Consider the following 51,272-nt stretch of genomic DNA (forward strand, 5'->3'; position numbering starts at 1 on the left):
TATCCCCTAGGGGATTCGAACCCCTGTTACCGCCGTGAAAGGGCGGTGTCCTAGGCCTCTAGACGAAGGGGACACAAGGACTTATGTTTTTCCTCATAACTGAGGTCTTGCTATTTATCTCAAACAACTCGCTAGTTATTTGGGATGAAAGTGGTATCCCCTAGGGGATTCGAACCCCTGTTACCGCCGTGAAAGGGCGGTGTCCTAGGCCTCTAGACGAAGGGGACACAAGGACTTATGTTTTCCCTCATAACTGAGGTCTTGCGATTTATCTCAAATAACTCGTTAGTCATTTGTGATGCACTCTATCTTATTAGGGATAGAGTGGTATCCCCTAGGGGATTCGAACCCCTGTTACCGCCGTGAAAGGGCGGTGTCCTAGGCCTCTAGACGAAGGGGACACAAGGACATATTAATTTGACAACTATTATGACTAACAGTGCTCTCGCTTAATATGGCGAAATTGGTGGAGCTAGACGGGATCGAACCGTCGACCTCTTGCATGCCATGCAAGCGCTCTCCCAGCTGAGCTATAGCCCCAAACTCTTTCGACAAAACTGAAACTCAGTATATCGCAGAAATTTAGATTTGTTCTTACCAGACAACTCGTTAGCTATTTGGTAGGAGCACTATGTCGTAAAACATAGTGGTATCCCCTAGGGGATTCGAACCCCTGTTACCGCCGTGAAAGGGCGGTGTCCTAGGCCTCTAGACGAAGGGGACACAAGGACATATTAATTTGAATTTCGTTAAAAACTCTCGCTTAATATCGGCGGTAAGTTTGGTGGAGCTAGACGGGATCGAACCGTCGACCTCTTGCATGCCATGCAAGCGCTCTCCCAGCTGAGCTATAGCCCCAAACTTATTAAACCACATTTAAGTGCACTACAAGCATTTGCTCGTCTGTGTCTCAACTGCGAGGCGCATTCTATGCAGCGCACCTAAATGTGTCAACTCGTTTTTTAGGAATTTATTCTATCTGCTACAAATTCAATCGCTTTGGATATTCTTTGCTCAGAGCGTGCCTTTCCTATTAAGAATAAGGTGATATCTAAGCCTGGAGACTGCCCAGCTCCGGTCACAGCGACACGTAATGGCATCCCCACTTTACCCATACCTACTTCTAATTCCGCAGCGGTGGCTTCAATCGCTTGGTGGATACCTTCAACGGTCCATTCCGGTAATGCCGCTAGCTTTTGTTGCACTAATTGTAATGGCTCAAGCGCCACACCACGTAAATGCTTTTTCGCCTGCTCGGCATCGAACTCTGCAAAATCCTCATAGAAGTAACGGCTAGATGCAGCTAACTCTTTTAACGTTTTGGCACGTTCAGCTAATGCAGTCACTACAGCTGATAAAGCTGGACCATTTGAGGTATCAATCTTTTGATCGTCCATATGCCACTGTAAGTGGGAAGCCACATATTCAGGATCAAGCGTCTTAATATAGTGTTGGTTTAACCAAACCAGTTTTTCGGTATTAAAAGCTGAAGGGGCTTTGTTAATATCATCTAACTTAAAGTACTGCTTCATTTCCTCTAAAGAGAACACTTCTTGGTCGCCATGTGACCAACCTAAACGTACTAAATAGTTAAGCAGTGCTTCAGGCAGATAACCATCATCACGGTATTGCATCACGCTTACCGCACCATGGCGCTTAGACAGCTTGGCACCATCATCCCCTAAGATCATCGATACGTGGGCGTATTCAGGAATAGGTGCACCCAATGCTTTAAGGATGTTGATTTGGCGTGGCGTGTTGTTGATATGATCTTCACCACGCACTACACAGGTAATCCCCATATCCCAATCGTCTACCACTACACAGAAGTTATAGGTAGGTACACCATCGGTACGAGCAATGATCAGATCATCTAACGCGTCGTTTGAGAATTCGATACGGCCACGAACATGGTCATCAAATACGACTGAACCACCGATAGGGTTTTTAAAACGTACAACAAAAGGCTCATCAGTATCACGCGCCGGCAAGTCACGGCAGCAACCATCGTATTTTTGCGCTTCGCCATTTGCCGCTTGTGCTTCTCTTAAGGCATCGATACGTTCACGCGAGCAATAACATTTATAGGCAGTGCCCTGCTCTAACATTTGCGCGATGATTTCGTTATAACGATCAAAACGCTTAGTTTGATAGTACGGGCCCTCATCCCACGTTAGACCTAACCAGTTCATGCCCTCTAAAATGGCATCACAAGCGGCCTGAGTAGAACGCTCAATATCCGTATCTTCGATACGTAAAACAAACTCACCGTTATTGGCACGGGCTTGTAACCAAGAATAAAGTGCAGTACGGGCACCGCCCACATGCAAAAAGCCTGTTGGGCTAGGGGCAAAACGCGTCTTAGTTGTCATAGTGGGACACTAACCTATATAAAGTCGTCTAGATAAAGACAATCACGATAAAAAGTGGGCTTATTCTAGCAGCCTAAGTCTGCGCTGCAAATGGAACATATCCGCTGATAATACAGATAACACAAAAGTCGATGTATTAATTCGATATAGATATCGCTAGCTGACCAATCATAATAGAAACTAAACGCGCTCACTCACCTCGACTCAGGATCATAAATGTATACCAACGCTGTTGAACTCATGCCCTATAACCGACCTAAAAATCCATCGTCTCGTCGATAATGAAAACCTGATAAAGTATAGTGGTTATTTGCGCGGTAACATTCACTATGGGCTGATATACAAAGCTTGCTTAAATCACTCAATCTTAAATTGCCCAATAAAGTAACACTTTAAATGAGCGCATGATTAACATTAAGTCAATGCGAACAAAAATAGCGCGACCAATGCTTTTTTCATTAAAAAGCGTTGACACCCGATCGAACCTCCCTATAATACGGCTCCACACAGCAGAGGTCGCTTAGCTCAGCTGGGAGAGCACCTCCCTTACAAGGAGGGGGTCACTGGTTCGATCCCAGTAGCGACCACCATGTGTTAAATGCAAATTTAATCATGGTTTACATGTTGTTATATACCCGGGTCGCTTAGCTCAGCCGGGAGAGCACCTCCCTTACAAGGAGGGGGTCACTGGTTCGATCCCAGTAGCGACCACCATATAACCTCACTGTGTAGTCATTCCCAGGTCGCTTAGCTCAGCTGGGAGAGCACCTCCCTTACAAGGAGGGGGTCACTGGTTCGATCCCAGTAGCGACCACCATATTTGTGAATGACATAAAAATTTGTATTGAAAGAATTCCGGTCGCTTAGCTCAGCCGGGAGAGCACCTCCCTTACAAGGAGGGGGTCACTGGTTCGATCCCAGTAGCGACCACCATATTCTTCATTACTGATTTACCCCGGGTCGCTTAGCTCAGCCGGGAGAGCACCTCCCTTACAAGGAGGGGGTCACTGGTTCGATCCCAGTAGCGACCACCATATTCTGCATTACTGATTTACCCCGGGTCGCTTAGCTCAGCCGGGAGAGCACCTCCCTTACAAGGAGGGGGTCACTGGTTCGATCCCAGTAGCGACCACCATATTTACCTCAAAAACTTTACCGCCTTAGTATCTCAACTATGCTTGTTCTAAATCAGCATGACGTTAATTGAGTCCATTACCTAGCATTTACCCTGATTTTGGCTAAAACGCGCTGATCCATTGTCTTGAGCTATTTGGAGATCAGCACTATGGCTAGCGTCAGTCAATCCGCATCCCTCACCAATATCGCCGCTTATCTTAAACATACTCATGCCTGTGACGAGCAAACTGCCTTAAGAGAAGCCCGTGAGGTCATGCAAAACCTTGTGAGTATGCGCCAAAAAGGGTTTATTACTGGCTGGTATTTCGATGAACGTGGACACTTGGAGTTACTCCCAAGTGATGAGATCTTAAAAAGAATAGGCGAAGATCACGGCTGACTCCCGCATTGCTTCCTCTTCGTCATCTCAGCCATCCCCTGCTCCTCAGTCATTTTTCAAACAGCTTTTGATCTAAAAGCAACTTATTTTGCTCAGTTAATCATCAAGCTAAAAACCTCAGCTCATATCTCACAAAATGCAGTTTGGGTGGATTTCCACCCATAGGCAAAATCAACGTGAGCGAGATCTCACCCACAAAACTAAAAGTGTGACAAACGTCAAATGAACTACACTTTATTAACCAAACACTTACAGAATCCATCGTAAGTTGGCGTGGTATTTGCCTTTATTAAGACAGACCTCAGGGAAATCAAGGCTGTATTCCTACTCACACTTGGTAACAAACTAACCAAGGCTGAGGACAAATCCTAACAACAGAAAAAGGAACTCAAAATGACATTGAATCAACAAACTGGATTGACCCGTCCACTCAAAACCTTAGTCAAAATGCTCGCCGTTGCCTCCGTATTCGCAACCAGCTTTAACGTATTTGCAGAACCGATTGAAATTAAGTTTTCGCACGTTGTGGCAGAAAATACGCCCAAAGGCCAAATGGCACTGAAGTTTAAAGAACTCGTTGAGCAACGTTTACCGGGTGAATACAAGGTCAGTGTATTTCCTAACTCACAGTTATTTGGGGATAACAACGAGTTAGCAGCACTATTGCTAAACGATGTGCAATTTGTAGCACCTTCACTCTCAAAATTTGAACGTTACACCAAACGCTTACAAGTTTTCGACTTGCCTTTCCTGTTCAATGACATGGATGCAGTAAACCGTTTCCAACAGGGTGAAGCCGGTCAAGCATTACTCAACTCAATGAGCCGCAAAGGGATTGTGGGTTTAGGCTATTTACACAATGGTATGAAGCAGTTTTCTGCTAACGCACCACTCAAGCAACCTTCTGATGCTAAAGGCTTAAAATTCCGTGTAATGGCATCTGACGTATTAGCCGCACAGTTTGATGCAGTTGGCGCTATCCCAGTGAAAAAACCATTCTCAGAAGTGTTCACCCTGCTACAAACCCGCGCAATCGACGGTCAAGAAAACACTTGGTCTAACACTTACTCACAAAAATTCTATGAAGTTCAAAGCCATATTACAGAAAGTAACCATGGCGTATTGGATTACATGGTCGTGACCTCTGATGCCTTTTGGAAAAGCTTACCTGCGGACAAACGTAAAGTGATCAAAGAAGCATTAGACGAATCTATCGCTTTAGGTAACAAGATCGCTGCAGAAAAAGATAACGAAGACAAGCAATTAATCCTTGATTCAAAACGTTCTCAATTGGTGACCTTAACCCCAGCAGAACGTCAACAATGGGTTGATGTGATGAAACCAGTATGGGCTAAGTTTGAAGACCAAGTCGGTAAAGATGTGATTGAAGCCGCTGTTGCTGCAAATAAATAATAATGAAATAAGCCGCTTAATCTCATTTTGAGGTTAAGCGGTATTTAAGCGAGGGGAGTACAGCTGTGATATCGCGAATTTTTGGTTACTTTGAAGAAGGGGTGCTCAATCTCTTGATCACCTTAATGACACTCTTAGTGTTTACAGAGGTAGTGGCACGATTTTTCTTCAATACCGGTTTCTTATGGATCCAAGAACTCACCTTAACCCTGTGTGGTTGGTTTGTACTCTTTGGTATGTCCTATGGGGTGAAAGTCGGCGCTCACATCGGTGTTGATGCGTTTGTAAAAAATCTACCACCTAAAGCTAAAAAGCTCACATCTCTAGTGACAGCATTGATTTGCTTGGCTTATTGCGGACTATTTCTAAAAGGTAGCTGGCAATATCTGTCGCAGATGTACCAAATTGGCGTTCCGATGGAAGATATTCATTTCCCTAAGTTTTTGTTAAACAGCTTAGATCCTGACTTTGCTTGGAACACATTAAAAATTGATATTGAAGACGGCGCTGTGCCAATTTGGTTATCCCAAAGCATTCTATTGATTGGTTTTAGCATGTTGACTTGGCGTTTCTTAGAACTGTTTATCGCTATCCTGCGCAACCAAGTCTCTGGATTCCAATTTGCCGATGAAGCGAAAGAAAGCATGCATTTAATTGATGAAGCTGCTCAGCACGCACAACAAGAAACAGACAATAAGGAAGCGAAGTAATGGCCATTGCGACCCTCTTTACTGCCCTACTCGTCTGTATGTTTTTAGGTATGCCTATCGCAATTGCGTTAGGTTTCTCGAGCATGCTGACGATTTTATTCTTTTCCAACGATTCCCTCGCCTCTGTGGCATTAAAACTTTATGAGTCATCGTCAGAGCACTATACCCTGCTGGCGATCCCTTTCTTTATTCTGTCCTCGGCTTTCCTATCAACAGGTGGCGTGGCAAGGCGGATCATCGACTTTGCAATGGATAGTATCGGCCATATCCGTGGCGGTTTAGCTATGGCCTCTGTGATGGCCTGTATGTTATTTGCCGCGGTTTCAGGTTCTTCCCCAGCGACAGTAGCCGCGATTGGCTCAATTGTTATCGTTGGCATGGTAAAAGCAGGTTATCCCGAAAAATTTGCTTCAGGGGTAATTACCACCTCTGGCACTTTAGGGATTTTGATCCCACCTTCAATCGTGATGCTAGTATATGCAGCGGCGACAGAAGTCTCTGCGGCTAAAATGTTCATGGCGGGTTTAATCCCAGGCTTAATGATGGGTTTCCTACTGATGATAGTGATTTATATCGTCGCCCGTTTTAAGAATCTGCCATCACGTCCCTTCCCTGGCTTTAAGCAACTGGGAATTTCCAGTGCCAAAGCCTTAGGCGGTCTGGCGCTGATCTTTATCGTGTTAGGTTCAATCTACGGTGGTGTAGCCAGCCCAACTGAAGCCTCTGCCGTGGCCTGTATGTATGCTTACCTTATTGCGGTATTTGGATATCGTGATATTGGTCCATTGAAAAATGTTGCATGGCGTAACCCTAATGAAGCCATCCCAAGCGCGATCGCTCGTAACTTAGGTCATATGGTGCTGGGGCTGATAAAAACCCCAATCGACAAAGAAATTCGCCATGTGGTGCGTGATGGTGCCAAGGTCAGCATCATGCTGCTGTTTATTATTGCCAACGCCATGTTGTTTGCACACGTGCTCACCACTGAACGTATCCCGCATATTATTGCCGAGTATATTGTGGGGATGGGGCTACCCGCTTGGGGCTTCTTAATCATTGTTAACTTACTGCTGTTAGCGGCGGGTAACTTTATGGAGCCATCAGCGATCGTGTTAATTATGGCACCAATTCTATTTCCGATTGCCACTCAACTCGGTATTGATCCTATCCACTTAGGCATCATTATGGTGGTCAACATGGAGATTGGTATGCTAACGCCGCCTGTTGGGCTTAACCTTTTTGTGACTGCGGGGATCACTGGCCGCAGCATTGGTTGGGTGATCCAATCCGTACTGCCATGGTTAGCACTGATGTTGGCCTTCCTGGCGCTGATCACCTACGTGCCACAAATCTCGCTATTCTTGCCAGAATTACTGGATAAGCTTAATGGATATTAATCTTCAGGAATAAAGATTATTCCTTGATTCTAGATAGTTTTTAAGCGAGCCTACTCAGGCTCGCTTTGTTTTATTCAGTGTGGATCAGGATCGCCTGCTATGTTGCCCATGACGCCTAAAGCCAAAAAACGTCTATTCATGACCATAGTGCTACTTGCGGGTTTGTTTGCCATCTTAAAATTAACGTACTGGGTGCATTTTTATCAGGGAAAAATAGACATCCAACAACAATCTGAGAAACAACTCAAAGAGCTAGTCAGCTTCTTAGATGGCGCCCTGTCACGTTATGAAAGCATCCCTCATGTACTCTCAACCAATCCCATGCTCGCCAATGTGCTCAACGATCAACAAAATGCCAAGAAGGTGCAAGAGCTCAACCTGTATTTAGAGGAAATTCAGCATGTAACAGAGGCGTCTGATATTTATCTTATCGATGCCCTCGGCATTGCAGTCGCAGCCAGCAACTGGCAACAGCCATTTTCATTTATCGGCAAAGACTACTCCTTCAGACCCTATTACACCGATGCGATTTCGGGCAATTTAGGCCGCTACTATGCGGTGGGCACTAGCTCGGATAAACGCGGTTTTTACTTTTCTTATCCTATTTATCAGCAAGGCGGAAAAGGCATTCTGGGCGCCATTATTGTGAAAGTGGATATCGCCGATATTGAACAGCAAAGCACCAGTATTGCAATGGCTGGCCAATACCAATTTTTAATCAGCGATCCCGACGATATCGTGTTTATTTCAAGTGTGGATGAATGGCGCTTAACCTCACTCACACCACTGACTCAGGCCAAACAATATGCCTTAAATGCCTCAAAGCGTTACGCTGAACGCCCGATAGGTGAACTATTAATAAAACCGCAATATCAAGAAAATAGCCTCAGCAGCGGCCATATCTACCAAATCCGCCAAGGCAATAATCAAGCGCAATATATGGATACCCACCATTTGATGACTAAAGCGGGTTGGCGAGTACATATTCTTGCACCATTAAAACCGCTACATGACTCTTTACCCGCACTGATGCTGCTATCGGCATCTATCTACTTGCTGCTTGCCTTAGGTTTACTCTTTAGCAGTGAGCGACGCCGTAACTTGCAGCGTATGCAATTAGCACAAAGTTTGTTAGAGCAACGGGTCGAGGAGCGTACCCAAGATCTGCAGCAGGCAAATGATCGTCTAAAAGATACCCAAGATGAACTGATCCAAGCCGCTAAGCTGACCGTGATTGGTAGTTTATCCGCCAGTATCAATCATGAGCTTAATCAGCCCTTAGCGGCCCTTCGCAGCTACGCGCAAAATACTCAAACTTTCCTTACCCGCAATATGCAAGATAAGGCACTGGATAACCTGAAAATTATTATTGAGCTGACCGACCGCTTAGCCGATATTGTTGGGCAATTTAAAAGCTTTACCCGTAAGAGCAAAGGTGCGGATAGTGCCACCGATCTTAAGGGCTGTATAAAACAAGCTCTGACCATAGTGCAGCCCGAAATCGACAAACAAGGGGTTGAACTCGATGTATTGCTACCTGAAGGCCAATATCAGGTTTGGGGCGACAAAGTGCGCTTGCAGCAAGTGTTTGTCAATATTATCAGCAATGCGGTAGTCGCTATGCAGCAATCTCCAAAACGCACACTGAGTATTAGGGTAAACTGCCAAGATAAGTTCTGTATCAGTATTCAAGATTCTGGCCCTGGAGTACGCGAAAGCCAAATGGAGAAAATTTTTGAGCCTTATTTTACCACTAGCGAGCGTACAGGACTTGGCCTAGGTTTATCCATTTCCCAGCGCATTATTGAGTCTATGCAGGGGCAGATTAATGTTGCCAATGCCGAGGACGGCGGCGCAATTTTCCACATTATTTTACCGATTTATTTAGCTGAGGAACGCCAGTCATCATGAGTCTTCCCAATTCAATTCAAGACTATAGCGTACTGATCATCGACGATGAGCCCCATATTGGCACAGTCCTGGTACAACTGTTTGAGCTTGAAGGCATCAAAGCCTTTGCCACCACCGATCCTAAAGGCATTGCTAAACTCCTTGATAGAGACTGGACAGGTGTGGTGATTTCAGATGTGAATATGCCGCAACTCGATGGCATCAGCCTAATGCAGCAAATTCGCCAGCAGGATCCCGATTTACCCGTCGTACTGCTCACTGGCTTTGGCGATATCGCTATGGCAGTCAATGCGTTAAAGCAAGGTGCCTACGATTTTCTCGAAAAACCCTTTAACAACGAGCATATGTTAGATGTGGTGAAACGTGCCTTGGATAAACGCAGCCTCACCCTCGAAAACCGCAAGTTAAAGAAAGAGTTAGAAAGCCATAACGTGCCAGGGCCAAGAATATTAGGCCACAGCGTCGGCATTTTGCGTATGCGCCATATTATCGACCAAGTTATCGACACCCCCGCAGATGTGCTTATCGAAGGTGAAACTGGCACGGGTAAAGAATTGGTCGCCCGCTATCTGCATGACCACAGTAGTCGCAATCAGGCCAACTTTGTCGCTATTAACTGCGGCGCTATTCCTGAAAATTTAATTGAGAGCGAACTCTTTGGTGCCGAAGCCGGCGCGTTTACCGGCGTCGATAAGCTACGGATAGGTAAGTTTGAGTACGCTAATGGTGGCACACTCTTTTTAGATGAAATCGAAAGTACACCGCTGTCGTTACAAGTCAAACTGCTGCGGGTGCTCGAAGATCGCAAGGTCGAACGCCTAGGCTCCAATAAAAGCATCCATTTGGACATTCGGGTGATTGCCGCCACTAAAGTGGATTTAAAGTCCCTATGTGACACTGGGGAATTCCGCCAAGACTTGCTCTATCGCTTGAATCTGGTGACTGTGCCAATTCCACCACTCAGGGATCGCCGCGAAGATATCCCTTTATTGTTCTTACATTTTGCTCGTATGGCATCAGCGCGCTATCACAAGGCCTTGATTGCCCTCAATGCCGAGCAAAATGCCATCCTTACCTCCCACGATTGGCCGGGTAATGTGCGCGAACTTAGAAACCTCGCTGAGCGTTATGTGTTACTCGGTGGTGAAGCCGCCTTCGCTGGCAGCTTAGGTAATGCACCGAGTCTGCATACCAGTATGTCCTTACTGCAACGGGTTGAGTTTTTTGAGCGAGTCTTGATTGAAGAGGCCTTAAGTCATAACAAGGGCAGTATTAAGCAAACCATGGAACAACTCGAACTGCCCCGCAAAACCTTGTACGACAAGATGCGTAAGTACGATTTAGACCGCAAGCAATATATTAACGCCGACGAATAAGCCTGTCGGTGCCAATAAAAACCCCGCAAACCGGTTCACGGCTGCGGGGTTTACTTTATCTAAGGAACTGCAAACTCGCATTACAATGCTTATGTTTCAAAAACACATATTGCAAAAGTGAGTCATTACTCATCCCGCACGCACATGCCTTTTGATGATTTCACATAAGGCGCAAGAATAGGCATCATCCCTTTCATCACTTGTAATGGCAGCGCCGAGGTAAAACTAAAATCATCGGACTTACTGCCCGGCACAAAGGCAGTTAAGGTGCCGAAGTAGTTATCACCTAAGTAAAACACAAAAGTCGCAGTACGGTTCATCGCCGTGGTAGCGACTTTTCGGCCCTGCTGCATCTGGGTCACAATACGGTTGTCGCCCGTACCCGTTTTACCGCCAATGGCCAGCATCTCGCCGTTATCATCGGTAAAGATACCCTTAAGACGTCGTGCAGTACCGTTTTGAACGACATTTGCCAACGCCGCCTTTAACGCCTGGGCGACTTCATGACGCATCACTCGTTCGCCTTGGGTATTTTGGTTTTCGAGCCGTACTTCATAGGGCGTACCTTCAGCAAAGTGCAATTGATTAATCCGTACCGTCGGTAAACGATAACCATCGTTTTGAATAATCCCCATTAATTCCGCTAAAGCAGCAGGTCTGTCGCCCGAGCTACCGAGCGCCGAACCTAAAGAAGGCACCATAGATTCAAAGGGATAGCCTAAACGCGCCCAACGCTGATGAATATCAAGGAAAGCTTCGACCTCCAGCATTACTTGTACACGCACATCCCGCGCGTTTTTGTGCCGAGTTCTAAACAGCCAGCGATAGACTTCCTGACGCTCATCTTTACTGGCCTCTTTCACATCGTTGAGGTTAGCTTCAGGATGTTGATTCAAATAATCGAGTACCCAGAGTTCAAGCGGATGCACCCGCGCGATATAGCCTTGATCTGGGAGGTTATATTTTTCGGGGCCGTACTTGTTATATAGCTCTTTGATGCGCTTATCGGTGTAACTATTTTGTGGTAGCCGCTGCTGTAAAAAGGCCTTAAAGGCGGCGATAGACTCATTAGGCTGCAAATAACGATAAGCCGCAGTGAGTTGTTGTTCAGCTTGGGTTTGACCATCGAAAAACAGTTCTAAACGCTCATTGGGTACCACTTTCTTATATTTACGGTAGAACTTAGTCACGAAGGTATTGCCTTCACGATCAGCAAATACCCGCAGATATTCCTCTCGGCGCGGATCCTTATCATTGCGCAGCAAACGCGCCATATTGCCTTCGTTTTGCATACTGCTGCTGTAGTTGACAATGTCACGCATTAAACGCACGAAGGGCAAGTTGATCGAGTCTTGCAGTGCTTGATACATGGTCGGAATCTTAAGATCTTCCGTTTTCTTAAAGTTATTAAATACATGCAAACCACCGCCAGTGAAGAACTGCTCATTAGGCGAGGCGGAATATTCCCGTTGCAGCGCAGCATCGAGCATACGATCAAGGCGCCTATCGGGATTGACAATCAAATAGTCAATCGCCCAGCGCGTGAGATGATCGCGAGGTTCAATCACAATCGACTCCAACTCAATGCCGTGCTTTTTCGAATACTTATCGTGAATTTCAGCAATGATCTCAAGGTAAGTCGCGAGCACCCTTAGCTTTGCCGTCGACCCAAGCTCCAACTTACTACCTTCGTTAATATCGAAAGGTTGGTCAGTACTGTCTGTTTGTACCCGTACACGATTGGCCGTGGCGGTTTTTTCATACAGCGTAAAACTGTAGAGTACGTTTTGCAGTTGGCTAGGTTCGAGTAAACGCTCACCTAAAAGTCCGACTTTTTCAGCCGTTGAAGTTTGCCCAAGGCTGCGTAAGTAGTTACTTACTTGCTGTTGTAACTCACTGTGTAGACTACTATTCACGGTTAAATCGAGTCGGTCCAAATCATATAACCCGACATTCAACATACCCGCTGTACGAATACGGATAGTGTTAACGCCCTTGTCTGCGCCCGATTGGGTATTACGCTGAGGTTTAGCGACTTTAAACTGTAATTTTTGTCCTAGTGCGGCATCCCTGAGTTTACGGTCAATCAGATAATATTGGCCGAGTAAACGGATATGGCTATCAACTAGATTCTCTAAATCTTCATGTCCCTGTAATAGGTAATAGGAAGGACGACGCTGAGCAATCATCAGTGCCACCACCTGGCGAAACACTTGGCCACGTTTGGCTGTATTAGCTTTAATTTGGGGGGAAGACAACAGCTGGTTTGCTGTATCGAAATCAGTACCAAACCAAGCCCATAGGCCGTCACCTATGCCATGCACTTCACCATGGTTAGGGGCTGAGGATAAAGGCACTGTGTTTAAGTAATCTTGGATGATACGTTTACGGGCAGGTTCAGTGATTTCTCCCTGTTGGTACACTCGCACTGTTGCTGAGCCTATTTGCAGCAACTTATCCTTAATGCTTAAAGTTAACCCTTGGGAGGAATGGCGGAACTTTTCAATTTGCGTCGCCAAGGTACTGCCACCCGCTGTTGAGACATTCATCCCCACCATTTCAGCGATTTGGCTCATCCCCGCCACAATAAAACGTGGCCAATCAATCACCGGATTTAGTTTTGGCTCTGTGGTCCACAACTCGCGGTTTTCAATAAACAGCAAAGTATTGACGATTTCATTCGGGATTTTATCGTCATCCTGATACACACGTTTTGGATAAGTGAACTCGTAGAGATCGGTATTGCGACAGTCAAGCAAAGTCAAACCCGATTGTGCTTTCTCATGGTAAGGCGGGAAAAATCCTATCTGGGCGTATTCCTGCAACGCAGGAGAAAACTCAACCTGCTGTGTCACTTGGAAATTACGTTGCAATAAGCGATCAATATATTGTGGCAACTTACTGTAGCCATGACGCTCATCGAAGGGGCCATAACTTGGATAGATAATCGACTGAGTAGGCTCGTTTTTCAGCTCATAGGTCAGAGTTTTAGCGTATTGGTGAATATACTTAGACTGGTAATAAGAGGTTTTGACCTCCTGACCAATCAAAATCGCTAAACAAAAAACCAGAATAAATAATAGAAACCAAGCACGCCCTTTAGATCTAGGCTTACGCTCACGCTTTGCCTTAGGCTCGGGTTGTGGCGGACGAGGACGATAGTTTTCAAATTGCATTTCTTGCGTAGAATTAGGCAAAACGGCTCCAAAAAATCACTTAACACATCCTTTCTACGTGGGATTTTTCCCAACTTATGCTTAATGCATCAACATGAAGTACAACGGCAAAACTCACACTTATGCTTATCTGAGTGTATCGCCGCGATACATTCTTATTACCTTGCTCGAACAAGATCTAACTGCTCTTGGATGATGGATTATATGTGTTATATCTCACCATATTTTAATGACTTGGCAGCAAGCCTCAAAGTGGTTAGCACAAAAATTCTTATATTTTGGTTAAGTGCTAACCGAGCTTAGGTTAATCCCAAATAAACTCACGAAAATGTTTACGGCATACCGATTCGTAACTTTCATTACCGCCAATTGCGACCTGCTCACCTTCGCGCATGACTTTTCCTTCACCATCTAGCCGCACCACCATATTCGCTTTGCGACCACAGTGACAAATGGTTTTTAGCTCAATTAATTTATCTGCCCAAGCTAATAAATAATGGCTACCACTAAAAAGCTCACCTTGAAAGTCAGTCCTCAACCCATAGCACAATACAGGGATATCTATATTATCAACAATATATGTAAGTTGTTTGACTTGTTCTTTAGTTAAAAACTGGCATTCGTCTACCAACACACAACTCAGATGATTCACTTGATGGGCAGCGGTAATCATTTCAATCAAGTTGTCATCACTGCTAAAAACCTGCGCCTCAGTCTCAATACCAATCCGCGAAGCTACTTTGCCCTTACCGTATCGATCATCGATAGAAGCCGTCATCACTAACGTATTCATACCGCGCTCACGGTAGTTATAGGAAGATTGTAATAAAGAGGTAGATTTACCCGCATTCATTGCTGAATAGTAAAAGTACAATTGCGCCAAAATGAATCCCTTTTTCAAACTGATTGATCATATCTCTGTCACCAGAGTTTATTCTGCTTAGTTTAGCATTGCGCTTGACCCTAGCACACTAGGCCTTTCTCAGCTTTTATACTGAAATCTCAATCTAAATATCTAGAATGGATATTTTAGTGATTTCATGGTCAATCAACTTTGAAAATCATTGTTCGTATTTCTGTTCAACGCTCAACATATGGAAACAGATAAAGCCATAAAAGCGCAATTGTTACAACAACCTTAATTCAACCTTAAACATTGTTTTAATTAAGAAAAATAACATTAACAAAAGTTTAGAAATGCGATCTACCTCCAAAGTTATAGTCCTAAATGCGGTTTGGTTCAAAAAACAAACATATCAATAACAGTAATATTTCATCCGAGACCAAAAGTACTCAATTTAAAAAATAAAAGTATTCGATGCTTGCAAATGAAATCAGCGGTTCAAAGCACTAATCTCCCCTGCAAACGTTAGTGCTGCAATCCGTGCCTTTAAATGCGTATTGGATTAATGGAGATTATGATGAGAATATTCACCTCTAAAAAACTGGCATACGTTGTCGCCTTAGCACTTACCGGTGTTCTCGTAGGTTGCGGCAGTGATGGTAAAGATGGTGTAGATGGCGCGCCAGGCACTCCGGGGACACCTGGCACACCGGGAACACCGGGTGAACCTTGGGTTCCACCACCAGTCACGAGTTCAACAGTCACCAATGTAAAAGTACTGAACTATAGCTTTGGTGAAGGCAATATCACCTATGAATTTAAGATCACTGACGAAAATGGCAACTTAATCAATGGACTGAAAAATGCTGAAGCCAAAGTTGCAGCATTAACCGATAAAGGCTTTATCAATAATAGAAATGAAGCCGACAAAACCGACGCAAGTGGCAATCCTGTCAAAGATAACGTCAATATCGGTGGCGCTGCGACTCAAGCAACTGAGGGCGCTTTGCTCACTTCATTAGGCGATGGTCACTATAGCTTTAAAGCCCCAATGAAAGGTGTTAACGCTGGTACCGAAGGTATTGTATGGCTCAGAGTCGGCGGTAATGCTGAAACTGGCATTGCTCGCTCAGCACCGCTGGTGGTGAACAAGCCAGAGGGAACTCATTCAACCACGACCGATAGTTGCTATTCCTGTCACGTAGACTATTCAACAAGCCCACGTCGTCACGCTAGTTATGTAGCAACCGGTATGGACAGCGAAGTCACCTTCGTTGAAGGCTGTTTAGTCTGTCACGGCTCAGTTAGCTTTGCAGCAAAAAATGCCGAAGGTTTCTCTATCGGCGGTTATGCAACCAACACACTGTCTAAGATTGGCCACATTAATCACCAGAAATTTACTAAAGATTTCAGCGTGATGAACTGTAGTTCTTGCCACGTTGAAGCTCCAACCAATATTAGTGTTTCAGGCCCAGGCTGTATTGACTGTCACAATACTGGTGGTGTACCAGGCGCGATTGTGCCAAGTAATGGTGCCGATGTCCGTCCGATGCATGAAGGTAAAACAGGTATTACTGAGCGCCAAGCATTACGTGCTAAGTATAAACTTGAATTATCTCCCCCTGTTAAAGTTGATGATATTTCAACAAAAACAGATCATTATGCGCCAACTGGTGCAGCTTCTGCCGTTACCGCACCAGGCTGGTGTACCACTCTGACAGTAAAAGATACTGACGGTAATATCTTTAGCATTAAAGATAACTTCAACTACTCAAATCCGCTGGTATTTGATGCTAAGAAACCGATTGTTTACGCAGGTGCTTATCTGCATTCCTACGAAAAAAATAGCTTAGTCGGTCGCCCAGGTAACCGTACTAACTATTACTATGGCTACAATGCTGATGGTACTAAAAATATCTGTCATCTGCTGACCGATATCAGCCCTGTAAACGCCAACTATGTCTACTCTGCACGTGTGACCTTCAGCACCGCAGGTTGGATGGAGTACGACGGTAACCAACGCTATCAAAGCAATGGCAGCCTCAGAGCCAATGGCTATGACGGCTCAATGGGGGTCTCGTTCACCGCATACTCTGATGTAGTCGATCCTGCGACTGCAACCAAAGTATCCGCCTTTGAACGTCGCACCGTAGTCAGTGATAACAGCTGTACTACTTGTCACAATGATGCCACCGCATTCCACAAAAATGGCGCATTTGACGAAGGCGGTAAGGCTTGCGTAGCTTGCCATGATAACGGTATGGCACGGACTTCGGCCACTCTGGGTGCTGGTTTTGGTCCAATGGTGCACAGCTGGCACTGGGGCAACGGTGCGAATGTCGGTGAGATGAAGGCCGATGGCACTCAAGCGAAAACCGCTAACGGTGCAGGTGCAATCAACCCAGTCACAAGCTGTGTTGCCTGTCACGAAACCGCTATTGATTTAAACAAAATACCAAACCAATACATCCTTGAACCTGGTAACAAAATGACCAGCCCTGTCACCGCTAACTGCTATGCTTGCCACACAGGCGATGCAGTCAAAGCTCACATGGCTAGCAATGGTGGCGAGATCAGCGTTCCTGCAGTAGGTGATTGGTTCAAACAACCAACAGGAGAAGCATGTGCTGTTTGCCATAACACAGGTAGCAGCTCAGGTATCGACAAATACCACAACTTCACCCGTAAATAGTTAATCGTCCCGCTATTTTCCCTGCAAGAAAATAGTTCAAAGCGCCCCGTAACCTTGGGGCGCTTTTTTTGTTTACTTTTACTTACAACTTCATCCCATAGGTTTTCAGTCCTATTTAAGTTAGTAACGCTAGAGTCACAAAAACTACAATTCTAAGGAAATCACTCAACTATGCGTAAAAGTTTTATTGCCATCGCCATTGGCGCCACACTGATGACCGGAGCACTAGCTGGCTGTAGCACTCAAGATACAAAAGCTGCAAATGTCACCGCAGTACAAACCCAAAACCCCTTATTCCAAGCCAGTACACTGCAATATCAAGCACCTGATTTTAGTGTTATTAAAGACGAGCATTTTCAGCCCGCTTTAGAACAAGGTATTAAAGAGCAGTATCAAGAAATTTTAGCGATTGCTAACAATCCTGCTGCGCCGACCTTTGATAACACAATTGTCGCCATGGAAAAAAGCGGCGCCCTGCTCAACCGTGCATCGAGCGTGTTTTACAACCTCGCAGGTTCGAACAGCAATCCAGCCCTGCGTAAAATCCAAGGTGAAATGGCCCCCAAAATGGCTGCTCACTCGGATAACATCAACCTTAATCCTGCGTTATTCGCTCGTATTGAAGCCATTTATAACGACCGCAATAACTTAGGTTTAACGCCTGAAGCGGTTCGTTTGGTCGAGGTGTACCATCAGCGCTTTATCATGGCTGGTGCTAAACTGACCGATGAGCAAAAAGTGAAGATCCGTGCCTTAAATGAAGAGCAATCGACGCTGACCAACGAGTTCTCTCAACGTTTACTACGCTTAACCAAAGAAATCGCTATTGTTGTCGATAGCAAAGAACAACTGGCTGGCCTAAGTGACAGCGAAATCACCTCGGCAGCAAATGATGCCAAGGCAGCAGGCCATGAAGGTAAGTACTTAATCAATATCACCAACACTACTCGCCAGCCAATACTCGCCTCTTTAGAGAACCGTGAACTGCGCCAGCGCATTTGGGAAGCCTCGGCAAACCGTGGCTTAACGGGTGAAAACGAAACCGCATCTTTAGTGTCTCGCTTAGCCCAATTACGTGCCGAGCGCGCCGCTCTCTTAGGTTATGAGAACTGGGCTAGCTATCGCCTTGCACCGCAAATGGCAAAAACGCCAGAAGCGGTTTACAGCATGTTTGGCTCTATGGTGCCAGCCGTAGTCGCCAACACAGAGAAAGAAGCGGCCGATATCCAAGCGATGATCAACAAGACCGGTGGCAAGTTTGAGCTCGCACCATGGGACTGGGAGTTTTACGCAGAGAAAGTCCGCCAAGAAAAATACGCTCTTGATGCCAATAGCATTCGCCCCTACTTCGAATTTAACCGCGTCCTAGAAGACGGCGTGTTCTATACGCTTAAAGAGTTGTATGGCGTGACGTTAAAACCACGTCCAGATTTGCCTGTATACCACCCAGATGTGAAAGCCTATGAAATGTTTGATGCCGATGGCTCAAGCATGGCGATTTTCTATGCTGATTACTTTGCCCGTGAAGGCAAACGCGGTGGCGCATGGATGAGCTCGTTTGTAGGGCAATCCTTCCTCGAAGGTACTAAGCCTGTCGTAGTTAACGTGATGAACATTAAAAAGGCGCCTGAAGGCCAACCGACCTTCGTCAGCTACAACGAAGTCACCACCATGTTCCACGAAATGGGCCACGGTACCCACGGTATGTTCTCCAAAGTGACTTACCCAAGTCTTTCTGGGACTTCGGTATCCCGTGACTTTGTGGAATTTCCATCGACTTTCGAAGAAGATTGGGCGGCCCACCCTAAAGTGTTAGCCAACTACGCCAAGCACTACGAAACAGGCAAGCCTATCCCTGATGAGTTACTGCAAAAACTGTTAAAATCCGGCAGCTTTAACCAAGGCTTCGATACGTTAGAGTATATGGCTGCGGCGCTAGTGGATATGGAATGGCACTCATTAAGCCCTGATGCACCATTGCAAGATGTAGCGACCTTTGAGGCTAATGCGCTGAAAAAGCACGGCTTAAATATCACCGCTGTACCGCCACGTTATAAGTCAACTTACTTTGCCCACGCCTTCCCGGGTGGTTACTCTGCAAGTTACTACGCGTATATGTGGAGTGAAATTTTAGCGGCTGACGCCTTTGCCTATGTGCAAACCCAAGGCGGCCTAAATCGTGAGATCGGCATGAAATATCGTAAGACCATTCGCGAAGTGGGCAACAGTATTGCGCCAATGGAAGCTTATAAAAACTTCCGCGGCCAAGAGCCTACCACTGAAGGTTTACTCAACCGCCGTGGACTCAATCAGACTCAGTAATTTTAGATACTGAGTAGATAAAAATCAGCCAGCATAGTTGCTGGCTGATTTGTTTTACATTCTCAATATAAGAGCGAAGTTAAATCACGGACTTATAAAGCCGTACTTTTGGATTTAATGTGCAAACCAAAAATCGTCAATACAAACAATATGCTACAAGTCACTAATCCCGCATTGACCGATTCAGTAAAGCCAAGCACTACGTAGCCGAACATGCTGATCAGCGCAACGATTACGGCGTAGGGAAGCTGCGTCACTACGTGGTCGATATGATGGCAACTGGCCCCCGTCGACGACAAAATAGTGGTATCAGAAATCGGTGAACAATGATCACCAAATACCGCCCCCGCTAATACCGAAGCCAGCATAGGTAACATCATGGCTGTGTGACTTCCCATCGCCATATCCGCAGCTATCGGCAGCATAATCCCGAACGTACCCCAACTGGTTCCTGTAGAGAATGCTGTCAGGCCCGCTAACACAAACATTAATGCAGGTAAGAAAGCAAAGGGAATATTCCCAGTGGCTAGGCTAGCCATAAACTTACCGGTTTCAAGCTGGCCGATCACACCTGCAATGGTCCAAGCAAATAACAAGATGTAAATCGCAGGCAACATAGAGCGAGCGCCCTGCACTACGCCTTTTAATACCATTGATTTTTCAACGCCTTGCACTAGGTTAAGTACCAGCGCAACTGCTAAACCAATCAGGGCACCAAAGAACAGTGATGAACTCACATCGGTTTTTTCAAAAGCTGAAATAATATTAAATTCAATACCTTCTTTCGCTAATACCTGGGCACCACTGTCGATCATAAAATACAGGGTCGCAAATACCAGCACGGTAATAGGTAAGAATAAACCGAGGATTTTACCCGTTTCGGCTTCGGGTAAATCGGCATTCGCTCCAGGCGGAAATCCTTTATTCTCATCATATAAATTACCGCGCTGCGCATTTAATTCATGCTCACGCATAGGGCCAATATCTAAGCCCATAAATGCAACACAAAGTAATAATAATAAAGAGAAAATAGCGTAAAAATTCATAGGGATCATTTGAATAAACACACTCAAATGACCAGAGTCGGCAAAACCGTGGGCGGTTAATATGCCGCCGATCAGCGCAATAATATAAGCACCCCAACTGGATACCGGCGAAATAACACAAACCGGTGCCGCCGTTGAATCTAATAAATAGGCTAACTTAGCGCGGGAAATATAATAACGGTCGGTGACGGGCCTTGCGACGGAACCAACGACTAAGCTATTGAAATAATCGTCAATAAAGACAACACAGCCTAAAAACATGGTCAGTAATTTGGCATCGCGTTTATTGCGAATATGCAGGCGCGCCCAATCGGCAAATGCCCTAGCACTACCACTGACGGTAATTAATGCCGTGATCATCCCTAATACAATTAAAAAGCCGAGAATGTATAAATTCCAAGAATTTACGCCATCTTCTGACCAAAACAGTCCTTTTACACTGTTAAATAAAAACTCACCGCTGGCAACAGGTGAAAATTGATTGAGTAATAACACCCCAATCACAATACCTAAACCGAGGGAAAGGAGAACACGGCGAGTGAAAATCGCCAACACAATTGCGACCACAGGCGGCAGCAGAGAAAGTGCCGAATCGGCGTAACTTACTACAGTCATTGATTATTTCTTCGTCAAAATACGAATGGAGGGCGACTGAACTGGTGGGAAAAGGCAATAGATACCCAAGATCACCTGTCCTATCAGTAGCGCTCCATAGTAACTATTCCTAATATCCGTATCAGAAAATACTATGGCAGTGTTGTACCTATTCGGCACAACCCCAGCAGTTGATCGTGATAAATCAAACCACTTCGGCACCAAATCCTTTCGTGAACGATCAACGGAATCACCCTACTGATCACTACTGATATTTGGTGCGCCTCTACTTCTAAGAACGCCCATGCACGGGCGTGAGGCACATAAAAACATAAGCGGCTAAGCAGTTACCACCGCGAAGCCGCTTACTTTGACTTAGCTCACAAATAAAATCAACTTAAGCTTGCAATCAACTGCGGAACGGCTTCGAACAGGTCAGCTTCGAGGCCATAATCGGCAACTTGGAAGATAGGCGCTTCAGGGTCTTTGTTGATAGCCACAATCACCTTAGCGTCTTTCATTCCCGCTAAATGTTGGATCGCGCCTGAAATACCTACTGCAATATAGAGGTTAGGTGCGACAATTTTACCAGTTTGACCGACTTGCAAGTCATTCGGAACAAAGCCTGCGTCAACCGCCGCACGCGAAGCTCCTACTGCGGCACCAAGCTTATCAGCCAGTTGCTCTAACATCCCGAAGTTTTCACCGCTGCCCATGCCACGGCCACCAGATACGATAATGCCAGCATTACCTAACTCTGGACGTGCTGAAACTGTCAGCGCTTGAGACACAAACTGAGCTTTGGCTTCAAACACTTTATCCAAGGTAGTCACAGCAGCGTTATTACCCTGTGTCACCGCATCGAACGCACTGGCACGCACTGTCATCACTTTAATCGCGTCATGACTTTGAACTGTCGCTAAGGCGTTACCCGCATAAATCGGGCGAACAAAGGTATCGCTACTCACCACGCCAATCACTTCCGAAATTTGCGCCACATCTAAAAGTGCTGCCACACGCGGTAACGTGTCTTTACCCGAACTCGATGCCGCTGCGAGGATATGGCTGTAATTTGGTGCTAAGTCCACCAGCAATTTAGCCACGTTTTCGGCTAAATGCGCTTCATAAGCGCTGTTATCGGCGACTAATACTTGCGCGACACCTTGTAGAGCTTGAGCGGCTTGCACCACTGCACCACATTGATGGCCCACCACCAATACATGGACATCACCGCCGATCGCACGAGCTGCGGTGACAACTTTAGCGGTATCCAGTTTCAGCGCCGCATTATCGTGTTCTGCTAATACTAAAATGGCCATTTAGATCACCTTCGCTTCATTCTTTAACTTTTCAACCAGCTCTGCTACAGACGCAACCATAATACCGGCCTTACGTTCAGCAGGCGGCGTCACTTTCACTAGGGTTTGGTGGTTTTTCAAGGTCACACCTAAATCAGCTACCGTCAGCACATCTAATGGCTTACGTTTAGCTTTCATGATATTAGGTAATGAGGCATAACGTGGCTCATTCAAACGTAAATCCGCAGTCACCACAGCTGGCAACGGTAGATTTAAGGTTTGCATACCACCATCTATCTCACGAGCAACTTGAAGTGAATTACCTTCAACTTTAATTGCTGAAGCAAAGGTCGCTTGCGGCATATCCGTTAATGCAGCAAACATTTGGCCCGTTTGGTTATTATCACCATCAATGGATTGCTTACCAAACAGCACTAATTGCGCTTGTTCTTTTTCTTGTACTGCTTTAAGTAATTTGGCAATTGATACTGGTGCTAACTCTTCTTCAGTATCAATGTGAATCGCGCGATCAGCACCTAGTGCTAATGCGGTACGCAATTGTTCTTGAACGGCTTTATTGCCGATGCTCACGACCACTACTTCAGTAGCACTGCCCGCTTCTTTTAAACGAACCGCTTCTTCTACTGCAATTTCACAAAAAGGGTTCAACGCCATTTTGAGGTTTGCGGTATCAACGCTGGTGTTGTCAGCTTTTACCCTGACCTTCACATTGGCATCAACTACGCGCTTAACAGGCACCAATACTTTCATAGGGCTTCCTTCCTACACTTTCATGTACATGGACAAAACATTGGTGATCACCAATGCAGGATAGAGCCACTTTACGTCCTGTTAACGTTAACGTCAACCAAAGTCAAACGCTTGTTTGCATTTTTAAGACTGTCGTATTGGCCACATTTTTGAACACTTATTTGCCATATATAAAAAGTTCAAAAATTAAATAATATTTAATTTTTGTTTATTGCATAATTTTATTTGATTCGAGCAATATTAGTTTCTATCATTTAGCTGTTGTTCACCATTATCCTGTAATAAAAATAGAGTGGGACGAAAATAGATATGAGCGAATTTTTAGAGATATTAACTCACGGTCGTCGTTTTAAAGCTGCTGTAAAAGATCTTAGCGTTGAAGAACTGCGTGATTTAGCGGCTAAACTAGATAAAATTTTAGTTGAGCGTGAGTCAATGGAAGCAGAAGAACAGCAAGCTATTGCTGCTCGTAATGCAAAAATTGAAGAAATCCGTCAACAAATGGAAGCCGTTGGTTTATCAATCGACGATTTAGGTGGTGTTGCAGTTAAAGCCTCGATCAAGAAACGCGCTCCTCGTCCAGCGAAATACCAAATTGAAGTTGATGGCGAAGTGATCCAGTGGACAGGTCAAGGCCGTATGCCAACAGTATTTAAGAACGAAGTCAATAAAGGCCGTTCTATGGATGATTTCTTAATCTAATCCAATACCGTAATGGTAATGACAATAGCCATTCGCTATTATCATTGAGTAACATAAAAAAGCTCGCGCCCTGCGAGCTTTTTTATGCCTATCCCACCCCGCCCATTGTCATTCAAGTAAATGCTTAAATTGCGTTACAATTCATCTTTAGTATTTACATCTACTTTAGGTTACTCTTTATTCACCCTCCGTCTAAGTGAATAAAAAATGCAGATAAACAATAAGATAATAATAATAAGCTGCGGCATAATAAGTAGTTTTGTATCTCAACCCATTTTTGCCGAGGCCAATCCCATCACTCCCGTCAATAAGTTAACTGCATTGACCAATGCAGAATTAATTCTTGCACCGGGGAAACGACTCTCAAATGCCACATTATTAGTTGAAAACAATCGGATCAAAGCCATTATTGACCAAGGTGATATCCCCGCGGCGGCACTAAAAGTCGATCTCAGTGGTTATACTATTTATCCCGGTTTTATCGATCCTTTTACCGATTATGCTATCGAGTTTGAATATCCCAAATTGCAGCTCACTCGTCCAGTATATGATATTAAGCGTATTGGCGGGAATGCTGAAAATGGTGCAATTCACGCTGAAAAAGAATGGTTTAATTACATTTACCCCAATAAAGAACGCGCACGAGATTGGATCAATAACGGCTTTACCAGTGTACAAAGTAGTAAACTCGATGGTATTTTCCGAGGCACGGGTGTCAGTCTTTCACTCGCGGACAAAACTGCCAACGAGGTAATTTATCGGGCGCGCAGCCAACCTTTTATGGCCTTCGATAAAGGTACGTCAGAACAAGACTACCCCAATTCCCTCATGGGTAGCATCGCGCTTATCAGGCAAACCTTTGCTGATGCTAACTGGTATAACCAAAATAAGCACAAATCGGTTAATAGTTCAGCTACACCTCAAATTGAATTTAATATTGCCTTCGAACGTTTAGATAACTTAGCCGAGAAACCAATCGTATTTGAAACAAAAAATCTGAACGATTTGTTGCGTGCAGCGAACCTACTCAAAGAACATAAGCAGCCCGCCAACTTACTCGCAAGTGGCCAAGAATATGCTCGGATCAACGAATTAAAGGCTTTGAATTATCCTTTAATTCTTCCTCTTAATTACCCACAAGCACCCGATGTGGGTACCGATGATGCCGAACGCGAAGTCTCCCTTGCAGAACTCAGACAATGGGAGCGCGCGCCCACAAACCCTGCCGCAGTAGCAAATGCAGGTATCCCCTTTGCGTTTACCCAATTTGGCATTAAGACCGAGGCGTTTTGGCCACGCCTTCGTCAAGCGATTGCGCAAGGACTCAGCGAAGATAAAGCCCTCGCGGCCCTCACCACTCAAGCTGCTGAAATGGCAGGAACCGCTGACTTGACCGGAAAACTTGCCCCGGGCTATATGGCGGACTTTGTCATTACTAAGGGCAATATTTTTAAAGACGGACAAATTTACAGTGTCTGGCTACAGGGACAAGAACAAGCCATCCGCTCACTTTCACAAGCCAAGATGTTGGGTGACTATCAGCTGACGTTGAATAATTTAACTTTAGATTTGAGCCTTGAAGAAGCAGACAAAGCAGGCAAAACCACTTTGCAAGGAAATCTGAGCAGTGGCGAGAAGAGTATTCCACTCTCCAACCTCAAGCTTGAAGACGACGGCCGCGTCAGCTTTAACGCCAATTTAACTGATGCAGGCATTCATGGGATCAGCCGTTTTACCCTCTGGTTTGCCAAAGACGGCATTCAAGGCCGGATGGTAGACGCCCAAAGTCGTAGCATTAATGTTGCTGGTATTGCCCTTACGCCTCCGCTAAAGACGGAGCAAGTAAGCACGCCTAAAGCCGATGCAACGCAAACCTTAGTCAGTCAACTTACCTACCCTAACGTCGCCTATGGTTTAAGTGAGGCGCCCAAAGCCGAGAAACTCCATATTAAAAATGCCACCCTGTGGACCTCAGATAAACAAGGTATCTTGGAACATGCGGATCTGCTAATGGCCAATGGCAAGATTGAAAAAATCGGCCAGCAACTCAACACGCCTTCTGGATATCAAGTCCTCGATGCAACGGGCAAGCACTTAACAGCGGGGATTGTCGATGAGCATTCCCATATTGCCATCAACGGCGGCACCAACGAAGGCACAGACGCAGTCACCTCTGAAGTGCGGATTGGCGATGTGATTAATCCTGAAGATGTCTCCATCTATCGCGCACTCGCGGGCGGCGTGACCAGCGCACAATTACTCCATGGCAGCGCTAATCCTATTGGTGGCCAATCCCAGTTAATAAAAATGAAGTGGGGAGAAAGCGCAGAACAGCTAAAGTTTGCCAATGCCCCTGCCAGTATCAAATTCGCCCTTGGCGAAAACGTTAAACAGAGTAACTGGGGCGAAAAGTTTGTGCAGCGCTTCCCGCAGACGCGCATGGGGGTAAAAGCCTTATTTGAAGAAACCTTCGATGCAGCACTCGCCTATGAGAATGCACTGAAGGATTATGATGATTTACGCAGCAGTGAGAAGAAGAAAACCCTCGCACCGCGCCCAAGTTATCGCCTGCAGGCGGTGGCCGAAGTGCTTAAGCAACAGCGCGATGTGCATATTCACTCTTATGTACAGTCGGAAATCTTAATGTTCCTGCGCTTAGCCGAAGCCTACCACTTTAAAGTGCAAACCTTTACCCATGTGCTTGAAGGTTACAAGGTTGCCAGTGAACTAGCTGCCCATGGTGCGGGCGCCTCGACCTTTGCCGATTGGTGGGCCTATAAGTTCGAAGTTTATGATGCGATCCCGCAAAACGCGTGCCTAATGCAAAAACAAGGTGTGCTGACGAGTATCAATTCCGATGACTACGAAATGCAGCGCAGACTCAACCAAGAAGCAGCTAAGTCAATGATGTACTGCGGTATGTCAAAGGAAGATGCCTGGAATATGGTGACCATCAACCCAGCGAAACAGCTCAGAGTCGATGAGTATGTTGGCTCACTCACCCCAGGCAAAATGGCCGATATTGTGCTTTGGAACGCCGAGCCGCTGTCGATTTATGCCAAAGTGACCCAAGCTTGGGTTGAAGGCAAACGCTACTTCGATCGCGACCAAGACCAGCTTGCCCAGCAGCAAGTAGTGGCTGAGCGTGCCGCCCTGATCCAAAAAACTCTCAGTAGTGATGATAACGCTAAGGCGGGTGAAAAAGTTACACCGCTTAACGAGCCACAATGGCACTGCGATACCCATTATCAGGCTTGGGGCCAACATCATCAGGGAGCAAAATAATGAAGCACTTACCAACCACCTTACTACTGTCTTCGCTAGCGCTCACTTTATCAGCACAGGCGCATAACTTGGTCCCTGCCCCAAAACAAATCCAGAGTGTACTGATTAAAAACGCCACTGTGCATACGGTCAGCCAAGGGGTTTTAACCAATACCGATGTGTTGATTGAAAACGGTAAAATCAGCGCGCTAGGGCCACAGCTAAGCGCCAATGAGGCTGATGGCCAGATGCAGATCATCGATGCTACGGGTAAGCATTTATATCCAGGCCTTATTGCACTGGATACCAGTCTTGGCTTAGTGGAAATCGAGATGGTTCGCCCGACCGTAGATAACGCTGAAGTCGGTGACTTTAACCCGCAAATTAGTGCCGCAACGGCTTACAACCCGGATTCGGAGTTGCTGCCAACCATTCGCTATAATGGCATCACTCACGCACAAATTGTCCCCAGTGGTGACGGACTCGCGGGCCAATCGGTGGTCGTCGATCTCGATGCGTGGACCATTGAAGATGCATTGCACCCAAGTGAAGGCCAATTTCATGTTTACTGGCCACAGATAAAACGCATGCCAGAGGATGAAAAAGGAAAAGCCAAAGCGATTGAAAAAAATCAGCAGGCTATTGATAAGCTAATCAACGCCTTTGAGGACGGTTACCGCTACTTTTTGAGCCAAAATACACCGGATGCCGACCACAAGCCTAATCTGCGTTGGCAGGCCATGTTGCCACTGTATCAAGGTAAAGCAACGCTATTTGCCCACGCAGACAGTGTTAACCAAATCGAGCAAGTAATTGCCCTGACTAAAAAATATCAATTTAAATTGGTCATTGTCGGTGGTTATGATGCATGGCGATTAGCTTCAAGTTTAAGGGAAGTGAATGCCAGTGTGATTTACCCGCACACCCTAAGCCTACCTAAACGTACAGATGAACCGGTAGATTTACCGTTTAAAATCCCGTCGTTACTTGCGAGCGCTGGCATTCCCTATGCGCTTGGCTTTTCATCGGATTGGAACAGTCGTAACCTACCCTATGCCGCAGGTTACAGCGCAGCTTATGGCGTTACGGCAGAGCAAGCGTTGAAATCTGTCACACTAGATGCTGCAAAGCTGTTAGGGATTAACGATTTAGGCGCTATCGAAGTGGGCTATCAGGGCAGCGTTGTGCTGAGTGACGGAGATATCCTCGACCCCATAAGCAACAAAATTGATGCGATCTGGATTGAAGGAAGACAAATAGATCTGAATAATCGCCACCAGCAGCTTTATCAAAAGTATCTTAAGCGATAGAATTTACTGAGATAAATCGCACAGCACCGCGCAGTCCATGGGACTGCGCTTCTTTACCCTTAATCTCAGGTCAAACCATGAAAATCATCCTCTCAAGTGCATTAGTGCTCCTGCTTAGCGCCTGTGCCAGCGACTACAGTTTTAATAGCAATTTAGACGGTGAGGCGATTAGTGACTACTTCAAGGCAGGCGATGTTACGCTATTTGAAGGTGATAGTTTGCCTAAAGGCCACTACGAGTTGAAAGGCTTAGTGCAAGGAGAATCTTGCCAAGCGGATGTAAATGGCGTGCCAGCATCCTTAAGCGAAGCGAGAACCGAAGCCCGCCGCGCTGCGGCTGATAAAGGTGCTAACGGTATCATCATCAAACAATGCGTGATGATGGAAGAAGCTGCGCAAGGCTGTATCAGCCGCGCGTTATGTGTCGGTCAAGCGATTAAAATAGCCACCGCCGACTAGTTCATCGCGTGTATACTGCACGCCATTCTTGTTGTACTTTACAACCTAAGCCATCTGAGTTTGGGTTGTTGCTCCTTCCTTTAGGTGTTTTTTGCATGACATTTACCAACCAAATTACCGCTGTGGCCACCTGCCGTACCCCCTATAAACAAAAATTTGGCATTCCAAGGCAACCCGGTTTGGTGGAGGCACGCGGTTATGTTGAGCTGGAAGGCCATATCAATCATCTCGACGCCGTGCGTGGCATCGAGCAATATTCGCACCTTTGGCTGCTGTTTTGTTTCCATGAAAATCTCGCCCAAGGCTGGAAAACCACAGTTCGCCCACCGCGTTTAGGCGGTAATGAAAAACTCGGTGTTTTCGCAACCCGCTCGACGTTTCGCCCAAACGGCATTGGCCAATCCGTGGTAAAACTCCACCGAGTGGTGCAACGTAAAGGCAAAGTATGCCTGGAGATTTCAGGCATGGATCTTGTCGATGGCACGCCGATTATCGATATAAAGCCCTATATTCCCTTCTCAGATTCGATTGAAGGCGCCGTCGGCGGTATCGCTCAAGAAGCGCCTAAGCTGATTAGCGTGGTGTTTTCCGAGCTCGCGGCAACGCAGATTAACGCCTATAGCAAACAGGACGCTTATACTGATTTGGCCGAACTTATCCGCGGCGTACTCGGACAAGACCCTCGCCCTGCCTATAAAAAAGCCAAGGATGATCCCAAGCTATATCAAGTGGCTTTGTATGATTTGGATATCTTTTGGCGGATGGCGGTTGATGAGGGTGATCGGGAATATATTCAAGTGCTCGAACTCAAACCCGGGAAATGTGGCTAAATGCAGACGCTAAACACAACCGCATTGCCTGATTATCAGAGCCAACACAAAAAGCGTCTGTCTTGGATGCCCTGGCTGTATTTTTCACTCAAAGAAAAACACTTAGTCTGGGCTAAACCTTGGCAGGATGAAATTCAAGCCAACCTTTGCGCCCTCGAAACCGTCACCATTGGTGATAACTGTTTTATCGCCCCCGAGGCACAGTTATTTGCCGAACCCAATCGCGATATCAAGATAGGTAATCACTGCATGATTGCCGCCGAATGTTTTTTACATGGCCCTATCACCCTAGGAAATGAGGTCGCCATCAATCATGGCTGCTCCTTCGATGGCGGTCGAGTGGGCATTCAAATTGGCTCCCAAACTCGCATTGCTAACCATGTGACAATCTACGCCTTTAATCATGGCATGGCGCCCGATACGCCCATTTATCAACAAGCCTCCCACTCTAAAGGCGTCGTGATAGGTAAAGATGTGTGGATTGGCGCACAGGCCGGGATAGTTGATGGTGTCACCATTGGCGACCATGCGGTGATTGGCATGGGCTGTATTGTCACTAAAGATGTCCCCGCATGGGCCATCGTCGCCGGTAATCCGGCACGGGTGATTGGCGATCGGCGAAATAAGTAAGCAGCGACGAGAATCTAGATACGAGCAATGACGAAGTCGCACCCTAACGGCGCAGCGCTTATCTTTGCTTTAACCGTTATCCAGCATCAAAAATGCTATTTGTCTCCCAGCTAGTTGAATTTAACCTAAATCCATAGGTGACATCATCAAAGCAGGTGATAAAATGGCGCCCATTCAACTCAAATTTGGACATCGGTAATGCGCGTTAGCAAATACCTACTTTCTACTCAAAAAGAAACACCTGCGAATGCAGAAGTCATCAGCCATCAATTAATGCTACGTGCTGGTATGATCCGCCGTAACGCTTCAGGCCTATACAGCTACCTGCCCACGGGCCTGCGTGTATTACGTAAAGTCGAAGCGATTGTTCGTGAAGAGATGAACAAAGCGGGCGCGATTGAAATCCTAATGCCTATGGTGCAACCGGCTGATTTATGGGTAGAAACAGGTCGCTGGGACAAGTTTGGTCCTGAACTACTGCGTTTTAAAGACCGTCATAGCCGTGACTTCGTTCTGGGACCAACCCACGAAGAAGTGATCACCGACTTAATCCGCAAAGAAGTCAGCTCTTACAAACAATTACCGCTGAATCTTTATCAAATTCAAACTAAATTCCGCGACGAAGTTCGCCCACGCTTTGGTGTGATGCGTTCTCGCGAGTTCCTGATGAAAGATGCTTATTCTTTCCATCTTGATGTGGATACCATGAATGAAACCTATGAGGCGATGTATCAAGCCTATAGCAACATTCTGTCGCGCATGGGCTTAGCCTTCCGTCCGGTTTTAGCGGACACGGGTTCTATCGGTGGCAGCATGTCACACGAGTTCCATGTATTAGCGCAAAGCGGTGAAGACTTAATCGCCTACTCTACGGGTAGCGATTATGCCGCTAACATCGAGAAAGCCGAATCACCAATGCCAACCGAAACGCGCGGCGCGGCGACTGAAGCATTACGTTTAGTCGATACCCCCAATGCGAAAACCATTGCCGAGTTAGTTGAGCAATTCGGTTTAGATATCACTAAAACAGTGAAAACCTTAATCGTTAAAGGTGCGACCGACGCTGCACCACTGGTTGCGCTGATTGTACGTGGTGACCACGAGCTAAATGAAATCAAGGCAGATAAATTAGATTTAGTAGCATCACCACTAGAATTTGCCCCAGAAGCCCTGATCCGTGACGCCATTGGCGCAGGTCCAGGCTCATTAGGCCCTGTCGGCCTGAATATGCCGATCATCATCGACCACAGTGTTAGCGTGATGAGCGATTTTGCTGCCGGCGCCAACCAAGATGACAAACACTACTTTGGTATCAACTGGGAGCGCGATCTGCCACTGGCACAAGCGGCCGATATCCGTAACGTGGTTGAAGGCGAGCCAACACCGGATGGTTTAGGTACCTATGCCATGGCTCGTGGTATCGAAGTGGGTCATATCTTCCAACTCGGCACTAACTATTCTAAATCGATGAATGCGACTGTTCTCGATGAGAACGGTAAATCACAGGTGCTGCTGATGGGTTGTTACGGTGTTGGCGTAAGCCGAATCGTGGCTGCTGCGATTGAGCAAAACTTTGATGACCGTGGCATTGTATGGCCAGAAGCCATTGCGCCATTTAGCGTTGGCATTCTGCCAATGAATATGCACAAGTCGCACCGCGTCACCGATATCGCCGAGCAGTTATACAAAGACTTAAGTGCTGCGGGTATCGATGTCCTGTTGGATGACCGTAAAGAGCGTCCAGGCGTGATGTTCGCCGATATGGAGCTGATTGGTATTCCACACACAGTGGTGATTGGTGATCGCAATATCGACGCTGGCGTATTTGAATACAAAAACCGCCGCACTGGTGAAAAGCAAGATGTGCCATTCGACCAAATCGTCGATTTCTTAAAGAATCTGCAAGCTTAAGCCCTGTCTTTTGCGCTGAATACACATTCGCCAGTGTGAGTTAATGGCTTACCATTAACCTCTCAATACAGCAACGCACTTAGGTTTAACTTAAGTGCGTTTTTTATTTCCCGTCTGTTGATGGCAAACAAGCTCTCAAGTGCTTGCCTTTGCCTTTGCCTTTTATCATCAAAAACTAAAGAAATGTCATTAAGATAACTGCTCAGACTTGCTTTTTTAGACAAGGCATTGCTTTAATAAAATCATAATAACAAGTCGTTGAGTATTAAGATTGCCAACATCAACAGCATTAGTTCTCGGTGGCGGTGGCGCTCGTGCCGCCTATCAAGTGGGAGTGTTAAAAGCACTGGTCCAGCTTTATCCTCGCAACCATGGCATTCCCTTCAAAATCATATGTGGCACTTCCGCAGGTGCCATTAATGGTACTTCAATCGCCACCCATGCCTCATGTTTTCACTTAGGTGTCAAAAAACTCGAATGGGTATGGCGTCATTTTGAAACTAGAAAAGTGTACCGAGCCACTCTTCCTGGTGTGTTAAAGCACCTCTCAAAAATGGCGCTAAAAGGCTTACAGGACGATAAGGTCAATACAGATGCTGGCAGCCTGCTCGATAATGAACCTTTACGGCACTTATTGAATGAACTTATCGATTTTAAAAGAATTGATCGCAATATCCGCAACGGCGCTTTAACCGCTCTGAGTGTCGATACCTCCTGCTATAACAACTCGCGTTCGGTGACGTTTTTTCAAGCGGCACGGGATATTGAAAACTGGACCCGCGCCAGACGCAGCGGTGAGCGGCGCATGTTAAATACCGAGCACTTGTTAGCAAGCTCAGCCATTCCCATGGTGTTCCCGTCAATTAAACTTAATCAAGCTTATTATGGTGACGGCTCAGTCCACCAGCTGGCGCCGCTTTCAAGTCCAATCCATTTGGGGGCTAATAAGCTATTGGTGATAAACCTAGACAGTCCCCATAAGCATTTTCCGATGGAGCTAGAATATCATCCGAAGACAGCGACCATCGCGGGTCATCTGCTGGATACTATCTTTTCTGATACCTTAAATAGCGATTTAGAACGCCTAGAGCGCATAAATCATACGCTTTCCCTTATTCCAGAAGAAAGCCGTGCGCAACTAGCATTACACCCCATAAAAACCTTAGTGATAAAACCCAGCGAAGATTTAAGTAAAATCGCCGCCCGCTTCTATGACGATATGCCCTGGGCAATTAAAACCTTACTGGGATTTTTTGGTATCGATAGGCAGTCTGACTCCAGTATTGTGTCTTATCTCTTGTTTGAAAAATCCTATACCAGCGCATTGATCGATTTAGGCTATCAAGACGGTATGGCGCACCTTGACGAATTGAAAGCATTTTTCAATTTAGCCGAATGCGATGACTCACAATAAAAAGGCTGAGTAAAATCGAATTGAAGCCCGCATCTTGCCGTGTTATAAATTAAACGATGACATAATTCCTTAACCACAATGTGCGAAACTCATTCAAAATTAAGGATTATTCAGTAGCAGCTAAGATGTAAATCAGTCTAAAGTCTGAATGGCAGAATAGATTTAACATTGATCATTTAAGTTGAATCACCTATCATGCTGTACTAGATTAGCTAAAAATTAGGTTAATTTTTTCTAAAAGGGAATCACGATGAAAAAAACTTCATTAGCACTTATTGCTGCTATTTCAATGTTAGGTTCAGTTGCTGCTAACGCTAACACAACTGGTGTAGCAACTGGTGGTACTGGTGTTGGTGGCGCTACTGGTGCTATCGTTGCTGGTGGTATTGCAGCTGGTGCAGTTGTAACTGGTGTTTTAGTTGCAGCTAACAGTTCTGATGGTAGCCCAGCAGCAACTGGTACTGGTACTGGTACTGGCACAACTACTGGCACTAACTAATCTTTTAGTCAGTGTATTTAAACAACCGCCTTATTGGCGGTTGTTTTTTTTAGGCTTTTTGTAAACAAAATGTGTACTTAATCTAGCTTGAAATCACGCCATCATATATTTACATTGGTTAACAACTTACTATTGAGAATAAGCAACTCGGATGCGTATATATAAAAAAATCTTTTCCTTTATTGCTGTTTCGACAGTATGTCTAGGCTTATCGGGCTGTAGCCAACGAATTAGCGCACTAAACGATACCGCAAAGCTCGCCTTTTTTGGGAGTGACGATGTGGTTCTCTCCCCTGAGCAAGTATCGGCTAATCCTTATGCCAGCATCTATGTAAAAATGGAAGATACGGCCCAGGCATTTGTGGTTTTAGCCTTTGCAGAGCCTAAAATCAGCCTATCTTCAGTAAAAAACTCGCCCGAAGCACTCGAACTTAAATGGTTATCAGCGGATAAGGGCATGTTAGTGACAGTTAACGGCCGCCTAGTCAAAACCCATAATTTGCTCACTGGTAATTTAAGTGCTGTTGAAAGTGATGAGCCAGATCCACTGTTATTAGGATTACACTTAAGCTCCACCCCTAAAACTTGGACTCGAACCCTCGATTGGCAACCTGGTTATCATTATGGCTACCGAGCAAGATCAGAATTTAAATTGATTGGTGACGAAAATATTCTAATCAATGGCGCTCCTACACAAGCTTTGCATTTTAGTGAACACGTCTCTGTGGATGCACTCAATATCCAATATCAAAATGAGTTTTGGCTAGATCCACAAACAGGCAACGTTATTAAAAGCCATCAGAAAATTGCGCCCAATCTGCCGTTTATTGATATCACCTTACTGAAGCCTTTTGCTGCTTAGTGGAGCCATAATGAGATCCTATATTACCCCGTTGGCGCTACTAGTAAGTTCAGTGTTTTTGCAATCCGTAGAAGCCAATACCCAACTTTCTGTCAGTACCTCAGCGTCTCACACGCCGCAGCTACACATTACCTATCCCGCAGCTATTCGAGTAGGACAAGCGGTACAAGATGGGTTAACACAACTTCCCCTTTATAATCAAACGATAAAAAATGAGCCAGTCTCAATTTATTGGCTAGGTGCGGCACTTTTAGATATAAAAAATACTGCAGCATTAGAGGCCACTCGTCAGCAAGTATTGCAACAATTAGCCGACATGGGAGAGCAGGTCGATAATAGTCAATATATTGCTAAACTGGCCAAATTTGCCCAGTTTTTACGCAACATCAAACTAGGCCAGCGAGTTAATCAGCCGTTAGATCTCGACTTAGTCCGGATTACCGACGCTTATAATCCGGTTATCGATGGTGATTTTTTACTCGTATTACCGCCTCGACCAACTACGGTCACTGTCGTTGGCGCGGTCGCACAAACGGGTGAACAAGCATGGCAATCGCGGGCCAGCAGTAAAGATTATCTAAACCAAGCAGGTTTACTCGATAATGCTGAAGATAGCTTTGTGTGGATTATTCAATCCGATGGCAATGCGATAAAACAGCCTATCGCCTATTGGAATCATCAGGCTCAGGATATCGCCCCTGGAGCAATACTCTTTGTGGAGTTCACGGCGCTGTTTGATGACCATGCCGAATTAAATAACAATATTATTGAATTACTCAAAAATCGGGCTCTGTAATGAAAAAGTCAACTCCCACTTTGCATACGTTCGGGCGTTTATCTGCGCTGTCATTAGCACTGCTACCTTTATTACATGTTAGCGCCGATGAATTTTCTTATCCAACACTCTTACCTTCACAGTCAGATTTTGGTGGCGTTGGTCTAATGCAAATGCCTACTGGCCGCATGGCACCAGAAGGTGAGTTTAACTTTGCCACAAGTTATAACGACGAATACCAACACTTCACCGCCTCAGTACAATTATTCCCTTGGTTTGAAACAACAATTCGCTATACCCAAGTCCAGGATTTACTCTATAGCGATGATCCCAGCTTTAGCGGAAGCACTAAATACACAGATAAAGGAATTGATTTTAAGGTACGTCTACTTGAAGAAAGTAACTGGCTGCCAGAAACCTCGATTGGGGTGCGGGACTTTGGCGGCACAGGCTTATTTGATGGTGAGTTTATTGCCGCAACAAAACGAGTCGGCCCATTGGATTTTACCCTCGGCATTGGTTGGGGCTATATTGGCAACAGCGGTAATCTCACCTCAGATAAAAAAGATCTTAATTACAACTGCGACAGAGATACCTCTTTTGGAGGCTCGGGAGGAACTGTTGATTATCAACGTTGGTTTAAAGGCTGTGCCGCGCTTTTTGGTGGTGTTGAATACCAAACCCCGTGGGAGCCTCTTCGCTTAAAAGTGGAATATGATGGTAACGACTATCAATCAGATTTTCCCGTAGTGGCTGGAGCCACCAAAATGCCTCAGGACAGCAAATTTAACTATGGGATGCTCTATCGGTTTGGCAACTGGGGGGATCTGCATTTAAGTTATGAGCGCGGTAATACCTGGACGCTCGGCTTTAGTCTGCAAACCAATTTTAATACCTTGTCGCAGATTAAAACCGATCCTGCTGCCGCTAAATATAAGCCGCTTCCAGCTGCGCCATTAACCCTTACGCAAACAGAATCCTCCGCACCGATAAACACACCAACAGTCGAACAAGCGACTGTTGGTGCTGATACTTCCGTGACTCACGATTCGAAAGTGCAAAGTGCTGAAGTAGTCAATCTAGAACCAGTAAACACGCCTAATCAGACGATGGCGGAAAGCCAAGTGGATTGGAACAAGGTCGCTCAAGACTTACAAACCATCGCAGGTTACGCAAATGCCAAAATTTATCTGGATAAAGACAGCATTACTGTCGTCGGTGAACAAACCAAATTCCGTGATAGAAATGAAGCACATCAAAGAGCGGCAACCATACTCGCTAATAGCACTGATGCAACTCGTATCAAAGAGTATAGGTTGATTGAAACCCGTTATAGCCAACCGATAACCGAAACCCGGATCGATGCGCAAAAATTTGCCCAAGTGGCAAGTTATGGCTATTTGAATGCTAAAATCACTGATGCCAGTGTTGTGAGTGTTCCCAGCTTACCACAGGGAGAACAAGTCAATAACACTGATAAAGATTGGTTAGATAAGCTTAGCTTCGATGTTTCGCCAACCATGGCCCAATCCTTCGGAGGCTCTGAAGGTTTTTATATGTTCAATATTGGGGTCACAGGCAGTGCAAATTATCGCTTTACCGATAATTTAGATTTTTCAGGTTCCCTTTATCTGAATCTTTACGATAACTACGACAAGTTTTTATACGACGTGCCACCTGATGGAACTGACTTAAAACGTGTTCGTACACTTATCCGTCAATATGTTAGTGATAATCCAGTGAGGGTGAATAGCCTACAACTGACCTGGATGGATAATTTAACCGATAATATCTCCTATCAAGCCTATGGCGGTTATTTAGAAATGATGTATGGCGGTGTGGGTGGTGAGGCTCTTTACCGTCCTCTAAACAGTCAATGGGCCTTTGGTGTTGATGTGAATTATGTTAAGCAGCGCGATCCCGATAGCATGTTTGGCTTCTTTGAAGATGAGCATCAATATGACCCAATTACAGGTCGTTCATACCGAGCACAAACTGGGACTGCCACAGGTAATGCAACCGTCTATTATCAACCTGACTGGTTCCCAAATACTTTATTAAGGATCAGTGCGGGCCAATATTTGGCCGAGGATAAAGGGATAACAGTTGATTTTTCAAAACAATTTGATAGTGGTGTGATTGTGGGTGCCTTTGCGACTAAGACCAACCTTTCTGCGGAGGAATATGGTGAGGGTAGCTTTACCAAAGGCTTCTACATCTCGATCCCATTTGATTTAATGACGATTAAATCAACTCATAGTCGTGCGACAATCAGTTGGATGCCGCTCACCCGCGATGGTGGTCAAATGGTCGGCCGTAAGTATTACCTCTTTGATAATACTGATGCTCGCTCACCTTGGTTCACTCGCCCCAGCACTGAAAATAAGCCTGTAAAATAACCGAAACCGCCGTTAGCGTCTAAACGCTAACGGCGGCATGGGCATCTCTTGCGGAAAGAATGGGTGTGTTGTTTAACAGTGGCCACTCAATCGCAAACTCGGCACAATTCCAAGCAAGTACATACTCATCATCCGGCGCATAATAATCGCTACAACGATATAACACATCAGCATACTCACTTAACACATAAAACCCGTGGGCAAACCCTGGGGGGATCCACATTTGCAAATGGTTATCTGCAGAAAGAATCCTGCCAACCCATTTGCCATAGGTCGCGGATTGTGGCCGAATATCGACGGCAACATCAAAAATACTGCCAGCACACACTCGGACTAATTTGCCCTGCGGATATTGTTGCTGGTAATGCAATCCACGCAATACATGCTGCTGCGAGCGACTATAGTTATCTTGCACTAACGCTGGCGCTTCAAATCCGCGACTCAGCAAGCACTCAGTAAAATACGCTTGCCGAAAGGTTTCCATAAAAAAGCCGCGCTCATCGCCAAATACCTTAGGTTCAAAGACAAGTACTTCAGCCAGCTCGGTTTCAACGCACTTCATTAAACACCTGTTTATTTAATAAGCCTAAAAGATACTCACCGTAGCCACTTTTAAGTAAAGGTTGAGCTAAGGCAGCTAGCTGCGAGGTATTAATCCAGCCACAATTGAATGCCACTTCCTCCGGGCAATTCACTTTCAAGCCCTGTCGTTTCTCAATAGCGGCAATAAATGACCTTACCGACCATTAAATCCAACATTCAAAATGCCTTTTCTCATTGATACATCAAGGATTAGTGAATTGAATCGAGGCGCAGATAGTAGCATACAAATACAAATTAAACGCAGGGCGAAACGGCTCACTAGAAAATGCAGAACGTTGCTATGCGGGTTCTAGATTCTAGATTCAGCTTTATTTCTCAGGAAGTTGTATGTCGACTTTTACGCCTTGGTTAGGCGAAGAGGTCAGAATAATACTGCCATGGAGCTTTTGGGTAACCAAATTGTAGATAATTGACATGCCTAAGCCTGTGCCGCCATCTTTGCGAGCGGTGGTAAAAAAAGGCTCAAAGGCTTTCATCTTGACCTCATCAGTCATGCCGACACCATTATCTTGATAACTCATGCAAACGTTCGAGACTTGCTGTTCAACTCGGATAGTAATTTGCTTATCACCAGCAAAATTGTCAGGAAACCCATGCCGAAAGCTATTGGCAACTAGATTGGTAAAAATTTGCGCTATAGCCCCTGGATAAGACTCGATAAAAATTTGGTCATCAAGGTCAACGGTTAAGGTGATATTCTTCTTACGCATTAATGGCCTTAATGAGCTAAAAATCTGGAAAAGATAAGTCTTTAAATTAAATCGCTCACGTTCAAGTACCGACTGATCCGCCGCGGTCCGCTTAAAGTTGTGGACTAACTCCGCTGCTCGCGCCAAATTTCGCTCTATCAGTCCCAAACCATCTTGCATCGTACTGATAAAGTTTAAAAACTTATCTTCGTCGAGTTCATTTTGCTCAAATGTACTTTTTAGCAATGCGACCTCATCTAAACAATGAGTTACTGAGGTCACAGCAATCCCCAAAGGCGTATTGACCTCATGGGCAACCCCTGCCACTAAACTCCCTAAAGCCGCCATTTTCTCATTTTCAATCAAATGATGTTGTGTTGAACGTAAATCCGCCAATGCGGTTTCCAATTCTTGAGTTCTTAATTCAACTTGCGCTTCCAAATCCGCATTAATGGCTTTTAATTGCTGCTGATAATCTAAAATTTCCCTTGCACTCATTGCCCGACCAAATAAATCGGCCAAAGCGGAAGCAAAGGCTTTTTCATCGCGGGTCCATTCTCTTGACTCACCTTGATGTTCAGAACAAATAATGCCCACCATCTTACCGCGATGACGGATAGGGCTATCTAATATGGAGGTAATACCATTAGGCACTAAGTAAACCTTTACAAACTCATGGGTAGCTCTATCGGTTTGAGCCAGATTAGCCACTATCGCTCTTTCATTATCTAACAAACTGAAATAATAAGGATAATCAGCACGCGTTAAGACAAAGGCTTCTTGTCTTTGCATATTATCGAGCAGGTAAAAGCAGTGCATACTTTGATGATCTTCAGTCCATAACCAAATACTGGCACGGCTGATGTTTAAGCCTTGGCACACTGAAGCAACAATGAGTTGCGATGCCTCAGCTAAATCGCCACCATCAATAATTGAAGAGCGACTCACGTCAAATAAAATCCTATCTAACATCCGCGTCATAATGATGGAGTTCTCCGCGTGGCTTCGCCAGACATTGAAATCTGACAATAGCTTCAGTAGCCAATGCTTATGCAAGAGTCTTAAGTACTAACCTTAAAGTGATAGTCTTTAGTATAGATTCTATCTGCAAACTCACTAGGTAGATTACTCTACAGAATAGCATTTCAGCGCTTCTCGTTCCCCCTGCTCAACTGCGATAGCACCATATTATCGGATTTAACACTATAGCAATGAAGCCGTAAGCGCCGCTGAAATTAAGCGCCCAAATGCCATATCGAGCATAGCCTTAATGCCTTTAATATGACCCCATACCATAGTAAATAAGTTTGGTGCCATCGTAGATGGCGGTTATCATCCCTAATATCAATAAATCAGAGGCTTGAGATGAATATGCAACGTCCACTCTTTACTATCGCCTTAGTCGCAATCATGGCAACCGCTTGCAGCGATCCGCAACATGCAACAGATCAAAACTCCACAGCCAATACAGAAACTCAAAAGACCATCCCCCTTGGCGATACCAGCCAAAATGCACTCGATTGGCCAGGCATGTATGAAGGTGTTTTACCCTGTGCGAGTTGCGAAGGTATTCAAACCACGCTAACGCTACTGGCAGATAACAGCTTTGAATTAAAAAGTATTTATTTGGGCAAAGATGAGAGCATCTTCAAGGTGGCAGGAAAATTTGACTGGGATGACAAGGGCTCAAAAATTACTTTATCCGATGGCAGTAAATACCTCGTCGGTGAAAACCAGCTATTTATGCTAGATAACGAAGGCAACCGGATCAGCGGCGAACTGGCTGAGCACTATATATTGAAAAAGAAAGGGATGTAAAAAAGAGCATTGCAGCGTGACAGTGAGAAGTTGAGTGCTCCATCCAGCTAGAACGCAGCGATTCTAGATTCTAGACTCTAAAGCAAGCTTGTCAGCGTCCTAGATTCTCACATCGGGGTTACTCAAAATGAAAAGAGTTACTAAGACATGAACCCAGATATCCAAATTATCCGCTATCAAGACTGTGAATCGAGTTTATGGAAAAACGGCGGCGGTAGTACTAAACAACTGTTAATATCGCCAAAGGATGCTGACCTAACTAACTTTGATTATAGGATCAGCATTGCCACCATTTCGAGCAACGGCCCCTTCTCACCATTTCCTGGCATCGATAGACAGTTGTGTATCTTGGAAGGCGAAGGCGTAAAGCTGATGATGTCTGACAATGCGGCTAAATCAAGCGAGTTAGTACTCCGCCCAAACCAACCTGCATTTTGTTTTAGCGGCGAAACTCAGATTGAAAGCCAACTCTTAGATAAACAAATTATCGACTTTAATGTGATGATCAAACGCGGCAAGTATCGCGCGCATATTGAGCGGCTGGAGTTGAATGGCTCGTTAAACCTTACGTCCTATGAAACCAGCCATGACGATAAGGTTTATCAAACAAAAAAACTGTACAACAACGAGTTGCAACAATGGCTACTTTGCCTTGAACCAATGTGCTTAGTTTATCAAGATCAAATGATCCAACTTAAGCGTTACGACATGGTGCAATACCCACAAGTCCAAAATTCAGCAGCACAATCGCCAGAAATACGGCTCTTAGAAGTAATAACTCCCGAAGCAAACCGTTCAAACAAGGGACAATCAACAATTAAGCAAACCAAAGCAGACATGCAGCATCCACTAAACCATAAACAAAGCCAGGTACTGCGCATCGTTATAGAATGCATAAAAGGATCTAGGTTCTAGAGCCACGAAGTGGCGTTCTAGAAGCCGTAGGCCGTCCTAGCAGTTGCGAAGCAACGCTCTAGATTCTAGACATGATGTTCGAGGATGAACTTGCGCACGTACTAAGCACTCGCTTAAAGATGTTGCTGGTTAATAATCCACTCCACCGTCTTTCTGAGACCTGACTCAAAAGACTCTTGCGCTCTCCAACCTAATTCACGTTGAATTTTACTGGCATCAATGGCATAGCGTACATCATGGCCAGGCCGGTCAACAACATACTGAATTAAATCAGCAAAACCCGCACTACCCATTGCAAGAGATTGCGGATGAGTAGGCACTAACTCCTCTAATAAGGCGCAAATTTGCCGCACAACCGTCAAATTAGTTTGCTCACAGGAACCACCAATATTATAGGTTTGCCCAAGCTCCCCCTGAGTCGCAACTAAATAGAGCGCCTTAACGTGATCATCCACATACAACCAATCACGCACTTGCTGACCATTACCATAAATTGGCAACGGTTTACCCTGCAACGCATTGGTGACCATTAGGGGAATGAGCTTTTCAGGGTATTGAAAAGGCCCATAGTTATTGGAGCAGTTGGTCATCACTATCGGTAAAGCATAAGTTCGATGCCAAGCACGAACCAAATGATCCGCTGAAGCTTTACTTGCTGAATAAGGCGAGCTCGGATCATAAGCTGAGGTTTCACTAAACAATCCAGTTTCGGTCAGTGAACCAAAAACCTCATCGGTAGAAACATGATGAAATCTAAATAACCCTTTTCGCGTATCCGCTAATTGCTGCCAATATCGGCGCGAAGCTTCTAACAACGTATAGGTGCCCACAATGTTGGTTTGGATAAATGCAGCAGGTCCATCAATTGAGCGATCAACATGACTTTCAGCCGCTAAATGCATTACCACATCGGGCTGATGAGCCTGAAAGATTTGCTCTAATGTCGCTCCATCACAAATATCCGCCTGTATGAAATGATAGCGCTCACTATCGGCAATAGCCGCTAAAGCCTCAGGATGACTGGCATAGGTTAACTTATCGACATTGATCACGATGCACGTCGTTTGCTCAATCAACATCCTCACTAAAGCCGAACCGATAAACCCAGCACCACCCGTAACCAAAATTCGCATTATCTCTTTCACACCTTACAGCTTTGAAAGCAAAAGTAATGAATTATATCAGGAAAGTTAAGGCTTAGCTGTGAGGACAAATAGACCATCACAGCGCTAAACCTAGAATCTTGATTCTAGAAGTGAAAACGCACTATCCAAGCAGTGGCAAGCAACGCCCTAGATTCAATCTCCTCGCTTATGCCGCTTTGACTGCCTGAGCGATATATTCAGCTTGTTGTTGGGTCAAGGCAATGTCCGTGGATTCAACCATCACTCGGATTAAGGGTTCGGTACCCGATTTACGCAATAATACTCGCCCCTTACCCCCTAAAACTTCCTCCGCGGTTAGCACCGCCTGTTTAACACTGTCTTTAGCCAAAATACTATCAGCACTGCCAGAAGTTAAACGCACATTGATAAGCACTTGCGGCAATTTAGCCATGCCCGCTTTAAGATCGGCTAAACGTTTGTCAGACTCTAGAATGGCTTTGAGCACCTGCAAAGACGCCACTATGCCATCACCAGTAGAAGCATGCTGCAAACTCAAAATATGCCCAGAGCCTTCGCCGCCCAGTTGCCAACCCGTTTGTTTGAGCTGTTCAACCACATAACGGTCACCAACCTTAGCGCGTACAAAAGGAATATCCATTTGTTTAAGTGCCAGTTCTAATCCAAGATTAGACATGAGCGTACCAACCACCCCGCCCTGCATTTCGCCTTTTTGATATGCTGCTTGTGCCAAAATAAACAAAATCTCATCGCCATCAACTACATGGCCATTATGGTCAACAAACATGACTCGGTCAGCATCACCATCAAGCGCAATACCTAAATCCGCTTCGTGCACCATAACCGCAGTTTGCAAACTGTCTAAATGTGTTGCGCCACAATGATCGTTAATGTTCACGCCGTTGGGTTTGTCATTAATGCTAATCACCTCGGCCCCTAATTCGCGATATACATTCGGGGCAATATGGTAGGCAGCACCATGGGCGCTATCGACAACAATCTTTAGTCCCGCCAAGCTTAAATGATTCGGGAAGGTTCCCTTACAAAACTCAATATAACGACCGGCAGCATCATCAATGCGACGCACTTTACCCAGTTTTTCAGAAGCAACACATTGCAACGCATTATGCTCAAGTGCTTGCTCTAATAGCGCTTCAATTTCAAGCTCTTGTGCATCATTTAGCTTGGTGCCTGTGTTTGAAAAAAACTTAATACCATTATCATAAAAAGGATTATGGGAAGCACTGATAACAACGCCTGCATCGGCCCTAAAAGTTGAAGCTAAATACGCCACTGCGGGCGTTGGCATCGGGCCAATTAATGCCACATTGACACCAGCGGCTGAAAAACCCGCTTCCATTGCCGATTCCAGCATATAACCGCTAATGCGGGTATCTTTACCAATCAGCACTTCTTTAGTGCCAGTGGACGCCAGCACAGTACCCGCAGCCCAGCCTAACTTCATCGCAAAATCAGGCGTAATTGGGAATGTTCCTACTTTGCCACGCACACCATCAGTACCAAAATACTTCCTAGACATACAAAATCCTTAAAAACGCTAAAAGACAAAAAGCCAAATCCATGGGGATTTGGCTTTTAAAAAAGATTTAACTTTGCAACATCTAAACGACATAAGACATTGAATCAAGAAACTAACGTTACCACTTTCGGTTTTGTATCAGCTGGTTTAAATAATTTCCTTTGCTGCCAAACTAGATCACAAATACCGTCAGTTGGGGCAAAACCAGTTGGTGCCGAAAGTAAAATATCACGAATCGCCTCATGGTTGAACTCATGACAGGCTTTATCCAAACGATTCAAAATTAACTCTAATTCAGCCCATGGCAGGTAAATTTCATTCGCGGTCATAATCCGCTCATGGTCTGTTCCTGTCACATCATCGCCAATAAGTAACTCTTCATACAGTTTTTCACCGGGGCGCAGGCCAGTAAATTCAATCGCAATATCACCATTGGGATTTGCTTCATCCTTCACATCATAACCACTTAAGCGGATCATTTTAGCTGCGAGATCAACGATTTTGACCGATTTTCCCATATCAAGTACAAAGACATCGCCGCCTTTACCCATAGCACCCGCTTGAATAACCAGCTGTGATGCTTCTGGAATCGTCATAAAAAAGCGGGTGATTTCAGGATGAGTAACAGTAACAGGACCGCCATTAGCGATCTGCTTACGGAACAATGGCACAACCGAACCAGAAGACCCCAGAACATTACCAAATCGCACCATACAAAAACGCGTTTGATGATCTTCTTTTGCCAATGCTTGCAATGCAAGTTCAGCCATACGTTTAGTGGTACCCATCACATTTGTAGGGCGCACAGCTTTATCGGTAGAAACCAACACAAAGGTTTCTACTTTTGCAGCAATAGCCGCTCTCGCGGTATACAAAGTACCAAATACGTTATTGCGAACACCTTCAACCACATTATGCTCAACTAAAGGCACATGCTTATAAGCTGCAGCATGGTAAACCGTCTGCACTTTAAATGCCTGCATAACCGCTTGCACACGGTTTTCACGCTGCACAGATCCCATAATAGGGACGATTTCAATATCAATACCGAGATCATTGGCAGTGGCAGATAATTCACGGTCAATCGAATAAAGTGCGAACTCCGATAACTCGAATAAAACTAATTGTTTAGGCTGCTGTTTTAAAATCTGGCGGCATAACTCTGAGCCGATAGAACCACCGGCACCTGTAACCATAACCACTTTATTCTTGATATTCGCAGTCAATAAATGCTGTCTTGGCGCAACAGAATCACGCCCCAATAAATCTTCGATTTCGACTTCTTTCACATCACTAAATAACTTATCGCCACTCACTAAGTCCGCCATAGCGGGCAAAGTCATCACTTTAACAGTTAATGGCTCAAGCTGATTAATAATGTCCTGACGACGTGAACGCGATGCACTCGGCATTGCCAGCAACACACGGGTTGTAGGTCGCTGTTTTATCAGCTTACTAAGTTGATGCGGTGCATAAACGTGCAAACCTTGAATCGAAGTATTATGCAAGTTTTCATCGTCATCAACAAAAGCAACCGGATGGTATTCATGGCTCTGTGCAAGTGCAATCGCGGTTTGTCGCCCGCTCACACCTGCACCATAAATAATAACTGGCTCACCGCGGCGATTAATTCCGGCACCGACTAATGAACGCATGAGTGCACGCGCGCCGCCCACAAAAACGAGAGCAAAAGCTGCATAGATAAATGGCACTGTGCGAGGTAAATCCACCCCGCCATAATAGGCAAGTAAAACAAGGGCTATGGTAGAAATACCGACACCCGCAACGATTGCAGTAAACGCTTGCGAGCCAATATAACGTAGCACTGCGCGATAAAGCCCCAGCCTCACAAACCCAGCAATACTGATAGGGATAGTTAACGCAATCAATCCCCAATATTGCGATTTAAACAGTACGTCAACTGAGTCCAAGCGAACGAGTAACGCAAACCAAAAGGCAAAGAGCAAAAACACAGAGTCAATCGCCACGCTGACTAAACGCTTTTGTGACCGCTTTAATGAAAATAAAAACTGCAAAAAATCCATCTTTTGCTCCAACTTAATTAAGTAATTCATGAAGTTTAGTAACGGCTTATGCATTGATAAAAGGCATCAAGTCTTTCGAGTAAGTGAGTATACATGAGATAACGAGTTACAGCTAAACCCAAATGCAATAACTAACTTGGCTTAACAGCATCACCACTACCACGGCCAGTAGCAGTCATTAGGATGTATTTAAAATAACGACCTAAGGTTAAAGTATCTATCATTTGCTTATCCGTTTGAGCAAGCAACTTAGGCGTGGACATATCAATATTTTGCACTTGCGCCAAACCTGTTACACCAGGCAACACATTATAAACTCCTAGGGCATCACGCTCGGCTATCAACTCTTCTTGGTTAAATAAGTTAGGCCGTGGGCCAACCAAACTCATCTCACCTTTTAGTACATTAATCAGTTGTGGCAGTTCATCAATTTTAGTTTTGCGCAAAAAACCGCCAAATTTTGTAATGGCGGCATTACTGGCAAGATGACTCGCTACCGATACAGTATCCTTACTCATAGTACGAAACTTAATCAGTTTAAATGGCTTTTTATGTTTACCAACCCGAGTTTGAATAAAAATTGGTGAGCCTGTATCAAACAAACCGATGATTGTTACGATGAATAATATTGGCCATAGCAATAGCAACCCGAAAAAGGCTGCGAGAAAATCAATTAAACGAATCATGTTCTACCATCATTTAGTTTTTGCTTGAAGAAAAGCTTGCGCTGTTTGTTTAAAGCCTTCTTGCAGAGTCTGAGGAGGCTTCCAGCCCAAGATGTTTTTAGTATGAGAAATATCGACCTGCAATGATCCAGTTAACCTATCTACAACATCTGATTTGTTAAATAGTTTACCCACTAACTTATAACACCAAATGGGTATCGGAAGTTGCCATGCAGGCTTACCTAGTGCCTTTGCCATTTCACGAACCATTTCAGAGGTAGAAACATCATGGTCATCTGAAACTAGGAATACTTGATTAGCCGCTTTTGGATGATCAATACAGGTGATGATTAAATCAACCAGATTAACAACAGACACCAAACTGCGTTTATTTTGAGTAATACAACCAAATGGCAACGGAACTCCTTTATAAACTAAGTTCATCAATGAAGCAAAATTTGCTTTTACGCCAGGTCCATAGACTAAAGTAGGACGAATTATGACTATCTCCATGCCTGTTTTATTTCCTAGTGCTTGCAACTGAACTTCTGCTTCAGATTTAGATTTACCATAGAAATCTTCAGGTGCATGTTTATCTACAGATGTAAACTTTCTAAGAGTATTTGTAGACTCTCCATGAACCTTTATGGAACTAATAAAAATAAACCTTTTAACCCCCATCAACGACGCTTGCTTGGCAAATGCAATAGTCGCATAATTATTTATTTTTTGGTATTCATCTAGTTGCTCTTGGATTGTAGAAAATTTTTTGTTCATCATATGAGTACGAGCAGCACTGTGTATAACAACTTCAACATTAGACAATGCATCTGAATAATCAGGATTATTAAGCATATCTAGATTAAAAAACACACACGGATATATAGGCTTAGTTCGACCCACTACATGAGTTTCGTCAGATAACAAAGACAATAAGCTTTCCCCAACAAAACCAGTAGCACCTGATAGCAAAATTTTTGATTTTATACTCATGACATTCTCAGTTAATTATATCAGTGCAAACATTCATTAACTTTTTAGTACAATTTAAAAATCACTTAAGTGAAAGATATTAGATAATATAAATATCAGTTCACAGTCATTTTTATTTTACAAAAACACTACAACTCATAATGAATATTTACCACTAGGTTAAAAAAGCTAGAAACTAGATGAAAACATGCAAATAAAGTTTTTAAAAAAAACTTTATCAACAATGTATAAGGTATAAGAATACAGAGAAATGAAGCTTAAATATCTGAGAGAATAAAAAAATTCCCAAAACCCTTTATTAAATAAGAGCATAATTTATTTCACACATCAAACCTTTTACCAAAGCCCAATTGAAACCTCTTATTGACTTTTATTTTAAATAGTTAAAATTTACAATCAACACCACAAATAGCAGTGGTGTTGAATAAAAATTTAAAAAGCGTGCATTTAAAAATAGATATGAAGTAGAGCAAAAGACCCGGAACATAAAATGTATCTAGTATAGTAGTATAGCTAACAGATGAATGCTTCAAGTTATTTACATATTATAAACTAGACTTTCTTAAATTCAAGGTCTGTGCTTTTCAGTATTTTTCAAATTAAACGAATCGAATAAAGCTTGAAAAGCAATTTTCACTTGCCTAAATTGACCTCTAAAAATAGAAATTAATGAAAATCCCAAAGTTAATAATATTGGTTTAAATTTAACAAAATAATTTTCGCCATAAATATAGTGAACATAGAATAAGTTTCGCAGCATAAAGTATCCTTTCCAGGATAACAAATCATTATTTTGGTTATTTTTAAGTAGACGAGTAGCCTTGATATCGGGATCGCAAATTATTTTATAGCCAGCCTTTCGAGTACGTATTGCATAATCTAAATCATCATAAAAAATAAAAAACTTTGGTTCAGGAAAACCCACATGTTCCACAACTTCTTTAGAGATTAGGGGACCTTCGAATGGAATCCCATGCAATTCTTGTAGCCCCTGCATCTGATCTTTTTTATATAAATCAGCGACAGATAATTTTTTCGGATTTAAAATAAAGGGTGATGACAAATCATACTTTACAGGAGATAACTCAGCGCAGGAGCCATCAAGATTAAAACGAATTGGCTGAACAATACCCACATGTTGTAAGGCAAGCATTTTCTCTAAACAATCGCAATTTGGTTGAAAATCATCATCCATTAACCATAAATGTGAATAATCATAAACATTGGCAGCTTCAAAGCCATAGTGAAAACCACCAGCCCCCCCTAAATTATCACCAGTATTGTAATAAATTACATTATCATTAGTTAACGCTAAATTAAAAACAACATCTTCTGTCCCATCATTACTATTATTATCAATAACTAATATTTTTGATGGTCTTTGTGTCTGATTTAGTAAAGAGACTAAAACTTGTCGTAATAAATCTTTACGTCTAAAGGTTACAACAATCGCAACAACTTTATTCATTATCTTTACCTAACTCCTTTTCAACTACATTCAATGCGGATGCAATCACTTGATGCATATCATAATATTTATACTCTGCTAGTCGACCACCAAAGATAACATTTGTGAAATCTTCCTTTAATTTTTTATATTGAGAAAATACACTTGTATTCTTTTTATCATTAATAGGATAATAATATTCATCCCCTTCTTGAAATTCTTTAGGATATTCTTTGGTAATAACAGTCTTGAGTTGGTTACCAAACTCAAAATGTTTGTGCTCAATAATACGAGTATAAAGATATTCTTTATCAATATAATTAATTACAGCATTACCTTGATAGTTATCAATCTCTAAAGTTTCACTCTCAAACTTTAAAGAACGATAGTCCAACTTGCCAAACTGATAATCAAAAAACTTATCAATAGGTCCAGTGTAAACAATTTTTTTTGCAACAGAATTCCAAAAAGACCTATTATCAAAATAGTCTACATTCGTTTCAACTTCAACACCATATAATAAACCATCAATTAATTTATTATATCCACCAATTGGAATTCCTTGATACTTATCATTAAAATAGTTGTTATCATAAGTAAAACGCACAGGAAGACGCTTTATAATAAAAGCGGGTAATTCTTTACAATCACGCCCCCATTGTTTTTCTGTGTACTCTTTTATCAAGGTTTCGAATATGTCTCGACCCACTAGAGAAATTGCTTGTTCTTCAAGATTTTCGGGCTCTTGACCTTCAAACTCTTGACTTTGAGAAAATATTTTATCTTTTGCTTGTTGAGGTGTAACAACTTTCCATAATTGATTAAATGTATTCATATTAAAAGGTAAATTGTACATATTACCATTAGATAAAGCCATTGGAGTATTAGTATAGCGATTAAACTCAACAAACGTATTTACATAATCCCATATATATTTATCG

At 44.3% G+C, this 51,272-nt stretch carries 37 protein-coding genes, 12 tRNA genes, 1 pseudogene and 1 riboswitch; of the genes and pseudogenes, 28 read left to right on the forward strand and 22 right to left on the reverse strand.

What is annotated here, in order from left to right:
- From M0413_RS18165 to gltX, 7 genes are all read right to left on the reverse strand, one after another.
- Positions 1–73: transfer RNA gene (locus M0413_RS18165), tRNA-Glu, on the reverse strand.
- 78 nt (positions 74–151) lie between these two features.
- Positions 152–227, reverse strand: a tRNA-Glu gene (locus tag M0413_RS18170).
- A 98-nt stretch (positions 228–325) separates the two neighbouring features.
- Positions 326–401 (reverse strand) — tRNA-Glu (locus tag M0413_RS18175).
- A gap of 63 nt (positions 402–464) precedes the next feature.
- A tRNA-Ala gene (locus M0413_RS18180) sits at positions 465–540 on the reverse strand.
- Positions 541–647: 107 nt separating this feature from the next.
- Positions 648–723 (reverse strand) — tRNA-Glu (locus M0413_RS18185).
- A 59-nt stretch (positions 724–782) separates the two neighbouring features.
- Positions 783–858, reverse strand: a tRNA-Ala gene (locus M0413_RS18190).
- 104 nt (positions 859–962) lie between these two features.
- Positions 963–2,372 carry a glutamate--tRNA ligase gene (gltX, locus tag M0413_RS18195; RefSeq protein WP_037431714.1) on the reverse strand — a complete coding sequence of 470 codons (1,410 nt, stop codon included), beginning with the start codon at positions 2,370–2,372 and terminating at the stop codon, positions 963–965.
- A gap of 514 nt (positions 2,373–2,886) precedes the next feature.
- Here gltX and M0413_RS18200 point away from each other — a divergent pair.
- From M0413_RS18200 to M0413_RS18255, 12 genes are all read left to right on the forward strand, one after another.
- Positions 2,887–2,962 (forward strand) — tRNA-Val (locus M0413_RS18200).
- Positions 2,963–3,010: 48 nt separating this feature from the next.
- Positions 3,011–3,086, forward strand: a tRNA-Val gene (locus tag M0413_RS18205).
- A gap of 27 nt (positions 3,087–3,113) precedes the next feature.
- Positions 3,114–3,189, forward strand: a tRNA-Val gene (locus M0413_RS18210).
- Positions 3,190–3,229: 40 nt separating this feature from the next.
- A tRNA-Val gene (locus M0413_RS18215) sits at positions 3,230–3,305 on the forward strand.
- 25 nt (positions 3,306–3,330) lie between these two features.
- Positions 3,331–3,406, forward strand: a tRNA-Val gene (locus M0413_RS18220).
- A 25-nt stretch (positions 3,407–3,431) separates the two neighbouring features.
- Positions 3,432–3,507: transfer RNA gene (locus tag M0413_RS18225), tRNA-Val, on the forward strand.
- A gap of 150 nt (positions 3,508–3,657) precedes the next feature.
- Positions 3,658–3,888, forward strand: coding sequence for a hypothetical protein (locus tag M0413_RS18230; protein WP_011073026.1), 231 nt, complete (start codon positions 3,658–3,660; stop codon positions 3,886–3,888).
- A 393-nt stretch (positions 3,889–4,281) separates the two neighbouring features.
- Complete coding sequence (locus tag M0413_RS18235; protein WP_037420553.1) at positions 4,282–5,301, forward strand: TRAP transporter substrate-binding protein; 1,020 nt, start codon at positions 4,282–4,284, stop codon at positions 5,299–5,301.
- A gap of 65 nt (positions 5,302–5,366) precedes the next feature.
- The gene (locus tag M0413_RS18240) at positions 5,367–6,011 is read left to right on the forward strand and encodes a TRAP transporter small permease (RefSeq protein WP_037420550.1); all 645 of its coding nucleotides are present in this window, start codon (positions 5,367–5,369) and stop codon (positions 6,009–6,011) included.
- Positions 6,011–7,408 carry a TRAP transporter large permease gene (locus M0413_RS18245; protein ID WP_037420547.1) on the forward strand — a complete coding sequence of 466 codons (1,398 nt, stop codon included), beginning with the start codon at positions 6,011–6,013 and terminating at the stop codon, positions 7,406–7,408. Before M0413_RS18240 ends, M0413_RS18245 begins: the two co-directional genes overlap by 1 nt.
- A gap of 99 nt (positions 7,409–7,507) precedes the next feature.
- The gene (locus tag M0413_RS18250; RefSeq protein ID WP_249555155.1) at positions 7,508–9,319 is read left to right on the forward strand and encodes a sensor histidine kinase; all 1,812 of its coding nucleotides are present in this window, start codon (positions 7,508–7,510) and stop codon (positions 9,317–9,319) included.
- The gene (locus tag M0413_RS18255; RefSeq protein ID WP_037420542.1) at positions 9,316–10,695 is read left to right on the forward strand and encodes a sigma-54-dependent transcriptional regulator; all 1,380 of its coding nucleotides are present in this window, start codon (positions 9,316–9,318) and stop codon (positions 10,693–10,695) included. Before M0413_RS18250 ends, M0413_RS18255 begins: the two co-directional genes overlap by 4 nt.
- A gap of 125 nt (positions 10,696–10,820) precedes the next feature.
- On the opposite strand, the gene M0413_RS18260 is transcribed toward M0413_RS18255, so the two are convergent.
- A complete protein-coding gene (locus M0413_RS18260; RefSeq protein WP_099458395.1) occupies positions 10,821–13,892 on the reverse strand; it encodes a transglycosylase domain-containing protein in 3,072 nt (1,023 codons plus the stop codon).
- A gap of 283 nt (positions 13,893–14,175) precedes the next feature.
- Positions 14,176–14,754: a thymidine kinase gene (locus M0413_RS18265; RefSeq protein ID WP_099458396.1), complete on the reverse strand. Its 579-nt coding sequence runs from the start codon at positions 14,752–14,754 to the stop codon at positions 14,176–14,178.
- Between the two features lie 538 nt (positions 14,755–15,292).
- On the opposite strand from M0413_RS18265, the gene M0413_RS18270 reads away from it, so the two are divergent.
- Positions 15,293–17,407: a multiheme c-type cytochrome gene (locus tag M0413_RS18270; protein WP_099458397.1), complete on the forward strand. Its 2,115-nt coding sequence runs from the start codon at positions 15,293–15,295 to the stop codon at positions 17,405–17,407.
- Positions 17,408–17,578: 171 nt separating this feature from the next.
- On the forward strand, positions 17,579–19,729 hold the full coding sequence (locus tag M0413_RS18275; protein WP_047537187.1) for a M3 family metallopeptidase: 2,151 nt from the start codon (positions 17,579–17,581) through the stop codon (positions 19,727–19,729).
- Positions 19,730–19,821: 92 nt separating this feature from the next.
- Here M0413_RS18275 and M0413_RS18280 read toward each other — a convergent pair whose 3' ends face one another.
- The 3 genes from M0413_RS18280 to M0413_RS18290 all read right to left on the reverse strand — a co-directional run bounded on the left by M0413_RS18280 (position 19,822) and on the right by M0413_RS18290 (position 23,438).
- Positions 19,822–21,390, reverse strand: a complete 1,569-nt coding sequence (locus M0413_RS18280; RefSeq protein ID WP_249555157.1) for a Na+/H+ antiporter NhaC family protein — start codon at positions 21,388–21,390, stop codon at positions 19,822–19,824.
- A 79-nt stretch (positions 21,391–21,469) separates the two neighbouring features.
- Positions 21,470–21,666, reverse strand: a riboswitch (Lysine riboswitch).
- A 95-nt stretch (positions 21,667–21,761) separates the two neighbouring features.
- A complete protein-coding gene (locus M0413_RS18285) occupies positions 21,762–22,688 on the reverse strand; it encodes an electron transfer flavoprotein subunit alpha/FixB family protein (RefSeq protein ID WP_249555159.1) in 927 nt (308 codons plus the stop codon).
- Entirely contained in the window at positions 22,689–23,438 is a 750-nt protein-coding gene (locus tag M0413_RS18290) for an electron transfer flavoprotein subunit beta/FixA family protein (protein ID WP_218738880.1), read from the reverse strand.
- Between the two features lie 309 nt (positions 23,439–23,747).
- On the opposite strand from M0413_RS18290, the gene M0413_RS18295 reads away from it, so the two are divergent.
- From M0413_RS18295 to M0413_RS18350, 12 genes are all read left to right on the forward strand, one after another.
- Entirely contained in the window at positions 23,748–24,140 is a 393-nt protein-coding gene (locus M0413_RS18295) for an H-NS histone family protein (protein WP_249555161.1), read from the forward strand.
- A 207-nt stretch (positions 24,141–24,347) separates the two neighbouring features.
- On the forward strand, positions 24,348–27,425 hold the full coding sequence (locus tag M0413_RS18300) for an amidohydrolase family protein (RefSeq protein WP_249555162.1): 3,078 nt from the start codon (positions 24,348–24,350) through the stop codon (positions 27,423–27,425).
- Positions 27,425–28,714 (forward strand): amidohydrolase family protein, encoded by a 1,290-nt coding sequence (locus M0413_RS18305; RefSeq protein WP_249555163.1) that lies wholly within the window; start codon positions 27,425–27,427, stop codon positions 28,712–28,714. Before M0413_RS18300 ends, M0413_RS18305 begins: the two co-directional genes overlap by 1 nt.
- A gap of 77 nt (positions 28,715–28,791) precedes the next feature.
- Complete coding sequence (rcsF, locus tag M0413_RS18310) at positions 28,792–29,172, forward strand: Rcs stress response system protein RcsF (protein WP_249555164.1); 381 nt, start codon at positions 28,792–28,794, stop codon at positions 29,170–29,172.
- Positions 29,173–29,267: 95 nt separating this feature from the next.
- The gene (gene tsaA / locus M0413_RS18315) at positions 29,268–30,002 is read left to right on the forward strand and encodes a tRNA (N6-threonylcarbamoyladenosine(37)-N6)-methyltransferase TrmO (RefSeq protein ID WP_240293229.1); all 735 of its coding nucleotides are present in this window, start codon (positions 29,268–29,270) and stop codon (positions 30,000–30,002) included.
- Positions 30,003–30,632, forward strand: a complete 630-nt coding sequence (locus M0413_RS18320) for an acyltransferase (protein ID WP_099458401.1) — start codon at positions 30,003–30,005, stop codon at positions 30,630–30,632.
- A 198-nt stretch (positions 30,633–30,830) separates the two neighbouring features.
- On the forward strand, positions 30,831–32,543 hold the full coding sequence (locus M0413_RS18325) for a proline--tRNA ligase (RefSeq protein WP_249555165.1): 1,713 nt from the start codon (positions 30,831–30,833) through the stop codon (positions 32,541–32,543).
- Positions 32,544–32,814: 271 nt separating this feature from the next.
- A complete protein-coding gene (locus tag M0413_RS18330) occupies positions 32,815–33,957 on the forward strand; it encodes a patatin-like phospholipase family protein (RefSeq protein ID WP_144375116.1) in 1,143 nt (380 codons plus the stop codon).
- Positions 33,958–34,207: 250 nt separating this feature from the next.
- On the forward strand, positions 34,208–34,456 hold the full coding sequence (locus tag M0413_RS18335; RefSeq protein ID WP_099458403.1) for a hypothetical protein: 249 nt from the start codon (positions 34,208–34,210) through the stop codon (positions 34,454–34,456).
- 151 nt (positions 34,457–34,607) lie between these two features.
- Positions 34,608–35,318 (forward strand): YjbF family lipoprotein, encoded by a 711-nt coding sequence (locus tag M0413_RS18340; RefSeq protein ID WP_249555166.1) that lies wholly within the window; start codon positions 34,608–34,610, stop codon positions 35,316–35,318.
- A gap of 10 nt (positions 35,319–35,328) precedes the next feature.
- Entirely contained in the window at positions 35,329–36,114 is a 786-nt protein-coding gene (locus M0413_RS18345) for a capsule biosynthesis GfcC family protein (RefSeq protein WP_249555167.1), read from the forward strand.
- Entirely contained in the window at positions 36,114–38,492 is a 2,379-nt protein-coding gene (locus M0413_RS18350; protein WP_249555168.1) for a YjbH domain-containing protein, read from the forward strand. Before M0413_RS18345 ends, M0413_RS18350 begins: the two co-directional genes overlap by 1 nt.
- Positions 38,493–38,511: 19 nt before the next feature.
- Here M0413_RS18350 and rfbC read toward each other — a convergent pair whose 3' ends face one another.
- From rfbC to M0413_RS18365, 3 genes and pseudogenes are all read right to left on the reverse strand, one after another.
- Positions 38,512–39,054, reverse strand: a complete 543-nt coding sequence (gene rfbC, locus M0413_RS18355; protein WP_249555169.1) for a dTDP-4-dehydrorhamnose 3,5-epimerase — start codon at positions 39,052–39,054, stop codon at positions 38,512–38,514.
- A pseudogene (locus M0413_RS18360) lies at positions 39,041–39,223 on the reverse strand (glucose-1-phosphate thymidylyltransferase RfbA); the annotation flags it as partial. The pseudogene M0413_RS18360 and the gene rfbC, both read right to left, overlap by 14 nt.
- 180 nt (positions 39,224–39,403) lie before the next feature.
- Positions 39,404–40,765, reverse strand: a complete 1,362-nt coding sequence (locus M0413_RS18365) for a sensor histidine kinase (protein WP_249555183.1) — start codon at positions 40,763–40,765, stop codon at positions 39,404–39,406.
- Between the two features lie 390 nt (positions 40,766–41,155).
- Between M0413_RS18365 and M0413_RS18370 the strand changes: the two genes are divergently transcribed.
- The gene (locus tag M0413_RS18370) at positions 41,156–41,602 is read left to right on the forward strand and encodes a copper resistance protein NlpE (RefSeq protein WP_249555185.1); all 447 of its coding nucleotides are present in this window, start codon (positions 41,156–41,158) and stop codon (positions 41,600–41,602) included.
- Between the two features lie 147 nt (positions 41,603–41,749).
- Positions 41,750–42,517, forward strand: a complete 768-nt coding sequence (locus M0413_RS18375) for a HutD/Ves family protein (protein ID WP_249555170.1) — start codon at positions 41,750–41,752, stop codon at positions 42,515–42,517.
- A gap of 113 nt (positions 42,518–42,630) precedes the next feature.
- Here M0413_RS18375 and rfbB read toward each other — a convergent pair whose 3' ends face one another.
- From rfbB to glf, 7 genes are all read right to left on the reverse strand, one after another.
- A complete protein-coding gene (gene rfbB / locus M0413_RS18380) occupies positions 42,631–43,650 on the reverse strand; it encodes a dTDP-glucose 4,6-dehydratase (RefSeq protein ID WP_249555171.1) in 1,020 nt (339 codons plus the stop codon).
- Positions 43,651–43,828: 178 nt separating this feature from the next.
- On the reverse strand, positions 43,829–45,181 hold the full coding sequence (glmM, locus tag M0413_RS18385; RefSeq protein WP_249555172.1) for a phosphoglucosamine mutase: 1,353 nt from the start codon (positions 45,179–45,181) through the stop codon (positions 43,829–43,831).
- 104 nt (positions 45,182–45,285) lie between these two features.
- Complete coding sequence (locus M0413_RS18390) at positions 45,286–47,226, reverse strand: polysaccharide biosynthesis protein (RefSeq protein ID WP_249555173.1); 1,941 nt, start codon at positions 47,224–47,226, stop codon at positions 45,286–45,288.
- A 131-nt stretch (positions 47,227–47,357) separates the two neighbouring features.
- Positions 47,358–47,912 carry a sugar transferase gene (locus M0413_RS18395; protein ID WP_249555175.1) on the reverse strand — a complete coding sequence of 185 codons (555 nt, stop codon included), beginning with the start codon at positions 47,910–47,912 and terminating at the stop codon, positions 47,358–47,360.
- A 9-nt stretch (positions 47,913–47,921) separates the two neighbouring features.
- Positions 47,922–48,884: a UDP-glucose 4-epimerase family protein gene (locus M0413_RS18400; protein WP_249555177.1), complete on the reverse strand. Its 963-nt coding sequence runs from the start codon at positions 48,882–48,884 to the stop codon at positions 47,922–47,924.
- A 568-nt stretch (positions 48,885–49,452) separates the two neighbouring features.
- Positions 49,453–50,352 (reverse strand): glycosyltransferase family 2 protein, encoded by a 900-nt coding sequence (locus tag M0413_RS18405; RefSeq protein WP_249555179.1) that lies wholly within the window; start codon positions 50,350–50,352, stop codon positions 49,453–49,455.
- Positions 50,345–51,272, reverse strand: a 928-nt coding sequence (gene glf / locus M0413_RS18410; protein WP_249555181.1) for a UDP-galactopyranose mutase, incomplete at its 5' end; no start/stop codon positions are given. The genes glf and M0413_RS18405, both read right to left, overlap by 8 nt.

The sequence above is a fragment of the Shewanella sp. 8A genome (assembly GCF_023475945.1).
Classification (GTDB): Bacteria; Pseudomonadota; Gammaproteobacteria; order Enterobacterales; family Shewanellaceae; genus Shewanella; species Shewanella xiamenensis.

Coding starts and splice junctions, on each gene's coding strand:
- gltX (WP_037431714.1), bottom strand. CDS start 2,372: ATGACAACTAAGACGCGTTTTGCCCCTAGCCCAACAGGCTTTTTGCAT.
- M0413_RS18230 (WP_011073026.1), top strand. CDS start 3,658: ATGGCTAGCGTCAGTCAATCCGCATCCCTCACCAATATCGCCGCTTAT.
- M0413_RS18235 (WP_037420553.1), top strand. CDS start 4,282: ATGACATTGAATCAACAAACTGGATTGACCCGTCCACTCAAAACCTTA.
- M0413_RS18245 (WP_037420547.1), top strand. CDS start 6,011: ATGGCCATTGCGACCCTCTTTACTGCCCTACTCGTCTGTATGTTTTTA.
- M0413_RS18250 (WP_249555155.1), top strand. CDS start 7,508: ATGTTGCCCATGACGCCTAAAGCCAAAAAACGTCTATTCATGACCATA.
- M0413_RS18255 (WP_037420542.1), top strand. CDS start 9,316: ATGAGTCTTCCCAATTCAATTCAAGACTATAGCGTACTGATCATCGAC.
- M0413_RS18270 (WP_099458397.1), top strand. CDS start 15,293: ATGAGAATATTCACCTCTAAAAAACTGGCATACGTTGTCGCCTTAGCA.
- M0413_RS18275 (WP_047537187.1), top strand. CDS start 17,579: ATGCGTAAAAGTTTTATTGCCATCGCCATTGGCGCCACACTGATGACC.
- M0413_RS18280 (WP_249555157.1), bottom strand. CDS start 21,390: ATGACTGTAGTAAGTTACGCCGATTCGGCACTTTCTCTGCTGCCGCCT.
- M0413_RS18285 (WP_249555159.1), bottom strand. CDS start 22,688: ATGGCCATTTTAGTATTAGCAGAACACGATAATGCGGCGCTGAAACTG.
- M0413_RS18290 (WP_218738880.1), bottom strand. CDS start 23,438: ATGAAAGTATTGGTGCCTGTTAAGCGCGTAGTTGATGCCAATGTGAAG.
- M0413_RS18295 (WP_249555161.1), top strand. CDS start 23,748: ATGAGCGAATTTTTAGAGATATTAACTCACGGTCGTCGTTTTAAAGCT.
- M0413_RS18300 (WP_249555162.1), top strand. CDS start 24,348: ATGCAGATAAACAATAAGATAATAATAATAAGCTGCGGCATAATAAGT.
- M0413_RS18305 (WP_249555163.1), top strand. CDS start 27,425: ATGAAGCACTTACCAACCACCTTACTACTGTCTTCGCTAGCGCTCACT.
- rcsF (WP_249555164.1), top strand. CDS start 28,792: ATGAAAATCATCCTCTCAAGTGCATTAGTGCTCCTGCTTAGCGCCTGT.
- tsaA (WP_240293229.1), top strand. CDS start 29,268: ATGACATTTACCAACCAAATTACCGCTGTGGCCACCTGCCGTACCCCC.
- M0413_RS18320 (WP_099458401.1), top strand. CDS start 30,003: ATGCAGACGCTAAACACAACCGCATTGCCTGATTATCAGAGCCAACAC.
- M0413_RS18325 (WP_249555165.1), top strand. CDS start 30,831: ATGCGCGTTAGCAAATACCTACTTTCTACTCAAAAAGAAACACCTGCG.
- M0413_RS18335 (WP_099458403.1), top strand. CDS start 34,208: ATGAAAAAAACTTCATTAGCACTTATTGCTGCTATTTCAATGTTAGGT.
- M0413_RS18340 (WP_249555166.1), top strand. CDS start 34,608: ATGCGTATATATAAAAAAATCTTTTCCTTTATTGCTGTTTCGACAGTA.
- M0413_RS18345 (WP_249555167.1), top strand. CDS start 35,329: ATGAGATCCTATATTACCCCGTTGGCGCTACTAGTAAGTTCAGTGTTT.
- M0413_RS18350 (WP_249555168.1), top strand. CDS start 36,114: ATGAAAAAGTCAACTCCCACTTTGCATACGTTCGGGCGTTTATCTGCG.
- rfbC (WP_249555169.1), bottom strand. CDS start 39,054: ATGAAGTGCGTTGAAACCGAGCTGGCTGAAGTACTTGTCTTTGAACCT.
- M0413_RS18365 (WP_249555183.1), bottom strand. CDS start 40,765: ATGACGCGGATGTTAGATAGGATTTTATTTGACGTGAGTCGCTCTTCA.
- M0413_RS18370 (WP_249555185.1), top strand. CDS start 41,156: ATGCAACGTCCACTCTTTACTATCGCCTTAGTCGCAATCATGGCAACC.
- M0413_RS18375 (WP_249555170.1), top strand. CDS start 41,750: ATGAACCCAGATATCCAAATTATCCGCTATCAAGACTGTGAATCGAGT.
- rfbB (WP_249555171.1), bottom strand. CDS start 43,650: ATGCGAATTTTGGTTACGGGTGGTGCTGGGTTTATCGGTTCGGCTTTA.
- glmM (WP_249555172.1), bottom strand. CDS start 45,181: ATGTCTAGGAAGTATTTTGGTACTGATGGTGTGCGTGGCAAAGTAGGA.
- M0413_RS18390 (WP_249555173.1), bottom strand. CDS start 47,226: ATGGATTTTTTGCAGTTTTTATTTTCATTAAAGCGGTCACAAAAGCGT.
- M0413_RS18395 (WP_249555175.1), bottom strand. CDS start 47,912: ATGATTCGTTTAATTGATTTTCTCGCAGCCTTTTTCGGGTTGCTATTG.
- M0413_RS18400 (WP_249555177.1), bottom strand. CDS start 48,884: ATGAGTATAAAATCAAAAATTTTGCTATCAGGTGCTACTGGTTTTGTT.
- M0413_RS18405 (WP_249555179.1), bottom strand. CDS start 50,352: ATGAATAAAGTTGTTGCGATTGTTGTAACCTTTAGACGTAAAGATTTA.